The sequence below is a fragment of the Sphingobium sp. genome (assembly GCF_035511395.1).
Taxonomy (GTDB): Bacteria; Pseudomonadota; Alphaproteobacteria; order Sphingomonadales; family Sphingomonadaceae; genus Sphingobium.
This window is the reverse complement of sequence record NZ_DATKFP010000126.1, coordinates 57533-110677: the sequence shown is the minus strand read 5'-3', so window position 1 is coordinate 110677 and position 53145 is coordinate 57533. Positions and strand designations below refer to the sequence as shown.

At 63.5% G+C, this 53145-nt stretch carries 48 protein-coding genes and 1 tRNA gene (1 of these 49 running past the window's edge); 14 read left to right on the top strand and 35 right to left on the bottom strand.

Going from position 1 to position 53145, the window contains the following annotated elements; translation table 11 throughout:
* The 4 genes from VMR39_RS08535 to VMR39_RS08520 all read right to left on the bottom strand — a co-directional run.
* Positions 1-1068: hypothetical protein (locus VMR39_RS08535; protein WP_325415559.1), on the bottom strand; the 1068-nt coding region annotated here is incomplete at its 3' end.
* Complete coding sequence (locus VMR39_RS08530) at positions 1068-1679, bottom strand: hypothetical protein (RefSeq protein WP_325415558.1); 612 nt, start codon at positions 1677-1679, stop codon at positions 1068-1070. The genes VMR39_RS08530 and VMR39_RS08535, both read right to left, overlap by 1 nt.
* A gap of 2 nt (positions 1680-1681) precedes the next feature.
* On the bottom strand, positions 1682-2407 hold the full coding sequence (locus VMR39_RS08525; protein WP_325415557.1) for a hypothetical protein: 726 nt from the start codon (positions 2405-2407) through the stop codon (positions 1682-1684).
* A gap of 221 nt (positions 2408-2628) precedes the next feature.
* Entirely contained in the window at positions 2629-3201 is a 573-nt protein-coding gene (locus VMR39_RS08520; RefSeq protein ID WP_325415556.1) for a hypothetical protein, read from the bottom strand.
* Between the two features lie 643 nt (positions 3202-3844).
* Here VMR39_RS08520 and VMR39_RS08515 point away from each other — a divergent pair.
* A complete protein-coding gene (locus VMR39_RS08515) occupies positions 3845-4549 on the top strand; it encodes a recombinase family protein (RefSeq protein ID WP_325415555.1) in 705 nt (234 codons plus the stop codon).
* Between the two features lie 142 nt (positions 4550-4691).
* Here VMR39_RS08515 and VMR39_RS08510 read toward each other — a convergent pair whose 3' ends face one another.
* Together VMR39_RS08510 and VMR39_RS30450 are read right to left on the bottom strand one after the other, a co-directional pair.
* On the bottom strand, positions 4692-5879 hold the full coding sequence (locus VMR39_RS08510) for a hypothetical protein (RefSeq protein WP_325415554.1): 1188 nt from the start codon (positions 5877-5879) through the stop codon (positions 4692-4694).
* Positions 5880-6593: 714 nt separating this feature from the next.
* Entirely contained in the window at positions 6594-7058 is a 465-nt protein-coding gene (locus VMR39_RS30450) for an SH3 domain-containing protein (protein ID WP_414712474.1), read from the bottom strand.
* On the opposite strand from VMR39_RS30450, the gene VMR39_RS08505 reads away from it, so the two are divergent.
* Entirely contained in the window at positions 7057-7680 is a 624-nt protein-coding gene (locus VMR39_RS08505) for a hypothetical protein (protein ID WP_325415552.1), read from the top strand. The two genes, VMR39_RS30450 and VMR39_RS08505, sit on opposite strands and share 2 nt — an antisense overlap.
* 74 nt (positions 7681-7754) lie before the next feature.
* Here the strand turns inward: VMR39_RS08505 and VMR39_RS08500 are convergent, their stop codons facing one another.
* The 5 genes from VMR39_RS08500 to VMR39_RS08480 all read right to left on the bottom strand — a co-directional run bounded on the left by VMR39_RS08500 (position 7755) and on the right by VMR39_RS08480 (position 12253).
* Complete coding sequence (locus VMR39_RS08500) at positions 7755-8705, bottom strand: reverse transcriptase family protein (RefSeq protein WP_325415551.1); 951 nt, start codon at positions 8703-8705, stop codon at positions 7755-7757.
* Between the two features lie 88 nt (positions 8706-8793).
* Positions 8794-9114, bottom strand: a complete 321-nt coding sequence (locus tag VMR39_RS08495) for a helix-turn-helix transcriptional regulator (RefSeq protein WP_325415550.1) — start codon at positions 9112-9114, stop codon at positions 8794-8796.
* A gap of 35 nt (positions 9115-9149) precedes the next feature.
* On the bottom strand, positions 9150-9284 hold the full coding sequence (locus VMR39_RS08490) for a hypothetical protein (protein ID WP_325415549.1): 135 nt from the start codon (positions 9282-9284) through the stop codon (positions 9150-9152).
* A gap of 1209 nt (positions 9285-10493) precedes the next feature.
* Positions 10494-12083, bottom strand: coding sequence for a recombinase XerD (locus VMR39_RS08485; protein ID WP_325415548.1), 1590 nt, complete (start codon positions 12081-12083; stop codon positions 10494-10496).
* A 94-nt stretch (positions 12084-12177) separates the two neighbouring features.
* Positions 12178-12253 (bottom strand) — tRNA-Thr (locus VMR39_RS08480).
* Between the two features lie 157 nt (positions 12254-12410).
* On the opposite strand from VMR39_RS08480, the gene VMR39_RS08475 reads away from it, so the two are divergent.
* Positions 12411-13709: a hypothetical protein gene (locus VMR39_RS08475; protein ID WP_325415547.1), complete on the top strand. Its 1299-nt coding sequence runs from the start codon at positions 12411-12413 to the stop codon at positions 13707-13709.
* A 323-nt stretch (positions 13710-14032) separates the two neighbouring features.
* Positions 14033-18709, top strand: a complete 4677-nt coding sequence (locus VMR39_RS08470; RefSeq protein WP_325415546.1) for an NAD-glutamate dehydrogenase — start codon at positions 14033-14035, stop codon at positions 18707-18709.
* Between the two features lie 153 nt (positions 18710-18862).
* Here the strand turns inward: VMR39_RS08470 and VMR39_RS08465 are convergent, their stop codons facing one another.
* A complete protein-coding gene (locus tag VMR39_RS08465) occupies positions 18863-19879 on the bottom strand; it encodes a VacJ family lipoprotein (RefSeq protein WP_325415545.1) in 1017 nt (338 codons plus the stop codon).
* Between the two features lie 294 nt (positions 19880-20173).
* Here VMR39_RS08465 and VMR39_RS08460 point away from each other — a divergent pair, with 294 nt between their 5' ends.
* The 4 genes from VMR39_RS08460 to VMR39_RS08445 all read left to right on the top strand — a co-directional run bounded on the left by VMR39_RS08460 (position 20174) and on the right by VMR39_RS08445 (position 23253).
* Positions 20174-20818 (top strand): PepSY-associated TM helix domain-containing protein, encoded by a 645-nt coding sequence (locus VMR39_RS08460; protein WP_325415544.1) that lies wholly within the window; start codon positions 20174-20176, stop codon positions 20816-20818.
* A 13-nt stretch (positions 20819-20831) separates the two neighbouring features.
* Positions 20832-21365 (top strand): DUF2271 domain-containing protein, encoded by a 534-nt coding sequence (locus VMR39_RS08455; RefSeq protein ID WP_325415543.1) that lies wholly within the window; start codon positions 20832-20834, stop codon positions 21363-21365.
* A gap of 14 nt (positions 21366-21379) precedes the next feature.
* Complete coding sequence (locus VMR39_RS08450) at positions 21380-22276, top strand: DUF4198 domain-containing protein (RefSeq protein ID WP_325415542.1); 897 nt, start codon at positions 21380-21382, stop codon at positions 22274-22276.
* Positions 22277-22386: 110 nt separating this feature from the next.
* The gene (locus VMR39_RS08445) at positions 22387-23253 is read left to right on the top strand and encodes an FAD:protein FMN transferase (RefSeq protein WP_325415540.1); all 867 of its coding nucleotides are present in this window, start codon (positions 22387-22389) and stop codon (positions 23251-23253) included.
* 354 nt (positions 23254-23607) lie between these two features.
* Here the strand turns inward: VMR39_RS08445 and VMR39_RS08440 are convergent, their stop codons facing one another.
* A complete protein-coding gene (locus VMR39_RS08440) occupies positions 23608-24084 on the bottom strand; it encodes a hypothetical protein (protein WP_325415539.1) in 477 nt (158 codons plus the stop codon).
* A gap of 242 nt (positions 24085-24326) precedes the next feature.
* Complete coding sequence (locus VMR39_RS08435; RefSeq protein ID WP_325415538.1) at positions 24327-25643, bottom strand: hemolysin family protein; 1317 nt, start codon at positions 25641-25643, stop codon at positions 24327-24329.
* A gap of 149 nt (positions 25644-25792) precedes the next feature.
* On the opposite strand from VMR39_RS08435, the gene VMR39_RS08430 reads away from it, so the two are divergent.
* Complete coding sequence (locus tag VMR39_RS08430) at positions 25793-26473, top strand: OmpA family protein (RefSeq protein ID WP_325415537.1); 681 nt, start codon at positions 25793-25795, stop codon at positions 26471-26473.
* Positions 26474-26587: 114 nt separating this feature from the next.
* On the opposite strand, the gene VMR39_RS08425 is transcribed toward VMR39_RS08430, so the two are convergent.
* Positions 26588-27136 carry a TetR-like C-terminal domain-containing protein gene (locus VMR39_RS08425; protein WP_325415536.1) on the bottom strand — a complete coding sequence of 183 codons (549 nt, stop codon included), beginning with the start codon at positions 27134-27136 and terminating at the stop codon, positions 26588-26590.
* A 63-nt stretch (positions 27137-27199) separates the two neighbouring features.
* Between VMR39_RS08425 and VMR39_RS08420 the strand changes: the two genes are divergently transcribed.
* Complete coding sequence (locus VMR39_RS08420) at positions 27200-27652, top strand: monooxygenase family protein (RefSeq protein ID WP_325415535.1); 453 nt, start codon at positions 27200-27202, stop codon at positions 27650-27652.
* 60 nt (positions 27653-27712) lie between these two features.
* Here VMR39_RS08420 and VMR39_RS08415 read toward each other — a convergent pair whose 3' ends face one another.
* Genes VMR39_RS08415 through VMR39_RS08395 form a run of 5 tightly spaced genes read right to left on the bottom strand, consistent with a single transcriptional unit; the run spans position 27713 to position 30498 of the window.
* Positions 27713-28333, bottom strand: coding sequence for a MarC family protein (locus tag VMR39_RS08415; protein WP_325415534.1), 621 nt, complete (start codon positions 28331-28333; stop codon positions 27713-27715).
* On the bottom strand, positions 28330-28998 hold the full coding sequence (locus VMR39_RS08410) for a hypothetical protein (protein ID WP_325415533.1): 669 nt from the start codon (positions 28996-28998) through the stop codon (positions 28330-28332). Before VMR39_RS08410 ends, VMR39_RS08415 begins: the two co-directional genes overlap by 4 nt.
* Positions 28995-29891 (bottom strand): bifunctional methylenetetrahydrofolate dehydrogenase/methenyltetrahydrofolate cyclohydrolase FolD, encoded by an 897-nt coding sequence (folD, locus tag VMR39_RS08405; protein WP_325415531.1) that lies wholly within the window; start codon positions 29889-29891, stop codon positions 28995-28997. Before folD ends, VMR39_RS08410 begins: the two co-directional genes overlap by 4 nt.
* Complete coding sequence (locus VMR39_RS08400; RefSeq protein WP_325415530.1) at positions 29888-30211, bottom strand: DUF167 family protein; 324 nt, start codon at positions 30209-30211, stop codon at positions 29888-29890. The genes folD and VMR39_RS08400 overlap by 4 nt, the downstream gene beginning before the upstream one ends.
* Positions 30208-30498, bottom strand: coding sequence for a YggT family protein (locus VMR39_RS08395; protein WP_325415529.1), 291 nt, complete (start codon positions 30496-30498; stop codon positions 30208-30210). Before VMR39_RS08395 ends, VMR39_RS08400 begins: the two co-directional genes overlap by 4 nt.
* 136 nt (positions 30499-30634) lie before the next feature.
* Here VMR39_RS08395 and VMR39_RS08390 point away from each other — a divergent pair, with 136 nt between their 5' ends.
* The gene (locus VMR39_RS08390) at positions 30635-31156 is read left to right on the top strand and encodes a GNAT family N-acetyltransferase (protein WP_325415528.1); all 522 of its coding nucleotides are present in this window, start codon (positions 30635-30637) and stop codon (positions 31154-31156) included.
* A gap of 87 nt (positions 31157-31243) precedes the next feature.
* Here VMR39_RS08390 and argB read toward each other — a convergent pair whose 3' ends face one another.
* Together argB and VMR39_RS08380 are read right to left on the bottom strand one after the other, a co-directional pair.
* Positions 31244-32161 carry an acetylglutamate kinase gene (gene argB, locus VMR39_RS08385; RefSeq protein ID WP_325415527.1) on the bottom strand — a complete coding sequence of 306 codons (918 nt, stop codon included), beginning with the start codon at positions 32159-32161 and terminating at the stop codon, positions 31244-31246.
* A gap of 25 nt (positions 32162-32186) precedes the next feature.
* The gene (locus tag VMR39_RS08380; RefSeq protein WP_325415526.1) at positions 32187-32819 is read right to left on the bottom strand and encodes a queuosine precursor transporter; all 633 of its coding nucleotides are present in this window, start codon (positions 32817-32819) and stop codon (positions 32187-32189) included.
* Between the two features lie 138 nt (positions 32820-32957).
* On the opposite strand from VMR39_RS08380, the gene VMR39_RS08375 reads away from it, so the two are divergent.
* Positions 32958-35081: a prolyl oligopeptidase family serine peptidase gene (locus VMR39_RS08375; protein WP_325415525.1), complete on the top strand. Its 2124-nt coding sequence runs from the start codon at positions 32958-32960 to the stop codon at positions 35079-35081.
* A gap of 38 nt (positions 35082-35119) precedes the next feature.
* Here VMR39_RS08375 and VMR39_RS08370 read toward each other — a convergent pair whose 3' ends face one another.
* From VMR39_RS08370 to VMR39_RS08355, 4 genes are read right to left on the bottom strand one after another with little or no spacing between them, the layout of a single operon-like run.
* Positions 35120-36637: a Ppx/GppA family phosphatase gene (locus VMR39_RS08370; protein WP_325415524.1), complete on the bottom strand. Its 1518-nt coding sequence runs from the start codon at positions 36635-36637 to the stop codon at positions 35120-35122.
* Positions 36638-36642: 5 nt separating this feature from the next.
* Complete coding sequence (locus VMR39_RS08365) at positions 36643-38781, bottom strand: RNA degradosome polyphosphate kinase (protein ID WP_325415523.1); 2139 nt, start codon at positions 38779-38781, stop codon at positions 36643-36645.
* Between the two features lie 3 nt (positions 38782-38784).
* Positions 38785-39435, bottom strand: coding sequence for a chromosomal replication initiator DnaA (locus VMR39_RS08360; protein ID WP_325415522.1), 651 nt, complete (start codon positions 39433-39435; stop codon positions 38785-38787).
* Positions 39432-40721 (bottom strand): heavy-metal-associated domain-containing protein, encoded by a 1290-nt coding sequence (locus VMR39_RS08355; RefSeq protein WP_325415521.1) that lies wholly within the window; start codon positions 40719-40721, stop codon positions 39432-39434. Before VMR39_RS08355 ends, VMR39_RS08360 begins: the two co-directional genes overlap by 4 nt.
* A 102-nt stretch (positions 40722-40823) precedes the next feature.
* On the opposite strand from VMR39_RS08355, the gene purM reads away from it, so the two are divergent.
* A complete protein-coding gene (gene purM / locus VMR39_RS08350; RefSeq protein WP_325415520.1) occupies positions 40824-41918 on the top strand; it encodes a phosphoribosylformylglycinamidine cyclo-ligase in 1095 nt (364 codons plus the stop codon).
* Between the two features lie 83 nt (positions 41919-42001).
* A complete protein-coding gene (gene purN / locus VMR39_RS08345; RefSeq protein WP_325415519.1) occupies positions 42002-42952 on the top strand; it encodes a phosphoribosylglycinamide formyltransferase in 951 nt (316 codons plus the stop codon).
* On the opposite strand, the gene VMR39_RS08340 is transcribed toward purN, so the two are convergent.
* The 9 genes from VMR39_RS08340 to VMR39_RS08300 form a co-directional block, all read right to left on the bottom strand.
* The gene (locus tag VMR39_RS08340; RefSeq protein WP_325415518.1) at positions 42949-43419 is read right to left on the bottom strand and encodes a hypothetical protein; all 471 of its coding nucleotides are present in this window, start codon (positions 43417-43419) and stop codon (positions 42949-42951) included. The two genes, purN and VMR39_RS08340, sit on opposite strands and share 4 nt — an antisense overlap.
* An 84-nt stretch (positions 43420-43503) precedes the next feature.
* A complete protein-coding gene (gene lpdA, locus VMR39_RS08335; RefSeq protein ID WP_325415517.1) occupies positions 43504-44904 on the bottom strand; it encodes a dihydrolipoyl dehydrogenase in 1401 nt (466 codons plus the stop codon).
* A gap of 49 nt (positions 44905-44953) precedes the next feature.
* Positions 44954-45217 (bottom strand): GIY-YIG nuclease family protein, encoded by a 264-nt coding sequence (locus tag VMR39_RS08330; protein WP_414712472.1) that lies wholly within the window; start codon positions 45215-45217, stop codon positions 44954-44956.
* A gap of 89 nt (positions 45218-45306) precedes the next feature.
* A complete protein-coding gene (odhB, locus tag VMR39_RS08325; protein ID WP_325415516.1) occupies positions 45307-46557 on the bottom strand; it encodes a 2-oxoglutarate dehydrogenase complex dihydrolipoyllysine-residue succinyltransferase in 1251 nt (416 codons plus the stop codon).
* Positions 46558-46565: 8 nt separating this feature from the next.
* Positions 46566-49361, bottom strand: coding sequence for a 2-oxoglutarate dehydrogenase E1 component (locus tag VMR39_RS08320; protein ID WP_325415515.1), 2796 nt, complete (start codon positions 49359-49361; stop codon positions 46566-46568).
* Between the two features lie 92 nt (positions 49362-49453).
* The gene (gene sucD, locus VMR39_RS08315) at positions 49454-50338 is read right to left on the bottom strand and encodes a succinate--CoA ligase subunit alpha (protein ID WP_088182010.1); all 885 of its coding nucleotides are present in this window, start codon (positions 50336-50338) and stop codon (positions 49454-49456) included.
* A 100-nt stretch (positions 50339-50438) separates the two neighbouring features.
* Positions 50439-51401, bottom strand: coding sequence for a malate dehydrogenase (gene mdh, locus VMR39_RS08310; protein WP_325415513.1), 963 nt, complete (start codon positions 51399-51401; stop codon positions 50439-50441).
* 324 nt (positions 51402-51725) lie between these two features.
* Entirely contained in the window at positions 51726-52838 is a 1113-nt protein-coding gene (gene zapE / locus VMR39_RS08305; protein ID WP_325415512.1) for a cell division protein ZapE, read from the bottom strand.
* Positions 52835-53145, bottom strand: partial view of a PaaI family thioesterase gene (locus VMR39_RS08300; protein WP_325415511.1) — the 3' portion only. 151 nt of this gene lie beyond the right edge of the window; 311 of the gene's 462 nt are visible here — the last part of the coding sequence; its start codon lies off the right edge, out of view — the gene reads right to left on this strand; its stop codon occupies positions 52835-52837. Before VMR39_RS08300 ends, zapE begins: the two co-directional genes overlap by 4 nt.

Below are 53145 nucleotides of genomic sequence, written 5' to 3'. Positions count from 1 at the left end.
CCTTGCCTCTGCATTCAGCGTTGCCGCCTGCTGTTCGATATTGCCCACGGGTCCCAGCGTCTCCGCAATGTGCCGCGCGGCGCGTTCCGCTTCCTGCTGTTGCCGTGCTTCGATATGGCGGCGGACTGAGGACAGCGCGGGGCCAGGGGTCCGAACCGCCTTGCTGAAGCGGCTCCGAAGGTTATCGCCAAGGTCGGCCGCCACCGCTGGAACGCCAACAGCCTGCCGCTTCCCGACCTCTTCGGCTACCTGCTGGGGCCGCATCGGTTGCCGCGTTTGGGGATGCAGAGTGTTACCGATTTCTCGCCCAAGCTGGGCATTGGCGGCAGCAAGCGCTGGGTCGCGAGCCAAGTGAGCCCCTTCGGCCGCAACCGACCGGCCCACCGCTCCCGGCAGGTAATCGCCCACCGTCTGGAGCCCCCTACCCGCCAGCCGCACCACAGGGTCGGTGAAGGGGCGTAGCGGGCGAGCAGCGATAGACGCTGCCTTTGTCACATACGGAAATGCCGCGCCCGCCAACGACGCTACACCGCCAGCCGAAAGGGCATCACTGGCGCGGCCTAGGAGAGTTTCGTCTTTGGACGACATGGCACCCGAGGCGGCCCCGTAGAGGCCCGCAGTCTTAGCGCCCGCCAGAGCCTTCTGGCCCAGAGAGGCCCCCTTCGCGATCTTCGAGGCGGGCAGGAACAGGCCTGCGCCCATTCCAGTCCATGCAGCGGCGTTGCTGGCTCTCGGGTGCGACTGCGCGGCGGCCTTTTGGCGGGCCTCTTGGAACGCTTGACCCCGACTGTAGGCCTTGGCGGGCTCGAAGTCCTCGCTGGCATCAAAGGGAGCGCGAATGGCGTTCAAGAGGACCTCACGGGTTCCCCGGACGGCCCCCGATGCTCCTGGAAGGATGCCGTCCAGATAGTTGCCTGCGACCCCCGCGAGGGTGTCCTTAGCGGACCCTCCCTGTTTCTGGCGAACGTGGGCCTCCACCCGAGACTGAATCTCCGCGTTTGTCGCGCCGTCCGGGACTGTAATGATGAAGGATTGGCCGTCGGGCGTGGTGACTTTTTTCCGCTGCATCAGTTGGCATCCTCAATGGTCCAGGCCCCCCGAGCCGGGGCTTTTCGGCGTCCGATGTTCGGAGGGGGCGTGGGGAGGCCGAGTTGTTTCGAATAGGACGCCTTGTTGGTGTCCAAGAAGGTCTGGAGGCCTTTCAGGGCTTCCTCATTGGCCCCGTCGAAGCTCCAGCGATCGGGGACGCCCTGGAGTGCCAGCTTGCTCTCAAAGTCCGACATGGCGCCTTCTCCAGGCTTATGGTTCGCTTGGCGGACCATTTGCCTAAGTGGGGCCACCGCTGCGTCAAACTGCGCGTTCTGCTGGCTTGGCAGATATTCTCGCAACGATTGGATTGGACCGGAGCCGCGATAATTGGCGTCGTACAGTGTCCGCACCCGATCAAGGTGAGGCTGCACACGGCCGATGAGCGCCAATGCTGCCCGCGCTTTATCGCGAGAAGATTTGAGCTCTAGCCGCTCCTCGTTTGTCTGGGCGCGGCCATTGGGACCAAGTGGATTTGTCTTCGAGACGCCCTGGTCTCGGTACGCCTGGAGCATCCGAGCCGCGTCGGGCTCCAATGCGCCGCGCCGTTCCAATTCTAGGAGCGCTTCAAGTTTACGATCTGTAGATGCCATGATTAATTGCCTCGAATGAAAGAGAGAAGGTCAGCGTTTGATTGCTGGGAGGCGGGGGTCCATTTCGAGCCGCCCTTGCCGCCCGTTCCGGCCTTGCGGAGGCCGAGAGCCTCGCGGGCAATGCCGATTCTTGCCGAGCCTTGGGACGCTGCGGTCCCTGCACGCTCCCGCATGATGCGCGTGCGTTCCGCCCGGTCGTCGGCGGCGGCGTTCCGATGGGCTTCCTTGCGGTCGGCCTCTACGCCCGCTCGATGGTCCTTTCGGGCCTGCGCGGCCGTCATGCCGATGCCGCCGAGAATTCCAGCTTGGGCATCGTTCCACTCAACGGGAAGGAAACGAGGATCAAGGCCCGGATACGCCTCGGGGTGTGCCCGCATGTCCGCAAGGGCCTGCGAGCGATCCTCTGGCGCCAGTTGGGCAAGCTGTTCGACATAACGAGAGGTGAAGCCCGCAATGTCCGTTGGCTTCATCGCTTCCCGCTTGTCCTTCATGTAACCCGTGAAGGCCTCGACGGGCCGATAAGAGCGCTGGCCGGTCTGCGGGTCCGTGAAGATTTCGAAAGCATCGTCGGGACCGCCAAGTGCCGAACGCCCTTCTTCACGGAGAGCTTGCCGCTGGGCTAAGAGTCCCTGGGCGGCTCGTCCCATACCATCCGCAAAGTCGCGGCCGGACAGCATCCCGGCGCTGATCGCAAGGAGGGTGTCTTGGCGGTGGTCGTCATCCCACAAGCTCGCCTTTTTGCGGACGGGAGGCGCCGGGGGAAGCTGAGCGGCTATATTGCCATTGCCTGGGCTATCCTGCTGAAGGCGGTCACTCCTCGACATGGGTAGCGCGGACTGCGGGAAGCCAGAGGCTATTGGGGCCGCGCCGATGCCGGGGGGCGGCTTCGGAAGGTTCATGTAGGGGTCCTGAGGGCTCATTGCCGTGGTGCCGGTTCTGGAGAATAAGCTCATCGTGCTTCCCCCTGCGCTGCAAGTTGTCGTTCCAGCCGGAGACTTTCGCTCTCTTCGAGCAGCTGACGCTGTAGCTCGGCGCGTTCGCCAATCTTCGCCCTTTGCGCCTCTTCGTATTCAGGAGAATCTCTGAGGACGTACCATTCTGCACGCCTGCCCGAATACTTATCCGGCCGGGGCGGTAGCGTGCCCGATGCGGACACAGTGAGGAACACGCGGGGGTCTTTCGGGTCGGCGGTCGGCGCAAGTTCGGTAGCGACCCTGCGAGACCAAGCGGCAACTCCGGCGTCCCGACGAGGATCGAGAATGTTCGTCAAAAGCCAAACGCCTATGGGGGTGAGGAGCTCGACGTCAGTAAGTCCGCTTTCCGTATCCTCCAGGCAGGGCATCAGCGCATGGGCCGGAAGGCGGCTGACAACTTCGGCAACAGCTTGCGGGTAATATCCGAGAGCTTCGCCAATATCTTCGGGAGGAAAGCAGGGGACACCGTCGAGTATGAGGACACGAACCGGATGCCCTTTATATTCACGGATTAGATTGGGGTCCTTCAGGACCGAAAGGTTAGACATTGTTCATTCTGTACAGAGGTTAAGATTAGACCTGCCGTCGCGATCTGGCGGGCCGGGGTGGTCTTGGGCCCATAGGGACCGGCAAGAATTGAGTGCGCCTAGGTTCGATTTTTGCGAACCTTGCGGGTTGGCAGATGGAACCGGAATGGGGCGGATGGGACCCTAGGAACCCCTTGAGAATTTCAGGGGGACCCATTTTTCAGCGCGTTGAATTGTTACGGGAATGGAACCTTAAGGCTCGATAGGGGACCCTAATTTGCTGGGTCCCCCAAGAAATCTACAGGGCGGCATGTGCGCGATGAGGGTCCGAGCTCGCTTAAGTTGATCTAGCGAAGCCGCCAGTTTCGAATGCGGATTTACCAACGGCCCGAGGGGGGAACCCGCTGCGGCCTGGAGGGGACCCAAAGGGACCCAAAGGCCCGTGGGGACCCTCGGCCTGAAGTCGGTCTAAGCTGGGCCTGTCCTCGGCCCTGCCCTCGGTAAAGGCGATACCTATCGGCGCAGCAGCGCAGCCGAAGCGACATTGGCTTTGATGCCACCGAGCATCTTCATTCATCCGTGACATTCAGGGCCGCGAGGTCTGTTGACAGCACCTTACAAAACTGCGTAACGTTCGTAAGTCGGATTTGTAAAGGAACGTTCGGTGAAGGTTGTAACCTACTATCGCGTGTCAACAGCCGCGCAGGGCCGCTCCGGTTTAGGCCTTGAGGCTCAGCGACGAGCGATCGCTTCCTACTGTGAAGGTCGGGCCTGTGAGGTCTTGGCGGAGTTCACAGAGATTGAGACAGGAAAGCGTAACGACAGGCCGGAGCTTGCTCGCGCCCTGCATTATGCAAAGGTCACGGGCGCCACGCTGGTGATTGCCAAGCTGGACCGGCTTTCCCGCAACGCTGCCTTTCTCCTTCAACTCCAAGACAGCGGCGCAAAGTTCCTCGCGGCAGACATGCCCGAGGCATGCAACCTTACGGTCGGCATCTTGGCGCTGGTAGCTCAGCAAGAGCGCGAGGCCATTTCGGCGCGGACTAAGGCGGCGCTTGCAGCCGCAAAGGAACGGGGCACCCGTTTGGGCAACCCCAACGGCGCCGCAGCGCTCCAGCGGGCCGGAAAAGGGAATAAGGCGGCTGTCGGGGCAGTCAAAGCGGATGCCGATCGGCACGCCCTTAATCTCGCTCCGATCGTTGATGACCTCCGCCTGCAAGGGCTATCATCCCTCCCCGCTCTCGCTAAGGGTCTAAACGAGCGCCACATGGCTACCCCGAGAGGGGGACTGTGGCACCCATCATCGGTAAGAAATTTGCTTTCACGCATTTCCGCTCTGCGGGGCGATGTCGGGGAAATAATCGGGTAGCTTGTAATTAAATAATATCAGTGCGTTAGATAATTTCAGCCGCCGCTTTCCGCCAGTTTTCTCACCTGCATTTGTGTTGAGGTCGTGGCAGGTTGGCGGCCGGACGTTGAGAGATCGAGGGACCCGCAGGGGCCACGCAGTCTCAGCGGACCCGAGGTATGATCGGCGGCAGCCCCCTACCCTCAAAGTGCCTCTGGAAGCCCGACCGGATCGCTTGGGCGGCTTTCTCCTCGTTCCCTGTGGCGACCATAAGGGCATCATGGACCGGCAAGAACCCGATCCCGTGCAGGGTCCTTAAGTCGTCCATCGCGAGCCGCATAATCTCGGCTTCATGGTATTGGAGGTCCAATGCGGAAATCCCCAGCGCCGGCAGGTCCTTCAGGAACGGGTATCGCTCCAGCCCAGCCGCTCGGGCCTTCGAGAGCGTGGCGCCTCCTGCTGTCGGATCAGCGGCGCCCAAGGCGATCGTTAGCCACTTCTTGACGTGTACACGGTCCACGCTGTCTAGGGCGTAGGGGTCCGTTGAGGCATCGAACGGCAGCTCCAGGAGGCCGTGCAGGATCGTGAGATGCGCGGCGCTAATATCGACTTCCGCGACCGGGTGCCCGTCGATCCGTATGACCCGCTGCCGGGATGCCTGTCCGCCTTCCATAGCTTCGTATGCATCGGCGCCACGGGCCGAATAATACCTGCCATGCCATTGCCAGGAAAACCCCGGCTGATCGGCATTGCAAAAGACCCTACGAAGCCCTGCAAACGAGATACCCTCAATCCGCCCGTCCTCTAGGAGATGGCCGTTAAGTGCCTGGACCCCTTCGCGAATAAAAGAGGCCACCGGGTCATTTGGATCGATTTCCGCAGCTTTCGGAGCGGTCTTTTTGCTATCTTTAGCCGCGCGGGCCTCAAGCACCGCCCGGGGTCGGAGGCCCGTGCTGGCTCGAAAGTGCGCCTTTAGGTCCCTCAGATGGACGCCATGGCTCTCGGCAAGTTGCAAGAGCTTCGGTGTTGGCCGGAAGCTGGTGCGGCTGGTCCGTGTCTGGGTCTCCCCGAACATCTGGTAGGACCGCGTGTATCCTGGGAGCTCGTCAATCAGCTCTGCCGCACCCATGGCCGCCCGCATCGCCTTGAAGGCCTCAGCGCCGCCAGGGTAATCAGGGAGGGCGTTAGTGTTGGTCGCCAGCTTGCTCCATCTGTCGTCCGCTGCCGCCCTTAGGAGGTCCGTCAGGAACGGCGCGACGATCTGGTGGTACTTCCGGACCGAGGAGTGTCGGAGTTGCCCTCGCTGAGCCTTGTAGGGGCATATGACGCCCTCCGCGATAGCGGACACCAATGCATTTGCCTGGGGGGAAGTCGGAGCCCCGCCGAGAAGCATCGAACGCCCGAAGGTTCTCGCATCGCGCCTATCGGCGACACCGTCAGGACGGAATAGGTCCATCATCGGAGTAAATCCGTGCATGGCTCACGTTCCTTTTGATTGAAATCAACGACGGGTATGGCAGTTCGGGGTCTCGCCGGACCCCTACAGTCCATAGTGGTAGGAAATCTTCCGCTAATCCGCAGACGATACGCTATCGCGGACGATCCGCCGTTGCGAACATTCATCATAAATAAGTCCGTACTAATTTGGCGTCCCATGCCTATACCGCCTTTCGCGGCGGCACCTTGCTAACCGCCTTCAACCCGTTAAGGGCTACCGCCGAATCAGAGTGTGAGAGGGGTAAATGGACGGAGGCACGGCAGCGCTTGGCGCATGGATTTTCGCGACAGCGCTATTCGCGATCCCAATGAGATCGCAAGGTATCGCCTAGGCCGGGCGGAAGCCGACGCTATCTACAAGCCCAGCAAGGTCCTCCTGTGGTTTGCGGTCGGCTTTGCTGTTTTGGCGACGATTGGCGCCCAGAGCGCAGCGGAACGAGCGGTGAGGTCGCATAGGAGCATTTCGTACTGACGTTCGCTGATTGGCAAACCGCCCGAAGCCTTAGAACTCCGAGCGGCCGGCGATAGTTGCCCATAACCCTGCATTAATTGGCAAATTCTGCGCTGTTCAAACCCCGTAGCGCTTATTTCCACCGCTAGTGATGCAGTAGCGGCCACCGCGTGGGCCGATGCACACCGTCCCGCCGCTGCATGGACAGCCTGACCCGCTGTAATATCCGCTTCCGCCAGAGCGCCCCTTTCGCGACCGGCTGGAGCGCGATTTCCGTTTTGTCTTAGCAGGCGATGAATTGAACGAGTAGAGGTTGCCGGAAGATTGCTTCCGGGATGACCGCACGGCGTTGGTCCGGAAGCTATCATATCCGTTCGACGCCCCCCGCGTGCTCGCTGCAACGTAGTCTGAGGACAGGAACCGCGAGCTAACCCAGCAAGCGGGCTTTTCAAGTTTCGTCCAGCCTCCGCCACCCTCGACCGATGAGACCGATTGGCCCTTGCGGAGCTTCGCGACCACCCGGGCCTTTGTGTTCGGCGCTGAGCGACAATTCACGCCATCGGCGTTTACATAGGAAGCCATGGCGGTTCCAGAAAACATCATGCAGGCGGCCACGATCGCCGCCCGTAAAACATGCGCGAATTTCACTGTCAAAGTCCCCCCTGTACGCAAGATGCGCAACGCTGGACATAGCGCGGCAGAAGGTCGGCGTGCAAATGGCCCCTTTCATTTTGGACCATTCTCATTGTTCTCTTTTTGTTCTATCCATGGGCAACGTCATGAGTCGCCTTGGAGGATCGAAATGCACCCTATGCCCGTCTCCGCAACCGCCTCGCCCGCTGGGTTGCCGCTGGACCAAATCAACGCGGTAGAACTCACCGGGAATATGCTCGTGGACGCCTTCGTCCATGCTCAGGGGCCGGAAAAAACTCGCCGCGCCCGACTGAGGCGATTTGCGGCCCGTCAGCACCTCAAGTCCCCTACCGTGGCCGCTGAGGCCCTCTCGGTCCGAATGGGACTCCTAGGCGACCTCATGGACTCCTGCGGGGCAATGGAGGGCGAATGGATTGCCATGTGCGAGGCGGTGGCGCGGATACGGCTGGAGGACGGCAGGGACTTTCCGCTGCCTTGGGGTGACGGAGTGGTCTCGTATGACGCGGCGAGGCTTCAGGAAATGATTTGGACCTATGAGGTCCTGCGATGAACTGCGGCAAAGGGCCGCTCGCACAGTCGGAGCCAACTTCTCGAATTCGAGCAATTATGGCGACACCCTTGCTCCTAAAACGGCGCAGGTCCTTGGGCGATCGGCACGCGTTGAGATCGCAGCTTGGCCTTTTGAACTAACGCCTCCTGCACCAGCCTCTGCCGCTTATCGCGTTTTTGCCGGAGAGAGTGCATCTGATCCGCTGCTTTTTGGCCTGCCTTCGAGCCAGCGCCTGTTACATGCCGGAGGGTACCGAGCTGCGAAAGGAGCTTTTGCTCAACCGCGTCCCGCTCAACATCGGTGACCGCGTCATGATATTCTTCGAAAGATGCACGAATTGAGAGGTGTAAGGCTCTAGGCGCTACTAGCTCTCTTCCTAAAACACCTATTCCAGTGATGAAGACTGGACGGTTTCCGGTCCTGAAGCGAATATCATGACTTCTTAATCCATGCTCCTGAATAATCTTCCTGATCTTCGATAGCATTTTTTGAGGGACAAACCGGCCTGATATAGTAAGATCATCCACCCAAACAGTATAATTTAAACCTCTATGATGACACAATTCAGAAATCTTATCAAACATCGGACGATGTACAAGGCTACACAACACAGGCGTCAGCGGGGAGCCAAAAGAGACTTTTCCATCCACCGTCGCTATATGTGTAAGCAAACCAGCCACATCCTCTTCCATCCGCAGCACATTCTCAAACCAGCGCTTTACCATTCTGCTATTTGTGGAAGGGTAGAACTGTTTCAGGTCAAGTGTTAGATACTGACACTGGCCGATATGTGCAGCTGCGTTGTCGCGCTGGGACTTACCTTTTCTAGGACTAAATAGATAATCGGGTTGTTTTATCTTGTTGAGGTGAAACTTCAGTCGCTCATGAACGCTTCGGAGGCGGCCTGAGGGATAAGCGAGGTCGCGTAGCTTTTTCTTTTTCCCTGTTTCGGCCTGTCGCCGAACAATAAAGTGTTCTTTGTAATTGACCAACCGACGCAGATCGTCACGCGTTTCCCCTACCAAGGACGCGATATCTCTCTGCGTGGGAAACTGAGCGAACGGCGATCGAGCGAGTTCGTACCGCTCAATCTGCTTCAGTTTCAACGGTCGACTATGCATCAACTATCTCTCGGGGGGAAAGGCGCTCCAACAATGACAAGACTCGAGGAGCAACGATCAGCTTCCCTCTTGTCTTGACCCCTTGCGCGTCCAATTCTTCAGCAAAGAAGAGAAGTTGAGACATCTTAACATTAAAACTTGCACTATATTTTTCCAACACCTCCATCGTAACTTCTTTCGAACCACTTTCGATGTCGGAGATCATCGACTGAGACATGTTAAGCTCAGACGCGATTTGTTTTTGCGATAAGCCAAGATAAAGACGCAGCAAACGAAGCGCGTCATTAATCATGGGCCGCTTTGCTCTTACCATGTTACGCTCCTTTCCGGCTATTTCGAGGTCACCGCCTACTCCCGATCCGACAACCAGACCCAGAAGCGGGCAACATAGTAAGCTGCCTGCCCGCCACCGACCACCAGCTTCCAAAGCCAGCCCCGGTTAGGGCAGCGGCGCCGCCGCTGGTGACGATTCTTCTTGCTCATCATCGTTTCCTTCGTTTCCGCCGGTAGGATTACCGGACGCCCGTAGAAACAAAGGTCTGTTCAGCGACGTTTTACCTCGAACATGCCGCACCCGGAGCCCGACGGGTGCGGCGCACGCCACGGTCCCGACCAGCCACGAGATTGATTTCGGAAGCAATCTGCCTCCTCAGGGCTCCAGGCCCCACACATTGACGGGTTCAGTAGATGAGCAACCATCACCCGAACTATATGGACGAATTCAACCACAGCGTCAATACGATATCGCTCGAAGCGATATTTTAGTTTTGTATGGTTGGTCGTTTCGGAGGGCCTTCTCTTTCACCGGCCTAGATGTGCCAAAACCTTGCGTTTCCAGCGACGCCCGCGCGGCGTCAGCGATACTCTCTCAGCCCCTTCAACATCCCTCTCGATCTTGAAGAGCGCCGTCGGGGCCGTGACATTCCCGTATTCAGCCGTCCGACTAAGGATTACCTTGCGGACCTGGGCGGGCGGATCGGAGGAAAAGGCGCAATAGAAAGCGAGCGTTTCTCCTTCCCGGCGGAGAACATTGACCAACGTTTCCGTACTCTCGATTGATATGTCGTACCAAGGGTTTCCCCGCAACACGCGAAGCGCCGCAAGAAGGCGGTCTAGAGCCTCCTCACTCATTGCTGCTGCCGAATGCCGCTGCCGCCAAATCATCCACGATCTTGTGACCCCGAGGCGTCAGGCTGTATCTTACGGTGCCACCAGGGTCTTCCGAGCGCGTTGCGTACACGAGTGGCGCGGGGTTGCCACCTTTCTGGGGCCCGGCAAGTTTCTGGAGACTATCGTGTATGGTCGCGAGAGCGCTCGTTGACGAGATTGCACGCCACAGCTCCGGTAACGTTGCCCTGGACCGTTGTTTCAGCGCCAATAGAAGCTTAAGGCGGTGCAAGGGCATGGAGTACCCCAAAGACCTCTGGAAGTCTCCCAGTGCCCGCGCAATCGTGTCGAGTGACGCCATGTTGCCCTCCGAGTTGAACAGCGGGGGGCTTAGGTGGACCGGGCGTACGGAGGCAAAGGCTTTCCGGGATTGCAGACTGTCCGCAACCGCACGGAAAAAGACCGGCTTGCATGGTGCAAGGGCTGGGTTACTCTGGCGGCGCTGCGGGGGCCTAGTTTTGCCTCCTCCGGTAACACGGAGGTGTGGGTGCAGGTAACGATCCCAGGGGGCTCCGCAGTAACCTTTCAGACTTTGAATCTCGGCAGGCGCTCAATCGCCGCTGCTTTGGCTTGGACAGATACCTTTCCATATTTTCGGCCGGTGGTTGTCGCAGCGTGGCCTTGGATTGCATCCGCCACCCTCTCCTCCATGCCCACATCAGCGGACATCGTTTTGAAGAGGTGCCGCCAAGCATGGTTAGGCTTGATGGCAGGATCGATAATGCCGACTTCCGTCCGGACCCATGCCGCCAAACGCTCGCCTACTTTTTTGACATGACGGTTGCCTTCTGCATTCTCGCCCGTGGCGCGGAGCTTGGAAGGATCGTAGAATATCGGGCCCGCCTTCAACGCCTTTACGACTGCGAGAAATCCTTGTTCGATTAGGTGAGGATGTAGCGGCACCTCGCGAGCAACCCGCGTCTTTACCGTCCCCGCCTCAGGCGTAATCCGCATGACCCAGACGCCCTCAACCTCCACGACATCCTGCTTTCGGAGCTGACTGAGCTCGTTGACCCGCGCTCCACTATAGGCGCACAGCCAAGGTATCCATCGCCTCGCACGAACATAGGGCTGAGACAGTCGCCCCTTTGGAGCCTCAAGGCTGGCACGCAAGATCGCCAAGGCCTCATCGCCGGTGAAGTCTTTGTCGCGGGTAACAGCCTCTTTTGGAATGCGGACCTTGAGACCAGCCGCGACGTTCTCCGGCAGCAGCTTTTCTTCGGTTGCCCACGCGAGGGTACACCGGACCGCAGTTACATACTTGTCGCGCACCGTCACGGGCTTGCGCAATTTGCCTTGCCGCCCTGGTGTCGCCAACAGGTGGTCGCGCCAGTTCGTTAGATCGTCTCGTGTGAGCCTGCGGGCATCATCGTGCCCCAAGAAGCCTATGAGGCTTTGAATGTAGTTGCGCCACTCCTTGCTGACGCCCGCCGATACCCCTTGTGCTTTCGCGTAGGCCTCAAATGTCGGCATGAGAAATACAGGCTGCTGCGCTTCCGCCGATTTCCTGCGCGGCGCTTCGGGCTCTACAGGCGTCGGAACATCCTTGCCGTCCAGCCGCTTGAGAATAGCCTGCCACGTCTCGATCTGGGCATTATGGAAGGCCCTGACGTAGTCCGAAAACTCGGGGGCGTTTTTGTCTAGCAGAAACCCTAGCACCTCCGCGTGACCTTCCGCTTCGGGGCCCCAGAGCGTGACGATTGCTTCAATATCGCCCAGCGCTCGAAGTACAAGCGCCTCCTCAAGTTCTGCCTTAATATCAGCGATGAGGTTGGCTCGTGCTTCCCTTTTGCGCCAGCTAGGCCGATTGACCCACCTAACGTCTTCGTCGAGCGCCAACCCCTCAGAAATCCAAGTTTCACAAAGATATTTGGAGAGCTCTGGCGTTAGCTCATTGAACTGGCCGGAGTGCTTCCGCGTCGCCTGCGCCACCTCGCGATCATACTGGCTCGCCGCTGCGTCGTAGCGCTTCAGGAAGTCGGGGGCGTCAGGATGCCCCAGAGACACCCGCAGCTGGGTCCCAGAAAGATAGGGACGGAGGTGATTTGGAAATTGACGTCGGAAGGATTTTCTGCCTCCCGGATGGTTCTGGATGTGCTTCACGAGCCAACCCATAGCAGATTCCTTGTACCCATGCCATGTACCCTGGCGGGCCTAGAAACCGCAGATTTCCGTATTTTCCTGAGAAATCACCGCCTTATGAAGGCAATGGTGCCGCTTACGTGACTCGAACACGTGACCCCATCATTACGAATGATGTGCTCTACCAACTGAGCTAAAGCGGCGTCGGGGCGGGCAGATAACAGTGGTTGGCGTGCTGCACAAGCGGGCAAATTGCATCATTGCAACCTTTTTCGTGCCAGCCTCTTTACCCCCTCTTTACCATCCCGTGCCAATGTACCTTCCTTGAGAAGGCTTTCCTCCGGATTAGGGACCGACGAGATGGACACTCTGCGGGGGCGCGATGTCGCCAGCGACCGCGATGATTTCGACGATGGCGGCGACGCTGCGATCGAAACGCCGCCTGCCGTCGGGTCCGATGAGCGGCGCATGCAAGTGCGCGCCTATAATTATTGGGCATCACTGCTCGGCGATCGCGCCCTGCCCTCGATCGAGGATCTGGCGCCCGAACAGTTGGAGGATTTCGGCCCCTACAGCGTGCTGCTCGATTTCAGCACCGGCCTCGACAATCCCGCCATCGTCTATCTCGGGTCGGCGCTCCGCCAGGAATGCGAGATCGAGGGCCAAATCGACTATATCAACGATGTGCCAACCCGCTCGCTGCTCTCTCGCCTGACCGACCATTATCTTCAGATCATCGCCAATGCCGCGCCGATCGGGTTCGAGGCGGAGTTCATCAATCAGCGCAACGCGGAGATTCTCTATCGCGGCATATTGATGCCCTTCTCATCGGATGGCGACACGATCGACTTTGTGTTCGGCGTCATCAACTGGAAGGAAGTGCCGGGACAGGCCTTGCTCCAGTCGCTGGAGCAGGAAGTCGGCGAAGCGCTGCGCACCGCCCCCGAACCGCGCCCGGTGGCGCCGGTTTGGGCCGACGGCCCTGCGGGTGCGCCGACGATGCTCACCGATTCGGACGATGACGAGGACACGCTCGATCTCACTGGCATGGAATGTCCGGGCGAGGACGCCGCATTGGCCGACTGGCTCGCTCTTGCTCGCGACGGCGCAGCACGCGTCCGCATCAGCGAAGCGCGCAGCCATGCAGCGCTTTATCGCGCCGTCAGCCTCGCCTACGACTTCTCGCTTGTCGCGCGCGTCCGTCCCGACGACTATGCCGAACTGCTGGCCGACTATGGCATCAAGGCGCAGGCGCGCAGCCCGATGACCGCGATCATCAAGCTGGTGTTCGGCGCGACTTACGACAAGACGCGCATCACCGAATATGCCACGGCGCTGGATCATGCGCTGGCGGCGAACCTTGGCGTCGGCAAGCTCGCCGAATATCTGTCCGCTTATGTCGGCGGCCTCAAGGCGGTCGTTCGCGACGAACGCGCCCAGCGCCGCTCCGACAAACCGGACCGGCCCGACAGGCGGCAGGTGGCGCGCGACGCGATGAAGGCCGCCGCCCCGATCGATCCGGTCGCCATCTCGACCGATGCGGACGGCTTTGCGGTGGTCGTCGCGCGGCGAGAAGCGGATGGATCCTTGTCGCTGGTCGGCGCGCTGCCCGAAGATTGCGATCTGGGAAAACGCGTTATTGCCGCAGCCTCGCATTGACGGACCGCATCGGCATCTCCTACTGTCAATCAACGACAATTCGCCGCTAAATGCCTTCGCGCCATCCAGATCGGCGCTCGACAGACCGCCATCGCTGACCCATGGTTGCAGCCTTGCGCCAACGCCCCGTTCAGGCGGACGGGCGATTGTGCGCTGCATCATTTTATTTCAAAACCTGGAAATTTTATTTCGCTATCGTCTTGAGCCATACATCAGTCGGGCGCATATAGGCGCTCCAATGCAGAGGAGTCGCATGGCGGCCATCCAGCGCCTCCTCCGTCTTGACAGAAAAGCGGGGTCGACCCGCGCAAAGAGGTGAGCGAATGACGGCGCCGGCTGAGACGAAGATCAAGGAAGTCGATACTTTTATCCGTGAGGCGCTCGAAGCGGCGCTCGCACGCGGGGCCCTCCCCGGCGAGCGGGAGGGGTTCGATCCCACCGCCGTCGCCGAAGCGGCAGCCTTCCTCAGCCGCACTGCCAACGGCCGCAAGCACGGTCAGCCCGCCATCGCCATCGAAACGCTGGGCGAAGGTGCGACCGGTCGCTTCATGCGCGTCGCCATCGTGAATGACGACATGCCGTTCCTGGTGGATTCGATCGCCAACACCCTGTCGGCGGCCGACATCACCATCCATCGCCTGCTGCATCCGGTCCTATCCGTGGCGCGCGACGGCGACGGCGCGCTTTCGGCGATTCTGGACGACGATACGCCCGGCGCACGCCGCGAATCCATGATCTATATCGAGGCCGACCGTGCCGATGCGAAGGCGCGCCGCGCGCTGGAAAAGGCGCTGGAGGATACGCTCGCCGACGTGCGTGCCGCCGTGGCCGACTGGGCCACGATGCAGACCGCCATGGCCAATGACGCCGATGCGGTTCCCGATGAGGAAGGCGCCGCGCTGCTGCGCTGGTTCCTGGCACGCCATTTCACCCAGGTGGGTCATGAAATATTGCGCCGCGACGGCAGCAGCGAAGCCCGGCTGGGCATCTGCACCCGCCATGACAAGCCGTTGATCGCGCCGGCTTCGCTGGAAGCCGCCTTCACCTGGTTCGAGGAAGGCAAGCGCGTCCCCCTCATCATCAAGTCCAGCCGCCTGTCGCGCGTCCATCGCCAGGTGCTGCTCGATCTCATCATCGTCCCCATTCGCGACGGCCGCGAAGTCAAGGCGCTGTCGATCCACGCCGGCATGTGGACCAGTTCGGGCCTGTCGGCGACGCCGGACAAGGTACCGCTGCTCCGGTCCGCGCTGTCGACCCTGATGGACAAATTCGGCTTCGACCCGGCCGGCCATGCGGGCAAGACGCTGGCGCATGCGCTGACATCGCTGCCGCATGACATCACCATCGGTTTCGATCGCGAGACGCTGGAACGGCTGTCGCTCACCTTCATGTCGCTTAGCGACCGGCCGCGTCCGAAGCTGGCGCTCGCGACCAGCGCACTGGCCCGTCACCTCTATGCCTTCGTCTGGCTGCCGCGCGATGAGCTGTCGACCGCGCGCCGCGTGGCCATTCAGGACATGCTGTCGCAGGCGGCGAACGGCCCGGTGCTGAGCTGGTCGATCGCGCTTGAGGAAGGCGGCCTGGCACTGCTGCGCATCACGCTCGACCTGCGCGAAGGCGGCGTGGTGCCGGACGATGCCGCGCTCGATCATCAGCTCAAGCAGATGGTACGCGGCTGGGTGCCGGCGGTCGAGGAAGCGCTCGCCGAAACCGAGGAAGGCGGCCGCGCCGCTGCCCTTGCCCAGCGTTATGCCTCGGGCTTCCCGCTTGCCTATCGCAACGGCGCCGGCCCGGCCGAAGCCGCGATCGACATCCGCCTGATCCATGGCCTGTCGGGGGAAGGCGACAAGTCGATCCGCATCTACCGCAATCCCGAAGACAGCGTCGAGCGACTGCGCCTCAAACTCTACAGCCACGTCACCATCGCCCTGTCCGAAGTCGTCCCCGTCTTCGAGAATTTCGGCTTCCGCGTGATCGAGGAAATGACCACGCCGGTCGACGGCGGCGCGCTGGGCCATGTCCAGCGCTTCGTGCTGGAACTGCCCGCCGGCGGCAATGCCGACGCGGTGGTCAGCCGGGCCGAGGTCGTCACCGAAGCGATCGCACAAGTGCTGGAAGGCCGCGCCGAAAACGACCGGTTCAACGAACTGATCGTCACCGCCGGCCTTGCCCCCCGATCGGTCGTGCTGTTCCGCGCCCTCTATCGCTATCTGCGCCAGACCGGCATGGCCTATGGCATGGCGACCGTGGCCGACACGCTGCGCCGCGCGCAGGCCGTTGCGGCCAGCCTCGTCACTCTTTTCGAGGCGCTGCATGATCCCGCTGGCCGCGAAGGTGCCGACGACCGGATTGCAGAGGCGCAGGCCGCGATCGACGCAGGTCTGGAAAATGTCACCGCCATCGACGAGGATCGCGTGCTGCGCCTACTGCGCGCCGTCATCGTCGGCACGCTGCGTACCAACTTCTTCAGCAAGGCGGCGGCCGAAGCCATCGCCTTCAAGCTGGACAGCGCGCAGATACCTGGCCTCCCCGCTCCGCTCCCCTGGCGCGAAATCTGGGTCTACAGCCCCCGCGTCGAGGGCATCCACCTGCGCGCCGGCCCGGTCGCGCGTGGCGGCCTGCGCTGGTCCGATCGGCGCGACGATTTCCGCACCGAAATCCTGGGCCTGATGAAGGCGCAGCGCGTCAAGAACGCCGTCATCGTACCGACCGGCGCGAAGGGGGGCTTCTATCCCAAGCAACTGCCCAACCCGCAGATCGATCGCGACGCCTGGCTGGCGGAAGGCACCGAAAGCTACCGCATCTTCATCCGGGCGCTGCTGTCAGTCACCGACAATATCGTCAACGACAAGGTGAAGCACCCGGCGCAGGTCGTCATCCATGACGGCGAAGACCCCTATTTCGTGGTCGCCGCCGACAAGGGCACCGCGACCTTCAGCGATGTCGCCAACGCCATCGCGCTCGACCGCAAATTCTGGCTGGGCGACGCCTTCGCCAGCGGCGGCTCCAACGGTTACGATCACAAGGCGATGGGCATCACCGCGCGCGGCGCGTGGATCAGCGTGCAGCGTCACTTCGCCGAAATGGGCGTCGATGTGCAGAGCGAGCCGGTGCAGGTCGTGGGCTGCGGCGACATGTCGGGCGACGTGTTCGGCAACGGCATGCTGCTCAGCAAGGCGATCAAGCTGGTTGCCGCCTTCGACCATCGCCACATCTTCTTCGACCCAGCGCCCGATCCGGCCAAGAGCTGGGAGGAACGCAATCGCCTGTTCCAGCTTCCCCGGTCGAGCTGGGACGATTATGACAAGGCGCTCATTTCCAAGGGTGGCGGCGTCTTCCCGCGCAGCCTGAAGAGCATCGCGCTCACGCCGGAAATGCAGGAAATCCTGGGCGTCACCGACAAGGAAATGGAGCCGACCGCGCTCATTTCCGCGATCCTGAAGGCGCCTGCTGACCTGCTCTGGTTCGGTGGCATCGGCACCTATGTGAAGGCGGCCGCGCAGAGCCATGGCGATGTCGGCGATCCGGCCAACGACCGTCTGCGCGTCAACGCCGAACAGCTGCGCGTCAAGGTAATCGGCGAAGGCGCGAACCTGGGCACGACCCAGGCGGGCCGCATCGCCTTCTCCCTGCATGGCGGGCGGATCAACACCGACTTCATCGACAATTCGGCCGGCGTCGATTGCTCGGACAATGAAGTGAACATCAAGATCGCGCTCAACAAGGAAATGATGGAAGGCCGCCTGCCCTTCGAGGAGCGCAACAAGCTGCTCGAAAGCATGACCGATGCGGTCGGCGACATCGTGCTGGAGAATAACCGTCTCCAGGCGCTGGGTCTGTCCATCGCCGAAGCGGGCGGCGCGGCCGACCTCGCCTCCTATGTTCGCCTGATCGAGACGTTCGAGGAGACAGGCCGTCTGGATCGTCAGGTGGAAGGGCTGGCGGCCAACGATCAGTTGCTCCGCCGCGGGCAGGACGGTCAGGGGCTGACCCGCCCCGAACTCGCCGTGCTGCTCTCGACTGCCAAGCTCGCCTTGCAGGATGCGATCGAACAGGGCGATCTCGCCACCGACGCGACCATGGGCGCCGAACTTGCCGCCGCTTTCCCGCCTGCGATGCAGAAGAAGGAAGCGGATGCGATCGCGGCCCATGCGCTGAAGAAGGAAATCATCGCCACCAAGGTCGCGAACCGAATCGTCAACCGCCTCGGCCTCATCCACCCGTTCGAACTGGCGGAAGAGGAGGGCTGCTCGCTTGCCGACCTTGCCAGCGCTTTCCTCATCGCGGAACGGCTCTACGACATCGGCACGCTCTGGGCCGATATCGACGGGGCGGACATGTCGGAAGGCGCGCGCCTTGCGCTGTTCAGCGACATTGCCAGCGGCATGCGCGCGCAGATCGCGGACATTCTCCGCGCCCTGCCCGCCGGCGTGCTGCCTGCGCAGGGACATGACCGTCTGGCCGCGGGCGTCGGCAAGCTGGCGTCGCAGGTCGACGATCTGCTCACCAGCGAAGCCCAGCGGCGCACCAACGCCGTGACCGACCGCTTGCTTGGACTCGGCGCACCCGAAGCGCTGGCGCTGCGCACCGCCGGCCTGTTCAAACTGGATGGCGCGGTCGGCATTGCCGCCCTCGCCGCCCGCATGGATGTGGATGAAATCGCCCTGACCCGCGCGTTCACCCATCTGGGCGAAGCTGTCGGCATCGACTGGGTGCAGTCCGCCGCAGCCCGCATGGAACCGACCGATCCATGGGAGCGCCTGCTCATATCCGGCGTCGCCCGCGACATGCAGCAGGTCCGGCTCGACTTCCTGGCCCATGCAGGCGCGAAGAACAGCGGCAAGGATGTAGCCGCCCATGTCGAGCAATGGTTGCAGGCCAAGGGCGCGCGCGTCCGTCAGTTCCGCACGCTGGTCCAGCGCGCCAAGGCCGCCGCGACGCCCAATGTCGCGATGCTGGCCGAAATCGCCGGACAGGCGCGCGGCCTGCTCGGACGCTGATCGCCACCTTATAAAAAAAGGGCGCCATCCCAAGTGGATGGCGCCCTTTTTCATTATTCAGTCCAAGAACCGTTCGCTTTAAGCTAAGTCGATAAGCGAATAACGCTGTGCCTGCGTTTCTCGACTTCGCGCGAAACGAACGGATGTAAAAGCCTATTGCAGCGGCGTATCCGCTGCCGGCTCATCCTCGACGTCATAGCCATAAGTATCAGGCACCACCAGCTTGGGCGCATCCTTCTTGCCCGGCGTGCGGATATCTTCGCCATAGATGGGTACGAACTTCTCGTCGGACACGCGGCCGTGCAGCGCCTCGATCTCCGCCTTGCGCTGGCGTAGATACATGGTCTTATAGGCGGTATAGGGGTCGTCTTCCTTGCGGATCGCCTGGATCGTCTCGTCGAACGCGGCGCGCTCACCCAGCTGATTGAGGATCGTGGCGGGGATGACATATTCGGGCTTGAAAAACTTGCCGCCAAGAACGGCAGGCAGGATCATTTTGTCCGCAGTATCGCCTATAATGTCGCGCAGCGTGGTCGGCCCGACGATCGGCAGATACATATAAGGCCCCGGCCCGACGCCATAATAGCCCAGCGTATTGGCGATACCGTTGTTGCGATGGGGCAGGTGGAACGGCTTGCGCTTTGCGACGTCGAATAGGCCGACGAAACCCAGCGTCGTATTGACGCCGAAGCGCCCCGCCGTTTCGAACGCCTTGCCCGGCTTGAACTGGAGCAGATAGGCGGCCGCGACAATCGGCTCGCCCAGATTGGAGAAGAAGTTGCGCAACCCCTTGCGCACCGGGCGCGGCAACCCCTTGTTATAAGCCTTGGCCACCGGCTCCACCACGGCCTTGTCGACCGACTGCACCGCCTCGAAACTCTTGGCGTTCAGCTGTTCGAGCGGATCGCCTTTGGGCGCTCCTTTTTCGCCGGTAACGACGATATCCTGCGCCGGATCATCATCCGTGGCGGGCGGAACGGTCTGCACGACAGCCGGAGGCGGGACAACCGACGTAGACGCAGGCGCGGCTGGGTCCGTTACGACGCCCGCGGGCGCGGTGTCCTGCAACGCCCCGGCTTCGGCCACGGCCGCAACGGCCGGTTGCGGACCATCGGCTTCCGCCTGCGCCCCTATCATCATCATTCCCGCAGCAACGGCCGGCAACAGCATGCTCTTATCCTATCAACGGCCGCTGCTCGCTCTCCTGAAAGAACAGGCCGATCCACACCGCATGCCCGGTCATGTTTAACCCGTGTTACATGCAGCAAACACCGCGGCTAGTTGGGTAACCCCTGTCCGTCAATAGTTTCGCTCCGAAACCCGTCGCTCCCTGAACCGTGTCCATCGCGCAATATCGCCTCGCTTACATTTTGATACAAAATTGGTTCTGCGACTCGTTTGCAATTGCGAGTCGTTCGCGGTATGCGGACCGCCTCATTTCCCGCAGGACTTGCCGCTTCTCCGATGCACGGAACCGCCCGTATCCCGACCCAGAAAAAGAAGAGCGCCAAGGCATTCTGGCTGAAGCAGCTTCACACCTGGCATTGGGTCAGTTCGGCGATCAGCCTCATCGGCCTGCTACTCTTCGCCTTCACCGGGATAACGCTCAACCATGCCGCCGATGTCGAGGGTGCGCCCAAAACAGTGGAGAAAAGCGCGACGCTGCCCGCCGACCTGCTGAAGCAGGTCGCGCCCGACGACAAGCCCGACGCCAAGAAACCTTTGCCGGCGTCCATCGCCATATGGGTTGAAAAGACTATCGGCCAGAGCGGCGCGGGTGAGGCGGAATGGTCCGCCGACGAAGTCTACCTTGCCCTGCCACGCCCCGGCGGCGACGGCTGGGTCGCGATCGACCGGGTCAGCGGCGACGTCACCAGCGAAAGCACCAGCCGCGGCTGGATCAGCTATCTCAACGACCTGCACAAGGGCCGCAACGCCGGCACTGCGTGGAAATGGTTCATCGATATCTTTGCGGTCGCCTGCTTCCTCTTCGCCCTCACCGGCCTGCTGCTGCTTCAGCTGCATGCGAAGAAGCGTCCGACCACCTGGCCGATCGTAGCAGCCGGCCTCGCCATCCCGGCAATCCTCGCCATCATCTTCATCCATTAAAGGGGGACCAACCATGCAGATCCGCCACAGCCTGGCACTGACCGGCACCGCTGCGCTCGGTGCAGCCGGCGCCATCGCCGCGCCCGCCGGCGCCCAGACGATGAACGTCAGCGTCACCATTCCGCGCCTGTCGGTCGCCGAATATCACCGCCCCTATGTCGCCATCTGGATCGAGAAGGAGGGTGCAGCCCCCCGAAGCCTGTCGGTCTGGTACGACTATGACATGAAGAATGGCGAAGGCACCAAATGGCTGCGCGACGTACGCCAGTGGTGGCGCGCTTCCGGCCGGGCGATGCAGTTCCCGGCCGACGGCGTCACCGGCGCCACCCGCGCGCCGGGCGACCAGAAGATCGCCTTCACCGCCGGCAAGGGGCCGCTGGGCCAGCTTGCCCCCGGCAACTACACGCTGCTGATCGAGGCTGCGCGCGAAGTCGGCGGCCGCGAAGTCGTCCGCCTGCCCTTCGCCTGGCCACCCAGGCCCGGCGCGACCGTGAAGGCCGCCGGCAGCACCGAATTGGGCGCCATCGCCCTCAGCTTCGCCAAGTAACAGGGGAAAAGACCATGAAAGCCAGGTTCCTGATCGCGGGCGCGATCGTCGCCCTTTCGCTCGCCGGCGCGGCGCAGGCGCACCGCGCATGGATGCTGCCATCCGCCACCACCCTGTCGGGCAATGAAAGCTGGGTGACGGTGGACGCCGCCATTTCCAACGATCTTTTCTATTTCGAACATTTCCCGATGCAGACCGACAATGTCGCCGTCACCGAGCCTGACGGCAGCGTCGGCAAGATCGAGAATGCCGCCAAGGGCCGCTATCGCTCGACCTTTGACGTGCATCTGACCAAGCCCGGCACCTATCGCATCGCCAATGTGGCGACCGGCATCATGGGCAGCTATATGCTGAACGGCAAGCGCGAGCGGTTGCCGCGCGGCACCACCAAGGACAAGCTGGCCACCGCCATCCCCGCCGGCGCGACCGACGTACAGACCGCCGAAATGTCCAACCGCAACGAGATTTTCGTGACGCTGGGCGCGCCCACCACGACCGTCTTCAAGCCGGCCGGCGTGGGCATCGAACTGGTTCCTGTCACGCACCCGAACGACCTGGTGTCGGGCGAGGCGGCGACCTTCCAGTTCCTGCTCGACGGCAAGCCCGCCGCCGGCCTCAAGGTTACGGTCATCCCCGGCGGCATCCGCTATCGCGACGCGCTGGGCCAGATCGACCTCACCACCGACAAGGATGGCAAGGCGTCGGTCAAGTGGCCGCAGCCGGGCATGTACTGGCTGAACGCCAGCATCGGCGGCGGCCGCGAAGGCGGCCCCGGTGGTCCTGGCGGTGAAGGTGGCCCCAATGCCGGCCCCGGTGCCGGTGCGCCTCCGGCCCCGCGTCCCGAAGCGCCCGCCGGCCCGCCGCAGCGCCGCGCCGCCTACATCACGACGCTGGAAGTGCTGGCGCCCTGAACGACGCCAGGCATCCCGCTATCCGCATCGCGATAGCGCCCGACCTGTCGCCCGATCAATTTGGCGGGCGGCAGCGTCAGGGCGCTATCGTCGCATATGGCGGCCCCACCATGGGCACCAGCTGGTCGGCACAGATCGTGGCCCCGCCCGAAGGCTGCGCGGCAGCGATCGAGGCCGTGCTGGCGCGCATCATCGAGCAGATGAGCAACTGGGAGCCGGACAGCGCCATCAGCCGCTTCAACCGCGCGCCCGTGGGTGAATGGATGCCGCTGCCGACGGAACTGCTGACGGTGCTGCGCGCGGGACTGGACATGGCGCGCCTCTCCGGTGGCGCTTTCGATCCCGCGATCGGCCGGCTGGTCGACCGCTGGGGCTTCGGCCCCGCTGCAACCGCTCCTGCCCCCTATGCCATTGCCGCCCCCTGGACGCGGATCGAGGTCGAGCGCGGCCATGCCCGCCGCCTCGCCGATGTAACGCTCGATTTCTCGGGTATCGCCAAGGGCTTTGCCGTCGATGCCGTCGCGGAAGAATTGCGCGCATTGGGCGTCGCCAATTTCCTGGTCGAGATTGGCGGCGAACTGCGCGGCGACGGGATCAAGCCCGATATCCAGCCCTGGTGGGTCGATGTCGAAGCCCCGCCCGGCCTGACCGTGCCGACGCTCCGGGTCGCGCTCGGCAACCTCGCCATCGCCACTTCGGGCGACTATCGCCGTTTCCGCATGAAAGATGGCGCGCGCCTCTCCCACAGCATCGACCCCGCCGCCGGTGCGCCGATCGCGGAAGGCGTGGCGTCCGTCACCGTGCTGCATGACAGCGCCATGCTGGCCGATGCCTGGGCGACGGCGATCACCGTGATGGGACCGGAGCACGGCATGGCGCTCGCCACCCGCCATGCCCTGGCAGCGCGACTGGTCCTGCGGACCGAGGCGGGCGCGCAGGAATATATGACGCCCAGGCTGGCGGCGATGCTGAACTGAGCGAAATAGGAGATCGCGTCCCTAACTTCGCACATCTCCCGCCGATTTCGACATTTCAGAACAAATGTCGGAAATTTTATGTCGCGGGCAGTCGGTCTGTAAGCGTCTGATGCCGGGATATCAGATTGGGGGCATGTAGGACAGGGTGGTGGGTTTGGGTGGTTAGCGGGATGGCTTTTCCCAACCGTCATCCCCGCGCAGGCAGGGATCCATCTCCCCCGCCTTGTGCTTGGGGTGACGTCAGGAGATGGGTTCCCGCGTTGGCCTGCGGCTGCCCTTCGGGTCGCGGGAATGACGAAAAGGGTGGAGAGGGGACTGTCTGCTTCCGGTGATCGAAACCATGTAATCGGACGTTCAATCGAGCAGTGCCAGCGCCGCAAGGGTTTCGTCGCGTGTCGGACGCCAATCACCCTCACCTGCTACAAAACGTCCGCTATCGTCTTCCACAAAGTATATGGCATCCCGCACAGCGTCGTCTGCGAAGTCGAAGTCATCATTCATGACGATGCAATCTGCGACGTAGTTCGCCGCGTCGAAAGGCAACTGCCCATTGGCGACCGCCTCAAGTAGCCTACGCGCGCCGTCCCTTGTCACGAGATACAACGGGCCGTCAGAAATCACGATATGCCCGTGTGCAGTTGCCTCAAGAGATGCTCTAAAGGCCGCGACCTCAGCAGCTATCTCTGCGGCTAGAATTTCAGGTGTCACTATGCCTGACAAGAATCCGACGATTGAGGAGTGTTGCATTCGGCCAAACTGCATCGTTGGTCGAATGTCAGCAATCGTGAATTGCGCAGATCGCCGCTGACGGCACAAAATGGTCGGTTCCACCCGGTCCGCTTTCCCGCCCAAAACCGGACCTGCGACTGTCAGGGTTGTCCGGCACGAACCGGGCGGGTGAATCGCGATCGTGGGTGGACTGCGGATATTCCCTACGCTCGTCACCCCGGCCCTGAGCCGGGGTCCGGCTGCTTTTAGGGTTGGGCTTGGAAGAAGAAGCGGGATCCCGGCTCAGGGCCGGGATCACGTCGGATTAATGGCTGTTTCTGGCCGGTCCCGACCTCGTGCCGCTGTTACTGCGCCGCGACCAGCAGCTTGTCGATCTTGCGGCCGTCCATGTCGACGATCTCGAAACGCCAATTCTGGTCTTCGGCATAGTCGCCGACTTCGGGCAGGCGCCTGAGCAGCCACAGCACATGGCCCGCGACGGTCGCATAGTCGCGATCCTCCGACAGGTCGATGCCGATCCGATCGGCCAGCTGGTCAATCGACATCTGGCCCGACACCAGCAGGCTGCCATCCTCGCGCTCGACGACGTCCGGATCGTCGAACGGCTCGCGGTCCGACGCGAAGTGGCCGGCGATGGCGGACAGCAGGTCCGCCGGGGTCACGATCCCTTCGAAATGGCCATATTCGTCATGGACCATGACCATCGGCACATCGGAACGGCGCAGCACTTCGAGCGCATCCATCGCATCGACCTGATCGGGGACCACCTCCGCCCTGCGCATCAGCACTTCCAGATTCAGCGGTTCGCCCCGGAACAGCGCGGTCATGATGTCGCGCGCCTGGACGATGCCGATGATATCCTCCACCGACCCGCGCCCCACCGGCAGGCGGGTGTGCGGCGTGTCGAGCAGCTTGGCGCGGATCGTTTCCTCATCAGCGCCGATATCGATCCAGTCGACATCCATGCGCTGGGTCATCACCTCGCGCACCGGACGGTCGGCCAGCCGCACGACGCCCGAGATGATCGCCCGCTCGCTTTCCTCGATCACGCCGGACTTGCTCGCCTCCGCAACGATCAGGTGCAGTTCCTCGGCGGTGACATGGCTTTCCGATTCGCGGGTCAGGCCCATCAGCTTGAAGATCAGGCTGCTCGACGCATCCAGCACCCAGACGACCGGGGCGGTCAGCTTCGCCAGCCACAGCATCGGCGTCGCCACCAGAACCGCGATCGGTTCGGGCTGACGCAGCGCGAATTGCTTGGGCACCAGTTCACCGATTATCAGCGAGGCATAGGTAGTGAGGCCGATGACCAGCGCGAAGCCGAGATTTTCGGCGGTGTTGGGCGACAGGCCCAGCGCCTCCAGCCGCTCACCGGTCGGTCCGCCCAGGCTGGCGCCGGAATAGGCGCCCGAAATGATGCCGATCAGGGTGATGCCGATCTGGACGGTCGACAGGAACTTGCCGGGATCGGCTGCAAGCGCCAGCGCGGAACGCGCGCCGCTGCGTCCGGCCTTCTCCATCGCCTGCAAACGTGGCTTGCGGGCCGACACGATGGCCAGTTCCGACATGGCGAAGACGCCATTGATCGCAACAAGCACCAGAATGATGACGAGGTCTACCCAGGGAAAGGGCGTCGGATTGGGAGGGGGGATCGTGGCCATGGTGGTCAGTGTCCCCCTATAAACGCTAATCTTTCAATTTCACAACATCAGGATCAGCAAGAGTTCAGTTCGCTTGTGGAACAAAGATCATCGCTTGGTTATTGAAGGGGCATCCGCCTCGATCGGCGAAGAACAAGGGAACAGGATAAATGAGGATTTCTCACCGCATCATCGGCGCCGCGGGTCTGGCCGCGATGTTCGCTACCACCGCCTGCACCACCGATCCGCAGACGGGCCAGCGCAGCATTTCCAAGGCGGCGATCGGCGGCATTGGCGGCGCTCTGGGCGGCTATCTGCTGGGCGATCTGGTCGGCGGCCGCAACGACCGCACCGAAAAGATTCTGGGCGCGGGCATCGGCGCGGTCGCGGGTGCCGGCATCGGCGCCTATATGGACGCGCAGGAGCGCAAGCTGCGCGAGGAAACCGCCGGCACCGGCGTCGACGTCATTCGCGACGGCGACAATCTGCTGCTCCGTATGCCGTCGGGCATCACCTTCGCCTATGACAAGGCCGACGTGCAGCCGCAGTTTCAGCCGACGCTGAACGATGTCGCATCAGTCCTGGCGCAATATCCCAAGACCTATATCGACGTATACGGCCATACCGACAGCGACGGGTCGGACGCCTACAACCAGACCTTGTCGGAACGCCGCGCTCAGTCGGTCGCCAGTTATCTGGTGACGAAGGGTGTGCAGTCGGCCCGCATCGGCACGCGCGGCTATGGCGAGAGCCAGCCGATCGCCTCCAATGCGACCGAGGAAGGCAAGGCGTCCAACCGCCGCGTCGAAATCAAGATCGCGCCCGTCACCGAAGCCGACGTGAAGGGCTGATTTTTCCGCTCAGAGCATCGTGCGCAAAAGTGGGGAACCGGTTTTTGCGCTTAAAACGATTCGATAACAAAGACTTAGATCGCGCGACTTGCCTCGGATTTAACGCAGCGCGCTCTAGACGCGGGTGGTGAACGCCCGCGTCAGCAGCCCAAGCGCCGCCCGCTCCATTGCCGGATCGGGCGGCAGACGGCCATCCAGCGCCAAAGTCGCCAGGCCATGCACCAGCCCCCAGCAGGCCAGCGCGCCCGTTTCGCTCTCCGCCGGCACCAGTTCGGCCACCCGCGCCGCCATCAGCGCATAGGCGCCCTGGCATTGGTCGTGCGGCAGTTCCTTGCCTGCTCCATCGGCGAACATCAGGCGGAACAGCGCCGGATGACGGCGCGCGAAGGCGATATAGGCCAACCCCTGCCCCGTCAGCGCCTCCGCCGCATCGTCTGCCGAATCGGCACGCACCGCCTCTGCCTCCAGCATCGCGAAGCCGCGCAGCGCCACCGCCGCCATCAGCGCCGCCTTGTCGGCGAAGTGGCGGTAGGGCGCCATCGCCGACACCTGCGCCGCCCGTGCGACCGCGCGCAGGCTGACATCAGCATCGCCCGCCTCCAGCAAAGAAAGGGAGCAGTCCACCAATCGATCATGCAGGGACAGGGTCTGGGTCTGGGTCATGGTATGTTTACACCGTAATCAACACGCGCTATGTTTACAGCATAAACAGCATGGAGTCGTCTCATGCAAGTCCGTCAATCGGTCGATCTGGACGCCTATCCCGACCTCGTCATGATCCTGCTCGGTTTTCGTGTGTCGCGCCTGCGCGGCCTGCCAGCGCTGCTGCGGATCGGGAAGGGGCTGCGCATGATCGAGCGCGACCCGCCTGAAGGCCTGCTGGCGCATGAGCTGTTTTTCTTCGCGCTCAACCATGTCGGCATCCGCCAATATTGGCGCGACCTCGACAGCCTGGAGCGCTTCACCCGTTCGATGCCCCATGCCGGCTGGTGGCGCGATTTTGCCAAGGGGAATAATGGCGCGGGCTTCTGGCACGAAAGCTACAGCCGCAGCGGCGCGATGGAGGCAGTCTATATCGACATGCCGGAACCTGTCGGTTTCGGTCGCTTCGCCCCCTCGCTGGACCCGACCGGCCCGTTCCTGACCGCCCGCGCGCGGATGGCGCGCAGGGCGGCTTAGAGCGCCTTTTGCAGGCCGCGATCTTAACCAGCGATCGATGCCGATCGCTTGGGAATCGCCCTAAAAGCTCGCCTTGATCCCGTCGATCACGAACTGCGCCGCCAGCGCGGCGAGCAGCACGCCGAGCAGTCGGGTGATGACCGCCTCGATCCTGCGGCCCAGCATCGCCATCAGCGGTCCCGCCGCCAGCAGCGCGCCCAGCATCAGCGCCAGCGTCAGCACCACCGCGCCCAGCACGACGGCGCGTTCGGCGAGGCCATTGGCGCGCGACATCAGCAGCATGACCGTAGCGATCGATCCCGGCCCGGCAATCATCGGCATCGCCATGGGGAAGACGGACACGTCCTCCACATGCGGTTCTTCCGCGCTGATCTTTTCCGCCCGCTCCTCGCGCCGCTGGGTGCGCTTTTCGAACACCATGTCCATGGCGATCATGAACAGCATGATGCCGCCCGCGATGCGGAAACTGTCGAGCGCGATGCCCAGCACGCCCAGCAACTGCTTGCCCCACAGCGCGAAGACCAGCAGGATCGCGGCGGCGATGCCGACCGCGCGGATCGCCATCGCCCGGCGCTGCGCCTGGCTCGCGCCTGCGGTCAGGCTGGCGTAGATGGGGGCGCAACCCGGCGGATCGATCACCACGAACAGGGTGACGAAGGCGGACAGGAACAGGGCTGTCATGATCCAGCGTTCACCTTATCGTCGATCACGGTTTCATAGGCGGTGCCGGTCCACATCTTCACAGTGACGCGACGGCTGTTGTCGGCGGCGACATCGGCGCTCCACACCAGACTTTCGTCCGGCGGCGGCGCTACGTCGCCCTTGCCCGGCTTGCTGCCCGGAGGGGGCGTCGGCGGGCCATCAGGACGCGCGCCGCGCTTGCAGGTCGCGACCTTGCCGGTCAGAAATTCCGGCGCCTCGCGCGGGGTGGCAAGCGTGTCGCCATGGTCGAGAATCCAATGCCAGCGGCCCTTCTTGTCGCGGCGCCACAGGGTGGTGAAATAGCCGACCGATCCGTCCGGCCGTTTCCAGTTGCCGGTACTGGCAGCCAGATTGCCGTCGCAGGACACATAGACGATCGAGGGCGACCAGCTGACCGACTTCGGCGGATCAGCCTGTTTCCGGAGCCAGTCCTGCGCCAGCACCTTCTGCGGCACGAACATCACCGCATCCTCGGCGGCGGTTTCGCGGAAGGCAGTCCACTGCCCCTTGTCCTGCGCCAGCCGGTTGAAGGCGATTTCCGCCGCGATCACGGAACTCGGATCGGGCTGGAAGCGCAGGGGCGGCTTCGCCGCGACAAGCGCGACCGCCCCGAATGTCAGCAGCGCCAGCCGCGCCGCCGTCACAACCCCTCCGGCTTGGGCAATCCGACGCGGGCATGGGCGGCGACCAGCGTGTTGCGCAGAAGCACCGCGATCGTCATCGGCCCGACTCCGCCCGGCACCGGCGTGATGGCACGGACATGGGCCAGCGCCTCGGCCGTGGCGACGTCGCCGACGATGCGGCTCTTGCCCTCTTCCTCGGTATCGGCGACGCGGTTGATGCCGACGTCGATCACGGTCGCGCCGGGCTTGATCCATTCGCCCTTGACCATTTCGGCGCGGCCCACGGCGGCGACGACGATGTCGGCGCGATGGACGACGCTGGCGAGGTCATGGGTGCGGCTGTGCGCGATGGTGACGGTGGCGTTTTCCGCCAGCAGCAGCTGCGCCATCGGCTTGCCCACGATGTTGGAGCGGCCGACGACGACCGCCTCCATACCGCTAAGGTCGCCCAGCTCGTCCTTCAGCAGCATGATGCAGCCCATCGGCGTGCAGGGCACCAGCGCCTCCTGCCCGGTCGCGAGACGGCCGGCGTTGACGACATGGAATCCGTCCACATCCTTGGTCGGGTCGATTGCGCCGATCACCGCCGCTTCGTCGATATGTTTCGGAAGCGGCAGCTGGACCAATATGCCGTCCACGCGCTCGTCATGGTTCAGCTCCTCGATCAGGTCGAGAAGATCGTCCTCGCCGATGCTGTCGGGGCGCTTGAACTCGAAACTGTCCATGCCGACCGCGACGGTCATCTTGCCCTTGGAGCGGACATAGACGCTGCTCGCCGGGTCTTCGCCCACCAGCACCACGGCCAGACCCGGCTTGCGCCCCGCCGTTTCCGTGAAGGCCGCAACCCGATCGGCCACCTTGTCGCGCAATCCTGCCGCGAAGGCCTTGCCGTCGATGATCTTGCCGATGGTCATGTCTGTTCTACCCAGTTTTCGAGGAGGGCGGTCAAGCGCGCCAACGCACTGCCTCCGCCGATGATCCGCAACCGCTTTAGCCGGTTGGTGTCGCCCGATTCCAGCAAAATCGCGCCTTTCGACCAATCCAGCTGTTTCGCCAATAGTGCGATCAGCGCACCATTGGCCTTGCCCTTTTCCGGCACAGCGCGGACGCGGGCGGACAGCCAGTGCGCGCCATGCGCATCGGTCCAGCCGCCGCCTATTTCCTCCTTCGCCGATCCGGGGGTCAGCCGGATGCTGAGCAGCAGGTCGTCGCCGGACTGCGCATAGACGGTCACACCATGCCGAAGAGCGGCGGCAACACAGCCTGGCGGATGATCAGGATGGCGAGCAGCACGACCATCGGCGACAGGTCGAGTGCGCCAAGGTCCGGCATGACCCGGCGGATCGGATTGTAGATGGGCGCGGTCATCCGGTCGAGCGCGACCATCACGGTGCGGACGAAGTCATTGCCCATGTTGACGACGTTGAAGGCGATCAGCCAGCTCATGATCGCCTGGATGATGATGATCCACCACAGCACGTCCAGAAGGATGACGATGATCTGATAAAGGGCGTAGGACACAAGGGTCTCCGTTTGGATGCTTGCGGTCGCTCTAGCCGAGGCTGCACCCATGCCACAAGCATGGTGCGACGCAAAATCCACCAACGACAGGACAAATTCGTCCAGACTTGCCGGGATGGCACGCTATAGGGCTGGTATGAACTTTCGAGACGCCACACCCGCCGACGCCCCGCTGATCGCCGCCATCCATGTCGCAAGCTGGCGCATCGCCTATGCCCATATCATGGAGCCGGCCTATCTGGATGGCGGGATCGAGGCCGAGCGCCTCGCGACCTGGACGCAGCGGTTGGAAGCGCCCCGACCGGGACAGCGGATCATCATCGCGGAACGGGACGGAGAGGCGATCGGCTTCACCTGCGTGATCGGTGGCGGCGACGCGCGCTGGGGAACGCATGTCGACAATCTCCACGCTTTGCCTGCGGCTAAAGGAAGCGGTATCGGCACCGCGCTGCTCGGCGAAGCGGCCCGCTGGGGCATGGAAGGCTGGCCCGAGGCCGGGCTGTTCCTGTTCTGCTATAGCGCCAATATGGCCGCGCGCGGCTTCTATGCATCACGCGGCGGCGTGGAGGTCGAAGATCTGGACAAACCCGGCCCCGATGGCCGGACCCTGCCGGAAAAGCGGATCGCCTGGCGTGATCCGAGGATACTGATCCGCTAAAGACCTCCGTTCGTTTCGAGCATGTCGAGAAACGCTGGTACGGCGCTTCCCGCTTCTCGACTTCGCTCGAAGCGAACGGAGATTTTCTTACTTCCGCACCAGGGTGCCCGCGCCGCGGTCGGTAAAGATTTCCAGCAGCATCGCGTGCGGCACCCGGCCGTCGAGGATGACGGCGGCGTCCACCCCGCCCTCGATCGCACGGACGCAGGTTTCGAGCTTGGGGATCATGCCGCCGCTGATCGTGCCGTCGGCTTCCAGCCCGTGGATCGCGTCGGGATCGAGGTCGGTCAGCAACTGACCCTGCTTGTCGAGCACGCCTGCGACGTCGGTCAGCAGGAAGAAGCGCGATGCTTTCAATTCGGCCGCGATCGCACCGGCCATCGTGTCGGCATTCACATTATAGGTATGGCCGTCGGTGCCGATGCCCACCGGCGCGACGACCGGGATGATGCCATTCTGCGCCAGCGTATCGAGAATGCGGCGGTCGATCGAAACGGGATCGCCGACAAAGCCCAGATCGACATTGCGCTCGATCCCCGAATTGGGGTCCGCCTCGCGCTTGCCCAGCACCTTTTCGCACAGGACGAGACCGCCGTCCTTGCCCGAAATGCCGACTGCGCGCCCGCCCGCGCCGGCGATCCAGCCGACAATTTCCTTGTTGATGGAGCCGGCCAGCACCATTTCGGCAATCTTGGCGGTTTCGGCATCGGTGACGCGCAGGCCGCCGACGAATTGCGATTCGACGCCCAGCTTCTTGAGCATCGCGCCGATCTGCGGCCCGCCGCCATGGACGACGACGACATTGATGCCGACCGCCTTCATCAGCACGACATCCTCGGCAAAGTCGCGCGCCGCCTCAGGATCGCCCATGGCATGACCGCCATATTTCACGACGAACGTCTTGCCCGCATATCGCTGCATATAGGGCAGCGCCTCGACAAGGGTTTCGGCCTTCGCGAGGAGCGCGGGATCGGGAGCGTGCTTGCTGTTCATGCGCGCGCGCATACGGCCTTATGGCCCCCGCTGCAAGTTAGCGATCGAGCTTGCGCCCCAGCGAGACAGCCAGCGAGATGAGCGGCGGCACGAGAATGATCGACAGGATCACCTTGGTGATCATCTGCCCGACCATCAGGTCCATGATCGGCCGTTCGCCAAGGAAGGAAATGGTGATGAACAGCAAAGTGTCGACGATCTGCGACACGACGCTGGCGATCATGCCGCGCAGCCAGACCAGCTTGCCTTCGCCCCGCGCCAGCTTCGAGAAGATGAAGACGTTGAGCGTCTGCGACGTGCCGTAGGAGATGAGGCCCGCCAGCATCATGCGCGATCCCTGTCCCACGACGATCGGGAAGGCATCGACCGCTGGCGGATACATGCCCGGATCGTGCGGCAGCGCAATGACGATATGGATCAGCGCGGCGGACACCAGCAGCGGCACGAAGCCCAGCCGCACCAGCGCGGTCGCGGTCTTCTGGCCATGCAGTTCGGACACCGCGCTCGACAGGATCACCAGCAGCAGAAAGGCAAAGATGCCCGCTTCCACCGCGAGCGGCCCAAGCGCCACCTGCTTCACCCCCAATACGCCGGCCATGCAGACCATGCCGCCATAGAGAATGGAAAAGACGAAGAGAGAGCGGCTTATGGGCGCGTGGGTCGTGGTCATCGGCAGCCCTTACCGGGTTTCGGCCGGCTGGGAAAGATGAAGCTGACGGGAACGGCAAGGCCCGCCCGCTTCGACCCACCTGTCCTTTCCTACGATCGGGCTTGGCGATCCTGTGCCGTTTCGCCTATCGCCTGTGACATGACCTTTCCCGCGAAGCTCCGCTCGGGCCTGCTGGCGATCGCCATGGCCTCCACCCCCGCCTGGATCGCCGCCGCACCGGCCGCCACTGATGATCCCTATCTCTGGCTGGAGGATATCGAGGGCGCCAGGCCCATCGCCCAGGTCCAGCAGTGGAATGGCGAAACCGATCGGCTGCTGCGCGCCGCGCCGTCCTTCGAGAAGGATCGCGCCCGCGCCCGCGCCATCCTGGACGATGAAAGCCAGATCGCCCTGCCCGACCGGGTCATGGGCGATCAGGTCACGAACCTCTGGCGCGACGCGAAGAATCCGCGCGGCCTGTGGCGGTCGAGCGACCTGGCCTCCTATATCGCGGGCAAGCCGGTGTGGAAGACGATCATCGACGTCGATGCTCTGGGCAAGGCGGAGGGCAAGAGTTGGGTCTGGCACGGCGCGGACTGCCTCGCCCCCGATTATCGCCGCTGTCTCGTCTCGCTCAGTCCCGGCGGCACGGACGCCGACGTGGTGCGCGAGTTCGACCTGACGACCGGGCAGTTTGTCGAAGGCGGCTTCACCCTGCCTGAAGCCAAGAGCGACGTCGCCTGGCTCGACAGGGACACGCTGCTGGTCGCGACCGATTATGGCGCGGGCAGCCTCACCGATTCGGGCTATCCGCGCGTCGTGAAGAAATGGCGGCGCGGTACGCCGCTCGCCGCCGCCACCTTGGTCAGGGAAGGCATCGCCAGCGACATTTCCGTGCGCCCACGCGTAGAGCTGGATGGCGACCGGCGCTGGGCCTTCATCGATCGCAGTCTCAGCTTCTACAGCAACGAACTCTATCTGGAGGACGATAATGGCCGCCTGATCCGCACGCCGGTACCGGAAACGGCGGACATGCGCGGCTTGATCGAAGGGCAGATGATCGTGCTGCTGAACGATCCGCTGGGCGAGATTCCCGCCGGATCGCTCGTCTCCTGGCCGATCGCCGATGTCGCCGCCGGAAAGGCCGGCGCACCGCAGCTGATCCTGAAGCCGACCAAGACCACTGTAGTCGAGGAAGTGCGCGCCAGCGATCATGTCCTCTGGGTGAAGCAGCTCGACAATGTCTCCGGCGCGCTGCTGGCGATGACGCGCGACCCGGCCAGCGGCCGCTGGACCAGCCGCGCCGTGCCGCTGGCGGACAAGGCGACGGTGCATCTGGCCGGCACGGCGGACAGGCAGGATCTGGTCTTCGCCTCGGTCGAAGGGATGCTGACCCCGCCCAGCCTGATGGTCGCGGGCGCCGCCACCCCGGCGCGCACCATCCAGCAACTCCCCGCCCGCTTCGACGCCAGCCGGTTCAGCGTCGAACAGCGCTTCGCTACCTCGAAGGACGGCACCCGCGTCCCCTATTTCCTGGCGCGCAGGAAGGGCGTGACGGGACCGGTCCCGGCCTTCATCCACGCCTATGGCGGCTTCCGCGCGGCGCAGACGCCCACCTACCTCACCACCGAACCCTATCGCGCCGGGCCGCTGGGCCTGTTCTGGGTGGAGGATGGCAATGCCTATGTGCTCGCCAATATCCGGGGCGGCGGCGAATATGGCCCGACCTGGCATCAGGCGGCGCTGCGCGAAAAGCGGCAGAACGCCTTCGACGATCTGGCGGCGGTGGCCGAGGATCTGGTGAAGACCGGCGTGTCGACCAAGGGGCGCATCGGCATTTCCGGCCGCTCCAACGGCGGCGTGCTGGTCGGCGCGGCAATGACGCAGCGGCCCGACCTTTATGGCGCGGTCATCGCCGGATCGCCGCTGGAAGATATGCAGCGTTATTCGCACATGTCGGCGGGCGCATCCTGGGTCGCGGAATATGGCGATCCCGACAAGCCGGAGGATTGGGCGTTCCTCGGCAAATGGTCGCCCTACCAGAATGTGGAGCCGGGCGTGCATTACCCGCCAGCCTTCTTCTACCTGTCGACCAAGGATGACCGGGTGCATCCGGGCCATGCCCGCAAGATGGCGGCTAAGCTGAAGGCGACCGGCAGCACCGTCTATTATCATGAATATCTGGAAGGCGGCCATTCGGTCGGCGCCGACCATGCCGAGGACGCCGTTCGCGCCGCACTGCTCCACGCCTTCCTGACGAAGGAACTGGTCGAGAAGAAATGAGCCAGGGAGGGGCGGCCTGCCAGTCGCCCCGCCGGATATCAGCCGTTCAGCATCTGATATTTGACGCCCATCGCCTGGGCCAGATTGCGCAGGCGCCGTTCCACCGCCTCGCCATAGAGGTCCGCATCCTCGCCACGCAGATGCAGGTCGATCCGGTCGCCATCTCGTTCCAGACGGGAAAGGGCAAGCGGCCCCTCGACACCGCCCGACAGGCGCTGCGCCAGCCGGATCGCCAGTCCCCACAACGTCGCACGGCGCAGATCGTCGGGCTTGGCGATGCGGTCCAGTTCCAGCGGCGCGGTCATGCCACCGCCGAAATGGGTGTGCAGCGCCTGCCCCAGCATCGCCCGCTCGGCGGCGGTGATGCCGACCCAGTTGCTGTGCAGCGCGATCTCCACGCCCCGTTCGGCACGAAAGTCCGGGTTGGCGCGCCAACTGACATCGGCGAGCAGACAAGCCGCACGGCGGATACGGCGCGCGGCGGCGTCATCATCGGGAAAGAGCGGCGCGATCCAGCGGTCGATGCGGTCGCCATGACCACGGAAGCGCGCCTGCGCCTCCCCTTCCGCCTCCGCCGCGACCAGCAGCGGATCGTGGGCGCGAATATCCTCCGGCAGATCCTCGTAGAGCAGGCCTTCGCGCAGGCCATAGGCCGACACGATCAGCCGGCTCGATTTCAGCTGCCGCACCACGACTGACAGCAAGGCCGTCGCATCGGGCATGGTCGGCACACGCGATCCGGTCATCGCCGGAATTTGTTTCAGCCTCGTTCGATCGACATGCGACACGATCCGCGTCAACTGTTCGGCGCGGGCTGCGTCCATCTCATATTGATGGACCACCGGCAGCGGGAAATAGGTCAGCTGCATATCGAAGCGGGCGAGCGAGCGCCACGACCCGCCGACCAGGTAGAAGGGCAGGCCCGGCTCCGGCTTCCATCCGGCCTTGTCCAGCATCTTGGCGACGCAGCGCTCCAGCGCGCGCGGCCCCTTGGCGCGAATCTGCGGCAGGCGCAGCACGCCCAGCGGCAGCGATATGGTCTGTTCGACCGCGCCCTTGCGCACCCGCGCCAGTTCCAGGCTGCCCCCGCCCAGATCGCCGACGATGCCGTCCGCATTGGGAATGCCCGACAGCACACCCATCGCCGCGCCGATCGCTTCCTGCGCGCCGGTCAGCAGTTCGACGGTCAGGCCCATATCCTTCGCGCGGGCGATGAAGTCCGCGCCGTTGGTGGCATCGCGTACCGCAGCCGTGGCGACGCAGCGAATATCCGTCACCTTCATCGCGCGGCACAGATGGGCGAAGCGCCCCACTGCGCGCAAGCCGCGATCCATGGCTTCCGGCTCGATCGCGCCGGTCTTCGCCAGCGACGCGCCCAGACCCGCCATCACCTTTTCATTGAAAAGGATGAAAGGGATGCGGCGCGGCCCGTCATACACGACCAGGCGGACGCTGTTGGAGCCGATGTCGATGATGGCGGTGCGTGCATGGGCCGGCTGGGGTGACGTCACCATCTGTTCGGCGACGTCGCGAATCCGGCTCAGCATCGAATTCATGCGGTTCAGGCCCTTCCGCGCAGGCGCAGGGTCGGCACCGCTTCATTGTCGAATGCCGCGCCGCGCCCGGACAGCGACGGGTTGGTCATGAAGTAGCGGTGCAGGTTGAACGGCTTCTCGCCCGGCTCCAGCCGCGTGTAATGGCCGTCGCTGTCGAGCGACCAGCTCTGTTCGGTGTCGATCAGGTTGGCAACCATCACCTGATCGAGAATCTGGTCATGGACGGTCGCATTCTCGACCGGAGCGAGAAATTCGACGCGACGGTCGAAGTTGCGCGGCATCCAGTCGGCCGAACTGATATAGACCTTCGCGCCATTGTTTGGCAGCGCCTTGCCGTTGCCGAAGACGGTGATGCGGCTATGTTCCAGGAAGCGGCCGACGACCGACTTCACCCGGATATTTTCCGACATGCCCGGCACGCCCGGCCGCAGGCAGCATATGCCACGCACGATGAGGTCGATCTGCACCCCCGCATTGCTGGCGGCATAGAGTTTCTCGATGATCGCGGGGTCGACCAGGCTGTTCATCTTGGCCCAGATGGTCCCCGGCCGCCCGGCGCGGACATGCTCGATCTCCGCATCGATGCCAGCGCACAGCGTATCGCGCAGGTCGCGAGGCGACATGACCAGCTTTTCCAGCCGCTGCGGTTCGACATAGCCGGTGATGTAGTTGAACAGGGCGGCGGCGTCGCGGCTATAGGCCGGGTCGGCGGTGAAGAAGCTGAGGTCGGTGTATATGCGCGCCGTCACCGGATGATAATTGCCGGTCCCGAAATGGCAGTAGCTGCGGAACTGCTCGCCCTCGCGCCGGATCACCATCGAAATCTTGGCGTGGGTCTTCCAGTCGATGAAGCCATAGACCACCTGCACGCCCGCGCGTTCCAGCGCATCGGCCCACATGAGATTCTGTTCCTCGTCGAACCGCGCCTTCAGTTCGACCACGGCGGTGACGGACTTGCCCGCCTCCGCCGCGTCGATCAGCGCGCGGATGATCGCCGACTGCTTGCCCGCGCGATAGAGCGTCTGCTTGATCGCGACCACATCCGGGTCGGACGCCGCCTGCTTCAGGAAGGAAATGACGACGTCGAACGCCTCATAGGGATGGTGGACGACGATGTCCTTGGCGCGGATCGCGGCGAAACAGTCGCCGCCATATTCGCGGATGCGTTCGGGGAAGCGCGGCGCATAAGGCTCGAACTTCAGGTCGGGACGGTCGGTGTCGACGATGCCGCTGAGGTCGCCAATGCCGATGAAGCCCTCCACCTCGACGACGCTCGCCTCATGCCCCTGGAGCATGTCCTGGAGCATTTCCTCGACCGGCTCGGGAATACGCTCCTCTATCTCCATGCGGATCACGCGGCCGCGCCGGCGACGCTTGATCGCGCTGCGGAAATAGCGGACCAGATCCTCCGCCTCTTCCTCTATCTCGATATCGCTGTCGCGGATGATCCGGAACACGCCGCTGTTGCGGACGCGATAACCGGGGAAGAGATCGGCGGAAAAGCGCCGGATCACGGCCTCCAGCGCCATGTAGCGCGCAGGTTCGCCGGGAATGCGCACGAAGCGCGCGAGCGAGGACGGGATCATCACCAGTTCGCGGATCGGCTGCTTGTCCGACAGCCGTTCGAGGTCGAAGATGATCGACAGCCCCTGATTGGGGATGAAGGGGAAAGGGTGCGCCGGGTCCAGCGCCTGCGGCGTCAGGATCGGGAAGACCTGCGTCAGGAAATGTTCGTGCAACCAGGCGCCGCAGACCGAATCCATCTCGGCGGACGGGCCGATCACCTCGATGCCGACCTGTACCAGCTCGCCATGGAGCGCGCCCCACACCTTCTGCTGCGCGCGCATCAGGGTCGCGGTGCTGTCGGTGATGGCGGACAGTTGCTGCGCCGGGGTCAGCCCGTCAGCCGAGCGCATGTCCACATCCTGCAATTGCTGCCCCTTCAGACCCGCGACGCGGACGGAGAAGAATTCGTCCAGGTTCGCGCCCGATATCGACAGGAAGCGCAACCGTTCCAGCAGCGGATGGGCGCGGTTCATCGCCTCCTCCAGCACGCGCTGGTTGAAGGTCAGCCACGACAGTTCACGATTGAAATAGCGTTCGCCGGTGGGCGACAGGCTGGCGATGGGATCGGCTTCGGCCACGAACTACTCGCGCTGGTCGTTGGAAGGATCGGGTGGGACTATAGGCAAAAAGCCCACCGATTGCAGAGTCTCTTTCGCCATTGCGACCGAAATCTTACGACCGGATGACAGCGCCGCCACGTCTAGCAGCCGCGTGACCTCCGATATCGCGCCATAGCGATGCTCGACCCGGCGCAGCAGCCAGTCGGGCACGTCGGGCGCATAGCTGGCCCCGGCCAGGTCGAAAGCACGGCAGATGAGCGCGCGGGCCAGCGGCTCGTCCGGCTCCTCGATCGCGACATGGGGCGCGGCGGCAAGGCGCGAGCGCAGGTCGGGCAGTGCCACGGTCCAGCTGTCAGGCGCCGTCCGGCCGATCATCAGCAGCGGGCGACGGGCGGTCTGCGCTTCGTTCCAGGCGTGGAACAGGCGATGTTCATCCTCGCCCCCATTGGCCCCTTCGGCATCGTCTATGATCTCGCCGCCGCTCATCTGCGCGAACAGGCCGGCCAGCGTCGAGCGCCCCGACAGCGGCGGACCGGTCAGCACGCTCACCGACAGCGGCCAGTCGCGCCAGCGTTCCAGATGGGCGACGGCAAGGCGATTGGCCTCACTGACCAGGAAATCCCCCGCGCCAGCGCTACCATGCCATTCGAAAGGCAGGCTGATCTGGCTCATTGCGGCGACGGGGATGCCTGCCGCCGCGTGATCCGCAGGGTGTTGCCGTTGACGGTGACGGTATAGCCGCGCGCCTGCAATCCGGTCCGCAGCACGTCGATCGGGCCGTCGAAGCTGACCTGCATCACCGATGTCCCGCCCAGCGCCAGGCTGCTCGTCGCGGCCGATCGGACACCGGAAATCCCGCGCACCGCCGATTCGCCCGCCCCGACAGAAGTCACGTCGGGCGTGTCGAACTGGATAGAGACACTGGTCGTTCCGGCGGTCGGCACGGTCGGCAGGTCGAGCGCCTCGATCGGTGCTTCGGCGGCATTTTCGATCGCCAGCGCATTGGGATCGACCGGCTCCTCGATGATCAGCGACGGGTCGGGCCGCAGGCGGCCGTCGTTGAGCGCGCGAATATACAGCTCATCGATCCGGCGTGCGCCCTCGTCCATCATCTGCGCGATGCCGCTGTCGTTGGACGCGCGCAGCGAGAAGCTGCCGATCAGGCTGTCGTCGGGACCGTAGCGCGCAGTGAAGGTGGCCGTGACCGGGCCGCCGGGATAGGCGCGCTCCAGCCGCACGATCGGGATCACCACGTCCGCTGCACCATATTGGTCGAGCAGCACGCGCCACCACAGGCGCCCGCGCCGGCCGATCTGGCCCGCGTTCAACAGGATGGGGTCGGCGATGGAGCCGGCGACGCGCACATAGTCGATCGCGCTGTCCCCTGTGCGATAGCGCGCCCAGGCCTTCTGCCATTCATTGGTGCGCTCATAGGAAACGGCCGATCCGCCGTCCCACATGACCGGAATTACCAGCAGCGGCGGCGATCGCATGACATTGCCACTGACGCCCAGCAGCTGCCCGGTGCGGGCGCGGTCGAACAGGATGCCCAGCGTCGCGACATAGCGGTTGGGCCCGTTCTGCTCATATTCCACCTCGATGCCGGAAATCATGGCTTCGAGCTGCGAATCGGACAGGGCCGGCGCGCCGCCCCCGCCATGGGTGCGGGTCCACAGCATACGCCACGCCTGCCGCTGCGCCATGCGCCAGCCGGCGTAGCGCGCCGTATCGGCATCCTTGGCAAAGACGTCGACCTTCACCCCGCGCACTTCGAAATCGCCGCCGCTGGCGATCGGCGGCACGCCGCGCTCCCCCTCCATCTGCGCGAAAAGAGCGGCGGCGGCGAGGCCGATGCCGATCGCGATGATGATCTGGACAGGCCGCGAAAGCAGGCGCGCAAAGGCTGCCGGGCGGGGAAGGGTCAGGCTCACAGTCACGGGCGCCCTTTTGGCGAACATTGCCCGCGCTGCCAAGCAGGAAGGCGCGACTTATCCCCAGCTTCGTGTCCCGCCCCGCGCAAAACTCGACATTACGCGGTTTCGACCGTAGAGCGCTGCGTCATGAGCGACAACGAATCCTACAGCTACGCCAAGGCTGGCGTCGACATCGCCGCGGGCAACGCCCTTGTCCGTGCCATCGCCCCGCTGGCCAAGGCCACCCGCCGTCCCGGCGCCGATGCCGAACTGGGCGGCTTCGGCGGCTTCTTCGACCTGAAGGCGGCGGGCTATGACGATCCGCTGCTGGTCGCGGCCAATGACGGCGTCGGCACCAAGCTGAAACTCGCGATCGACCATGACCGCCACGACGGCGTGGGCATCGACCTGGTCGCCATGTGCGCCAACGACCTGATCGTGCAGGGTGCCGAGCCGCTGTTCTTCCTCGACTATTATGCCACCGGCAAGCTGGAGTCGGGCGTCGCCGAGCGCGTGATCGCCGGTATCGCCGAAGGCTGCCGCACCGCCGGCTGCGCCCTGATCGGCGGCGAGACAGCCGAAATGCCGGGCATGTATGCCGATGGCGACTATGACCTGGCCGGCTTCTGCGTCGGCGCGGTGGAACGGTCCAAGGCGCTGACCGGCAACAGGGTGAAGGCAGGCGACGTGCTGATCGGCCTCGCCTCGTCGGGGGTCCATTCGAACGGCTTCTCGCTGGTCCGCCGCCTCGCCGCGGACAAGGGCTGGAAGCTTGATCGCCCGGCACTGTTCGACAATGAAGTGCTGCTGATCGACGCGCTGATGGCGCCGACCAAGATTTATGTGAAGAGCCTGCTGCCGCTCGTGCGCGCCGGCATGATCAACGCCCTCGCCCACATCACCGGTGGCGGCCTGCTGGAAAACATCCCCCGCGTCCTGCCCGACGGCGCCCATGCCACGGTCGATGCCGACGAATGGGAACAGCCGCGCCTGATGGCCTTCCTCCAGGCGCAGGGCCATATCGAGCCGGAAGAAATGGCGCGCACCTTCAACTGCGGCATCGGCATGGTTCTGGCCGTGGACGAAGCCCATGTCGCCGCCGTCACCAAGTCGCTGGAGGATGCGGGCGAAACCGTGTTCCGCATCGGCGCGGTGGAAGAAGGCGAGAAGGGCTGCACCGTCAAGGGCAGCACCGAAACCTGGAGCGCGAAGGCCGACTGGTCGGCCACGCATCTGGGCTGAAACCCGCCCTCCGTTCGTTTCGAGCGAAGTCGAGAAACGTTGCGCGAGGGTTCTCGACAAGCTCGAACCGAACGGGGTTGGGTATGAACAAGGCAAAAGTCGGCGTCCTGATTTCCGGCCGCGGGTCGAACATGGCGGCTTTGCTCTATGCGGCGAGGGCCGAGAACTGTCCGTATGAGATCGTGCTGGTCGCCGCCAACGATCCCGAAGCCCCCGGCCTCGCGCTCGCGGCCGCAGAGGGCATCGCGACCTTCGGCCAGAGCCACAAGGGGCTGAAGAGGGCCGAATTCGACGCCATCATCGATGCGCAGTTGCGGGAGGCCGGCGCGCATTATGTCGCCCTCGCCGGCTATATGCGCCTGCTCTCGCCGGAATTCGTATCGGGCTGGGAAAACCGGATGCTCAACATCCATCCCAGCCTGCTGCCCAAATATAAAGGTCTCGACACCCATCAGCGCGCGATCGACGCAGGCGACAGCCATGCGGGCTGCTCGGTCCATATCGTGACGGCCGAACTGGACGACGGACCGGTGCTGGGCCAGACCCCGGTCGCCATCCTGCCCGGCGACACCGAAAACAGCCTCGCCGCCCGCATCCTGATCGCCGAGCATCAGCTCTATTCGCGCACGCTGGCCGACTTCGTCACGCGCGAACGCCAACCGGACTGGCTGCTGAACAAGGTGCGCGAGGCCGCGCTCGCCCTGCCCCAGGCGGACGAGATCGTCTCGCACGGCATGCCCTGCTTCGGCATCGTGAAGGGCAAGAAATTCGCCTATTTCACCCGCGACCATCATGGCGACGGCATCATCGCCGTGCTGGTGAAGACCACCGCGCCGGAGGAGCAGGCAACGTTGATGGAGGCCGATCCGGAGCGCTATTATCGCCCCGCCTATTTCGGCAATGACTGGGTCGGCATCCGCCTCGACCTGGGCGACACCGACTGGGAGCATATCGCGGAACGGCTCCACGCCAGCTGGCGCCAGATCGCGCCGAGGAAACTGCTTGGTCTGATGGACATCGCCGACCAGTTCTAAAAATGCCGCGCCGTCGATGAAAGGCCTTCAGCACGCGCCATATCCTTGGGCCGGCCGAAATCCATGATCAGGCGCGCCAGCTCTCGGCGCTCCGGTATGAACAGGATGACGCCTTCCACCTCGACAGGCTGGCGCGTCGCGGGTTGCACTGGCACCCATTGCGCACCCTTCCGATATACAAAGCCCGCCATGAACTCGACCGGCAGCGGCGCGCCGGTCCAGGTGCCGAACACCGTCGAGCGGAAGGCGGCGTGCGTTGGGCCCGGACGTACCGTCACACCTATGCCGGGCAGGATGCGCTCAGCATCCTCGACGCTCAACAGGATATCGACATCGGCGACATGTCCTGCATCGACGCCATGGAGCGCGACCGCCGCACTGGCGATGACCCACCAGGGATCATGCGCCGCCTGCATGATGGCGCCCGCGCGTCCCAGGGTTGCTGCCAGGGGTGTCTCGATCGTCATCCACGCCTCACCGACCAAAGCCGCCAAAAGAAAAGGCCCCCGCAATGCGGAGGCCTTTTCCTTATAATCCGATCCTGCAACCGATCACATGTGGATCGGCTTGCCGGTCACGGCCATGGCCGCTTCCTTGATCGCTTCGCTGTGGGTCGGGTGGGCGTGGCAGGTATAGGCGATGTCCTCGCTGGACGCGCCGAATTCCATCGCCTGTGCCGCCTGCGCGATCATCGTGCCCGCGACGGTGGCGATGATCCACACGCCCAGCACCTTGTCGGTTTCGGCGTCGGCGATGATCTTCACGAAGCCTTCCGGCTCGTGATTGGTCTTGGCGCGGCTGTTCGCCATCATCGGGAACTTGCCGACCTTGATCGCGCCCTTTTCCTTGGCAGCTTCCTCGGTCAGGCCCACGCCCGCGATTTCCGGCTTGGTGTAGACGACCGAGGGGATCACGTCATGGTTCACGATGCCGGTCAGGCCCGCGATATTCTCGGCCACGGCGATGCCTTCGTCCTCGGCCTTGTGCGCGAGCATCGGACCAGGGATGACGTCGCCGATCGCCCACACGCCAGGAACCTTGGTCGCGAAATCATGATCGGTTTCGATCTGGCTGCGCGCATTGAGCTCCAGACCGATCTTGTCCAGACCCAGACCTTCCGTATTGGGACGACGGCCAATCGACACCAGAACCACGTCGGCCTCGATCTTTTCGGCATCGCCACCGGCGGCCGGTTCGACGGTCAGGGTCACGCCCTTCTTGCCGACCTCGGCGCCCGTGACCTTCGTGCCGAGCTTGTATTCGAAGCCCTGCTTCTTGAAGATCTTGTTGGCTTCCTTGCGGACTTCGCCGTCCATGCCGGGCAGGATCTGGTCGAGATATTCGACCACAGTGACTTTGGCGCCCAGGCGCTTCCAGACGCTGCCCAGTTCCAGACCGATGACGCCGCCGCCGACGACGACCAGATGGCCCGGAACCTTGTCCAGTTCCAGCGCGCCGGTCGAATCGACGATCTTGCCGCCGGCATTGTCGACCGCCACGCCCGGAAGCGGCGCGACCGACGAACCCGTGGCGATGACGATGTTCTTCGCCGTCACCTTCTCGCCGCCGACCTCGACGGTGTTGGCGCCGGTGAAGCTGGCAAGGCCCTTCAGCCAAGTCACCTTGTTCTTCTTGAACAGGAATTCGATGCCGCCGGTCAGGCCTTTGACCGCGTCGATGCGCTGGCCCTGCATGGTAGGCAGGTCCAGGCTCATCTTGTCGATCTTGACGCCCAGCTTGGCAAGCGCGCCGTTCGCTGCCTCGTCATAGAGTTCGGACGCGTGCAGGAGCGCCTTTGACGGAATGCAGCCCACATTGAGGCAGGTGCCGCCCAGCGTCTCGCGGCTTTCGGCGCAGGCGGTCTTCAGGCCCAGCTGCGCCGCGCGGATCGCGGCGACATAACCACCGGGGCCAGCACCGATAACCAGGACGTCATAATCGAAGTCTGCCATCTCTCACCTCATTCTTGTGCTCCTGCGAACGCAGGAGCCCAGGGCGTCTTCAGAACAGTGTCTCGAACAAATCCCGCCACTGCGGATTTTCCCGTTCGATCAACTCGATCTTCCAGGCCCGTTTCCATTTCTTCATCTGCAATTCGCGTCGTCGCGCTTCTTGCAGATCATCATATGCTTCGCACCATACCAACATGGTGCAGCCATGTTCCTTCGTAAAGCCATCCACCAGAGCGTTGCGATGCTGATACGCCCTGACGGCCAGATCGCTAGTGACACCCAGATAGAGGGTGCCGTTGCGCCTGCTGGCCATCAGATAGACATATCCCGCTTTCGTTGCACTTCTCCACCATGGGCTCCTGCTTTCGCAGGAGCACGTTGGATTGGCTTGTAGGGATCGGCTTACAGGTCGATCAGCAGGCGGGTCGGATCCTCGATCGCGTTCTTGACCGCGACGAGGAAGGTCACCGCTTCGCGACCGTCGATCAGGCGATGATCGTAGCTGAGCGCCAGATACATCATCGGACGGATCACGATTTCGCCATTGCGGACGACCGGACGGTCCTCGATGCGGTGCAGGCCCAGAACCGCCGACTGGGGCGGGTTGATGATCGGGCTGGACAGCAGCGAGCCGAACACGCCGCCATTGGAGATGGTGAAGGTGCCGCCCTTCATATCTTCCATGGTCAACTTGCCTTCCTTGGCCTTCTTGCCGAAGCCGCCGATGGTCTTTTCGATATCGGCGACGCTCAGGCTTTCCGCGTTGCGGATGACCGGAACGACGAGGCCCGTCGGAGCCGAGACGGCGACCGAGATGTCGGCGAAGTCGTTATAGACGATCTCGTCGCCCTCGATCTGCGCGTTGACGCCCGGAATGTCGCGGAGCGCCATGCAGACGGCCTTGGTGAAGAAGCCCATGAAGCCCAGACGGACGCCATGCTTCTTCTCGAACAGATCCTTGTACTTGGCGCGCGCCTCGATGACGTTGGTCATGTCGACGTCGTTGTAGGTCGTCAGGAGAGCAGCGTTATTCTGCGCTTCCTTCAGACGCTTGGCGACGGTCTGGCGCAGGCGGGTCATCTTGACGCGCTCCTGCTTGCGGCTCGGACCAGCGGCCGGGGCATCGGCGGCGGGCGCAGCGGCGGTCGAACCGGCCGCAGCCTTGGCAGTGCCGGCTGCGACGGCGGCCATCACGTCGTCCTTGGTCAGGCGACCATCCTTGCCGGTGCCCTTGATCTTGCTCGGATCAAGACCATGCTCCAGCACCAGACGGCGGACCGCCGGCGACAGGGTCAGGTTGCCGCCTTCTTCCTCGTCCGAAGCGGCAGGGGCCGATGCGGCCGGCGCCGGGGCAGCAGCTTCCGCCTTGGCGGCGGGGGCAGCAGCGGCGGCCGGAGCGGGCGAAGCGGCAGCGCCGCCTTCGTTCACATAGGCCAGCAGCGCGCCGACCTCGACCGTGTCGCCTTCCTTGGCGACCAGATCGCCCATGACGCCCGCGACCGGCGAGGGCACGTCGACCGCGACCTTGTCGGTTTCCAGGCTGACGATCGGCTCGTCGGCCTTGACGGCTTCACCGGGCTTCTTGAGCCACTGGCCCACGGTTGCTTCGGTAACGGATTCGCCCAGAGTGGGGACTTTAACTTCGGTAGCCATGAGCTGTTTCAGCCTTTCTTCTGGCGGCGGATTTCTTCACGGACGCTGTGACCCAGCGCATCGGCGACGAGGGCGCCCTGTTCGGACACATGGCGCGACGCCAGACCCGTTGCAGGCGAGGCGGAAGCCTTGCGACCGGCATAGCGGGCGCGCATCGGCGCCTTGCCGGCCTTGGCCAGCGCTTCCTCGACATAAGGTTCCACGAAGAACCAGGCGCCATTGTTGCGCGGTTCTTCCTGACACCAGACGACTTCTTCCAGGTTGGTCATGCGCTCGATGCGCTTGGCCAGGGCCTCGGTCGCGAACGGGTAGATCTGTTCGATGCGAACGATCTGCACGTCCGTGTCGCCGGCGGCATCGCGGGCTTCCATCAGGTCATAGAAGACCTTGCCCGAACACAGGACCAGACGCCTGGTTTCCTTGTCCGGCGCCGCATTCGGGTCGGACAGGATGCGCTTGAAGTGCGTTTCACCCTGGAAATCCTCGGCCTTGCTGACCGCCAGCTTGTGGCGCAGCAGCGACTTGGGCGCCATGATGATCAGCGGCTTGCGGAACGGACGCAGCATCTGACGACGCAGGGCGTGGAAGTAATTGGCCGGGGTCGTGATGTTCGCGACCTGGATATTGCCTTCCGCGCACAGCTGAAGGAAGCGTTCCAGACGCGCCGAGCTATGTTCCGGGCCCTGCCCTTCATAGCCGTGCGGCAGCAAGCAGACGAGGCCGTTGGAACGCAGCCACTTGGTTTCCGACGACGCGATATACTGGTCGAAGATGATCTGCGCGCCGTTGGCGAAGTCGCCGAACTGGGCTTCCCAGATCACCAGGCTCTTCGGATCGGCCAGCGCGAAACCATATTCGAAACCGAGCACGCCATATTCGGACAGCGGCGAATCCAGCACTTCGAAACGGCCATGCGGCACGGTCGAGAGCGGGATATATTTTTTCTCGCTGTCCTGATCGGTCCAGACCGCGTGACGCTGGCTGAAGGTACCGCGACCTGAGTCCTGCCCCGACAGGCGAACGCCATAGCCTTCCGACAACAGCGAACCGAAGGCGAGAGCCTCGCCAGTCGCCCAGTCGAAATTGGCGCCGGTCTTGAACATCTCGGCCTTGGCATCCAGCACGCGCTTCAGCGTCTTGTGGATGTTCTGGCCTTCGGGAACGGTGGTCAGCGTCTTGCCGAGGCCGTCGAACAGCTTGGTGCTGATCGCCGATTCCACGCTCTGGCGCGCGGTTTCCGCGTCGGCGGGCTTATGCAGGCCCGACCAGCGACCGGCGAACCAGTCCGCCTTGTTCGACTTGTAGCTCTTGGCCGCCTCGAACTCGTCCTCCAGATGGGCGACGAACTCGTCGGTCGTGCCGCCGACGAATGCATCGTCGACCACGCCTTCATTCTTCAGACGCGCCGAATAGATTTCCGAAACCGGCGGATGCTGGCGGATTTCCTTGTACATCAGCGGCTGGGTGAAGCCCGGCTCGTCGCCTTCATTGTGGCCGAAGCGACGATAGCACCACATGTCGACGACCACATCACGGTGGAAGGTCTGACGATATTCCATCGCCAGCTTGGTCGCGAAGGTCACGGCTTCGGGATCGTCGCCATTGACGTGCAGGATCGGCGCCTGGACGCCCTTCGCCACGTCCGACGGATAGGGCGAGCCGCGCGAGAATTGCGGGCTGGTGGTGAAGCCGATCTGGTTGTTGATGATGAAGTGGACGCAACCGCCGGTATTGTAGCCGTGCACGCCCGAGAAACCGAGGCATTCCCAGACGATGCCCTGGCCGGCAAAGGCGGCGTCGCCATGGATCAGCACGGGCAGCACCTGCTCATGCTTTTCCAGATCGTCGCGGAAGGTCTGCTGCGCGCGGACCTTGCCCAGCACCACCGGATCGACGGTTTCGAGGTGCGAAGGGTTGGGGACCAGCGACATGTGGACCTTGATGCCGTCGAACTCACGGTCGGTCGAGGTACCGAGATGGTACTTCACGTCGCCCGAACCACCGACGTCCTCGGGATTGGCGGTGCCGCCCGAAAATTCGTGGAAGATGACGCGGAAGCCCTTGGCCATCACATTGGCCAGCACGTTCAGGCGGCCGCGATGCGCCATGCCGAACACGATCTCGCGCACGCCTGCGGAACCGCCATATTTGATGACGGCTTCGAGCGCGGGGATCATGGACTCGCCACCGTCGAGGCCGAAGCGCTTGGTGCCGACATATTTGCGGCCCAGGAACTTCTCATACTGCTCGCCCTGGATGACCTTGGCCAGGATCGCCTTCTTGCCCTCGGGCGTGAAGTGGATTTCCTTGTCCTTGCCTTCCAGCCGGTCCTGAAGGAAGCGACGCTCCTCCACGTCGGCGATGTGCATATATTCAAGGCCGACATTGCCGCAATAATTGGCGCGCAGGATCGCGACGATCTCCGCCACGGTCGCATATTGCAGGCCCAGCGTGCCGCCCAGATAGACCTTCTTGTTGAGGTCGGTCAGGCCATGATATTCCGGGGTGAGGTCAGCCGGCAGGTCACGCTTGGCCAGGCCCAGCGGATCGAGGTTGGCGGCCAGATGACCGCGCACGCGATAGGTGCGGATCAGCATCTGCGCGCGGATGGCATCATCAGCGGCGGCAACGGCGTCGGCATCCGACACGGCCTTGCCCGCAGCCTTGGCGGCGGCCTTCACGGCGACCTGCATCTGCGTGGGGTCCATCGCCCCCGTCAGATCGTCGGTGTCGCTCAGCGGCCAGTTATCGCGCGCCCAGCTCGGCCCGCGCTCGATTTCGAAATCCTGGTTCTCGTAACCCATTGCCTTGTCCCATCCCAGCCGCGTGCAGTCGCGGAAGCGGGAAAATAGCGGCCGGGGTGCAGCCCGGCCGCCCTCATATTATAGGAGCTGTTTTAGCCCTTCAGCACTTCGACCAGCGTCGAACCCAGCTCGGACGGGCTGGCGGCAACCTTGATGCCGGCGGCTTCCATCGCTGCGATCTTGCTTTCCGCGTCGCCCTTGCCACCCGACACGATCGCGCCGGCATGGCCCATGCGACGGCCCGGAGGCGCGGTGCGGCCTGCGATGAAGCCGGCCATCGGCTTCTTGCGGCCACGCTTGGCTTCGTCGATCAGGAACTGGGCAGCCTGTTCTTCCGCGTCGCCGCCGATTTCGCCGATCATGATGATCGATTCGGTGGCGTCGTCGGCCAGGAACAGTTCCAGCACGTCGATGAAGTTGGTGCCGTTGACCGGGTCGCCGCCGATGCCGACCGCGGTGGTCTGGCCCAGGCCGGCGTTGGTGGTCTGGAACACGGCTTCATAGGTCAGCGTGCCGGAACGCGACACGACGCCGACCGAACCCTTCGAGAAGATCGAACCGGGCATGATCCCGATCTTGCATTCGCCGGGCGTCAGGACGCCGGGGCAGTTCGGGCCGATCAGGCGCGACTTGCTGCCCGACAGGGCGCGCTTCACGCGGACCATGTCGAGGACGGGGATGCCCTCGGTGATCGCAACGATCAGCGGGATTTCGGCGTCGATCGCTTCCAGGATGGAGTCGGCAGCGAACGGCGGCGGAACGTAGATGACCGAAGCGTCGGCGCCGGTCTTCGACTTGGCTTCCGCGACGGTGTCGTACATCGGCAGGCCGATATGGGTCGTGCCGCCCTTGCCGGGGGTCACGCCGGCAACCATCTGGGTGCCGTAGGCCAGAGCCTGTTCGGTGTGGAAGGTGCCGGTGGCACCGGTCATACCCTGGGTGATGACCTTGGTGTTCTTGTTCACCAGAATGGACATGCGAGTCCCTTTATCTTCTGTGGACGTGGCACTTGGGTCGAAAGCGACCCGTCCCAGGCTGCGCACTTACCTGGGACGGACCGGTGCAAGCTGGGTAGGATCAGGCGAGCGAGCTATCGATGCCCTTGCAGGCTTCCAGCAGTTCCTTGACCGCGTCGACCGACACCTGAAGGTTCGCCTTGGCTTCGTCGTTCAGCTCGATCTCGATGACCTGCTCGACGCCGTCCTTGCCGATGATGACGGGCACGCCGACATAGAGATTGTCGACGCCATACTGGCCGGTCAGGTTCGCGGCGCAGGGCAGCAGACGCTTCTTGTCGCCCAGATAGGCTTCAGCCATGGCGATCGCGCTGGTGGCGGGCGCATAGAAGGCCGAACCGGTCTTGAGCAGCGCGACGATCTCGCCGCCGCCCGAACGGGTGCGCTTGACGATGGCGTCGATGCGCTCCTGCGTCGAACGCCCCTGCTTGATCAGGTCGGGGACGGGGATGCCCGCGACGGTCGAATATTCGATCACCGGAACCATGGTGTCGCCATGGCCGCCCAGAACGAAGCTGGTGACGTCCTTGGCCGAGACGTCGAATTCTTCGGCGAGGAAGTGGTTGAAGCGCGAGCTGTCCAGAACGCCGGCCATGCCGACGACCTTGTTGTGGGGCAGGCCCGAAAATTCGCGCAGCGCCCAGACCATCGCGTCGAGCGGGTTGGTGATGCAGATAACGAAGGCGTCGGGCGCGTTGGCGGCGATGCCTTCGCCCACGGCCTTCATGACCTTCAGGTTGATGCCCAGCAGGTCGTCGCGGCTCATGCCCGGCTTGCGGGCGACGCCGGCGGTGACGATGATGACGTCCGCGCCCGCAATGTCGGCATAATCGTTCGAGCCAGTGATCTTGGCGTCGAAACCTTCGACCGAAGCGCATTGCGACAGATCGAGCGCCTTGCCCTGCGGCACGCCTTCTACGACGTCGAACAGTACGATATCACCCAGACCCTTGAGCGCCGCGAGGTGCGCCAGCGTGCCGCCGATATTGCCTGCGCCGATGAGCGCGATCTTCTTACGGGCCATATGCAATCATCCTCCAAGTCGTGACTACTGGAATTGCTGGCCCGCCTACGCCCTTCGGAGAGGGGTTTCAACCGCGGAAACCCGTGGAAGCCAAATTATCTTTGCAATTCGTTCGCAATTGCATTAAGACCGATTCACACCCTGTCGCTGAGGACTCCTACCCTGGTCCCCAGCCTTCCCTGCAGAGGTATCCTGCCGGGCGCCTTTCCTCCTCGGGGGCGCCCGGCCTGTTTTCCTTTATAAAAATTGCGTTCAGATGAACGGCGCGCGCAACATCGGACGGGTGGATTCCACCCGGCGACGAGTCGATCGATGTGCGAAAAACTATTTCGGCCCGTGGCCGAGCGCCAGATAATCGTCGGACTGCATTTCCATCAGGCGCGACACGGTGCGCTCGAATTCGAACGCGCCGTCGCCTTCGGGATAGAGTCGCATCGGCTCGGCATCGGCGGACGCCAGCAGCTTCACCTTATATTCGTAGAGCGAATCGATCAGCGTCACGAAGCGTGCGGCCTCGTTGCGCTTCTCCGGCCCCAGTACGGGGATGCCGACGATGATGACGGTGTGATATTTGCGCGCGATCGCCAGATAGTCCGGCGCGCCCCGCGCCTCCGCGCACAGCCGCTTGAAGGAGAAGACCGCGACACCCTTCAGGCTCTTGGGCACATGCATGGTGCGCCCGCCCTGCACCACGATCTCCTCCGAAGGTACCTTGGCCCGATCCTCGACCGAAAAGTCGGTCAGGCGGAAAAAGGCCTCCGACAGCGCCCTAGTCGCCTCCGGACCGTTGGGCACATGCCACAGCTTCGAATCGCCCAGACGGTCGCGCCGGTAATCGACCGGCCCGTTCAGCGTCATCACGTCCAGCTTCGCCTTTATGAGGTCGATGAAGGGCAGGAAGAGCTGGCGGTTGAGCCCATTCTTGTAGAGTTCGTCCGGTTCGCGGTTGGAGGTGGTGACGATCGTCACCCGCTTTTCCAGCAGGCCGGTAAACAGGCGCGACATGATCGCGGCGTCGGCCATATTGTTGACGACCATCTCGTCGAAGCAGAGCAGCCGCGCCTCTTCGGCCAGCGACTCGACCACCGGCGGGATCGGATCGCCCGTCTCCGACTTGCGCGCTTCCGCCAGCCGCGCATGGACGTCGAGCATGAATTCATGGAAATGCGCGCGCTTCTTGCGTTTCACCTGAACCGTGTCGAAGAACAGGTCCATCAGCATCGACTTGCCGCGCCCCACCCCGCCCCACATGTAGAGGCCGCGCGGCGGCTCGGGCGCCTTGCGCAACAGCTTCCACAGGGTCGATCCACGCGCCGGGGCGGCTTCCAGTTCCTGCTGCAATCGGTCGAGTCGTTCCGCGCCCGCGCGCTGGTCCGGGTCAGGCCTCAGTTCGCCAGCCTGCACCAGCGCGTCGTAGCGGGCGATGACGCTTGTCACTTGGGGGCTGGCGCCTTGCGAAGGGTCGCGGTGGACGCTGCAACCGGCTGACCGTCCTGGGTGATCAGCATCCGCAGGAAGAAGAGCCGCCCGGTCTCCCGCAACACCTCCACCTCGGCGATCAGGTCGGGTCCGACCTTGCCAGAGCCCAGATATTGCATGGAAAGGTCGATGGTCACGCCATTGACCTGATCCTTGTGACCCATCGCCCAGAGGCCACCGAAATAGGCGTGATCGGCAAAAGCGGCAAGGAAGCCACCGTGCAGCGTATCGAGTCGATTGCGATGGCTGGAGCGCGTTTCCAGCC

Coding starts and splice junctions, on each gene's coding strand:
- sucD (WP_088182010.1), bottom strand. CDS start 50,338: ATGTCCATTCTGGTGAACAAGAACACCAAGGTCATCACCCAGGGTATG.
- VMR39_RS08465 (WP_325415545.1), bottom strand. CDS start 19,879: ATGCTGTTGCCGGCCGTTGCTGCGGGAATGATGATGATAGGGGCGCAG.
- VMR39_RS08530 (WP_325415558.1), bottom strand. CDS start 1,679: ATGGCATCTACAGATCGTAAACTTGAAGCGCTCCTAGAATTGGAACGG.
- VMR39_RS08340 (WP_325415518.1), bottom strand. CDS start 43,419: ATGACGATCGAGACACCCCTGGCAGCAACCCTGGGACGCGCGGGCGCC.
- VMR39_RS08425 (WP_325415536.1), bottom strand. CDS start 27,136: ATGACCCAGACCCAGACCCTGTCCCTGCATGATCGATTGGTGGACTGC.
- VMR39_RS08450 (WP_325415542.1), top strand. CDS start 21,380: ATGAAAGCCAGGTTCCTGATCGCGGGCGCGATCGTCGCCCTTTCGCTC.
- VMR39_RS08490 (WP_325415549.1), bottom strand. CDS start 9,284: ATGAGCAAGAAGAATCGTCACCAGCGGCGGCGCCGCTGCCCTAACCGG.
- VMR39_RS08460 (WP_325415544.1), top strand. CDS start 20,174: ATGCACGGAACCGCCCGTATCCCGACCCAGAAAAAGAAGAGCGCCAAG.
- VMR39_RS08495 (WP_325415550.1), bottom strand. CDS start 9,114: ATGGTAAGAGCAAAGCGGCCCATGATTAATGACGCGCTTCGTTTGCTG.
- VMR39_RS08375 (WP_325415525.1), top strand. CDS start 32,958: ATGACCTTTCCCGCGAAGCTCCGCTCGGGCCTGCTGGCGATCGCCATG.
- folD (WP_325415531.1), bottom strand. CDS start 29,891: ATGACCATCGGCAAGATCATCGACGGCAAGGCCTTCGCGGCAGGATTG.
- argB (WP_325415527.1), bottom strand. CDS start 32,161: ATGCGCGCGCGCATGAACAGCAAGCACGCTCCCGATCCCGCGCTCCTC.
- VMR39_RS08470 (WP_325415546.1), top strand. CDS start 14,033: ATGACGGCGCCGGCTGAGACGAAGATCAAGGAAGTCGATACTTTTATC.
- VMR39_RS08420 (WP_325415535.1), top strand. CDS start 27,200: ATGCAAGTCCGTCAATCGGTCGATCTGGACGCCTATCCCGACCTCGTC.
- VMR39_RS08455 (WP_325415543.1), top strand. CDS start 20,832: ATGCAGATCCGCCACAGCCTGGCACTGACCGGCACCGCTGCGCTCGGT.
- VMR39_RS08370 (WP_325415524.1), bottom strand. CDS start 36,637: ATGAATTCGATGCTGAGCCGGATTCGCGACGTCGCCGAACAGATGGTG.
- purM (WP_325415520.1), top strand. CDS start 40,824: ATGAGCGACAACGAATCCTACAGCTACGCCAAGGCTGGCGTCGACATC.
- odhB (WP_325415516.1), bottom strand. CDS start 46,557: ATGGCTACCGAAGTTAAAGTCCCCACTCTGGGCGAATCCGTTACCGAA.
- VMR39_RS08505 (WP_325415552.1), top strand. CDS start 7,057: ATGGCGGTTCCAGAAAACATCATGCAGGCGGCCACGATCGCCGCCCGT.
- VMR39_RS08520 (WP_325415556.1), bottom strand. CDS start 3,201: ATGTCTAACCTTTCGGTCCTGAAGGACCCCAATCTAATCCGTGAATAT.
- VMR39_RS30450 (WP_414712474.1), bottom strand. CDS start 7,058: ATGGCTTCCTATGTAAACGCCGATGGCGTGAATTGTCGCTCAGCGCCG.
- VMR39_RS08445 (WP_325415540.1), top strand. CDS start 22,387: ATGGGCACCAGCTGGTCGGCACAGATCGTGGCCCCGCCCGAAGGCTGC.
- lpdA (WP_325415517.1), bottom strand. CDS start 44,904: ATGGCAGACTTCGATTATGACGTCCTGGTTATCGGTGCTGGCCCCGGT.
- VMR39_RS08415 (WP_325415534.1), bottom strand. CDS start 28,333: ATGACAGCCCTGTTCCTGTCCGCCTTCGTCACCCTGTTCGTGGTGATC.
- VMR39_RS08475 (WP_325415547.1), top strand. CDS start 12,411: ATGGACACTCTGCGGGGGCGCGATGTCGCCAGCGACCGCGATGATTTC.
- VMR39_RS08435 (WP_325415538.1), bottom strand. CDS start 25,643: ATGGCCACGATCCCCCCTCCCAATCCGACGCCCTTTCCCTGGGTAGAC.
- VMR39_RS08430 (WP_325415537.1), top strand. CDS start 25,793: ATGAGGATTTCTCACCGCATCATCGGCGCCGCGGGTCTGGCCGCGATG.
- purN (WP_325415519.1), top strand. CDS start 42,002: ATGAACAAGGCAAAAGTCGGCGTCCTGATTTCCGGCCGCGGGTCGAAC.
- VMR39_RS08360 (WP_325415522.1), bottom strand. CDS start 39,435: ATGAGCCAGATCAGCCTGCCTTTCGAATGGCATGGTAGCGCTGGCGCG.
- mdh (WP_325415513.1), bottom strand. CDS start 51,401: ATGGCCCGTAAGAAGATCGCGCTCATCGGCGCAGGCAATATCGGCGGC.
- VMR39_RS08380 (WP_325415526.1), bottom strand. CDS start 32,819: ATGACCACGACCCACGCGCCCATAAGCCGCTCTCTCTTCGTCTTTTCC.
- VMR39_RS08355 (WP_325415521.1), bottom strand. CDS start 40,721: ATGTTCGCCAAAAGGGCGCCCGTGACTGTGAGCCTGACCCTTCCCCGC.
- VMR39_RS08485 (WP_325415548.1), bottom strand. CDS start 12,083: ATGGGTTGGCTCGTGAAGCACATCCAGAACCATCCGGGAGGCAGAAAA.
- VMR39_RS08330 (WP_414712472.1), bottom strand. CDS start 45,217: ATGGCCAGCAGGCGCAACGGCACCCTCTATCTGGGTGTCACTAGCGAT.
- VMR39_RS08320 (WP_325415515.1), bottom strand. CDS start 49,361: ATGGGTTACGAGAACCAGGATTTCGAAATCGAGCGCGGGCCGAGCTGG.
- VMR39_RS08390 (WP_325415528.1), top strand. CDS start 30,635: ATGAACTTTCGAGACGCCACACCCGCCGACGCCCCGCTGATCGCCGCC.